Source organism: Duganella violaceipulchra, from assembly GCF_019166075.1.
In the GTDB taxonomy this organism is placed as follows: domain Bacteria; phylum Pseudomonadota; class Gammaproteobacteria; order Burkholderiales; family Burkholderiaceae_D; genus Rugamonas; species Rugamonas violaceipulchra.
Genome location: NZ_JAHTGR010000025.1, coordinates 1 through 57,671 on the forward strand (window position 1 = coordinate 1; position 57,671 = coordinate 57,671).

Below are 57,671 nucleotides of genomic sequence, written 5' to 3' on the forward strand. Positions count from 1 at the left end.
ATTAGGGTTGGTTTCGCTGCTGGACACTCAGCGGCGTTTCCAGTTTGTTTAATGAACCGCCGTATGCGGAACCGCATGTACGGTGGTGTGAGAGGGCGGTGAGGGCAACTTCACCCCCTACTCGATATGGAAACAGTATGTTGATTAATTGTGTGGCCTATCAGGACGGCCAGAAGCTGGCGGACATTCCGGTCGAGGAGATCAGCGACTACATCGAGAAGCCGGAAACCTTTGTCTGGGTGGCGCTGCGCGACGCCCAGCCGGACGAGCTGGCGATCATGCAGCAGGAGTTCGGCCTGCACGAGCTGGCGGTGGAGGATGCGCGGCGCGGCCACCAGCGCCCCAAGATCGAGGAGTACGGCGATTCGCTGTTCGTGGTGGTCAAGACCATCGAGTGCCGCGACGGCGATGTGGCGGTCGGCGAGGTGGATATTTTCGTCGGCGACAACTATGTGCTGTCGGCGCGCGACGGCCACAGCCAGCAGGGCTTCCTCGGCGTGCGCGCGCGGGCCGAGAAGGAGCCGCACATGCTGCGCCTGGGCCCGGCGTTCGTGCTGTATGCGCTGATGGACGCGGTAGTGGACCGCTACTTCCCGGTGCTCGACATGCTGGAGACGGAGCTGGAAAAAATCGAGGAGCTGATCTTCAGCCAGGGCAAGCAGCGCGACAACATCCAGCGGCTGTATGAGCTCAAGCGCAAGGTGACCATCGTGCGCCACGTGGTGTCGCCGTTGATGGAGGCGGTGGGGCGCTTGCACGGCGGCCGCGTGCCGGCCATGTGCCAGGACACGCAGGAATACTTCCGCGACGTGCATGACCATTTGCACCGCATCAGCGCCTCGCTCGACGGCATCCGCGACACCATCGCCACGGCGATCCAGGTCAACCTGTCGATGGTGGCGATCGAGGAGAGCGAAGTGAACAAGCGGCTGGCGGCGTGGGCGGCGATCTTCGCGATCGTCACCGCGTTTGCCGGACTGTGGGGGATGAACTTCAAGTTCATGCCGGAGCTGGAGTGGAAGTACGGCTATCCGATGGCGGTGCTGGTGATGGTGGGCGTGTGCCTGTACCTGCACCGGCGCTTCAAGAAGTCCGGCTGGTTGTAGACAAAAAAACGCCCCGTTTCCGGGGCGTTTCGATTTCTAAGGCTTACTTGAACTTGTAGCCAGCGGTCACGTAGACGAAGCGGCCACGTGGATCGTACTGGTTGATGTCGTAGCCGGACTGGAACTGATTGGTGACCGCGGTGCCTATCGTGTCAGGCTGCTTGTCGAACAGGTTCTTCACGCCCAGCGCCAGGGTCAGGTTCTTGATGCCGCGGAAGGTCACGTTGGCGTCGTAGATGGCTTCCGACGAGATGAACACTTTGTTGTCGTTCAAGTCATGGCCGACCTGGTAGCCGCTGCGATAGTTTTGCACCAGGGTGGTCGACCATGGACCCTTGCTCCAGGTGGTCGCCAGCTGGTGTTTCCAGCGCAGGATCACGCCGCCGTTTTGCGCGCCGATCACCGGGTTGCCGGAACCGTCAACGATGGTGCCGACCTTGTGCGACACGTCGCCGCCAGGGCTGGTCTGGTCGAAGGTATCCATGTAGGTACCGTTCAGGTTGGCTTCCAGCTTACCGAAGCTGAAGTTGTCCTTCCAGTTGGCCGTCAGGTCCAGGCCCTGCACGTTGGCGTTGCCGGTGTTGGCCAAGGTCGAGCGGATGCTGACGATGTCGTTGCCGTTCAGGGTCACCAGGCCTGCGTAGGCCGGGTCGCCGGCGCGGAAGCGCGACACGATCTCTTGTGCCGACGGCGTCGCCAGGATGTCGCGGATGTTGATGTTGAAGAAGTCCACGCCGATGCTGGCGGTCGATACCGGCTGCCATACGGCGCCGAACGAGTACTGCTTCGACTTCTCTGGCTTCAGGTTAGGATTGCCGCCGGACAGCGCATTGACCTGCAGACCGGTTTGCTTGGTCGCCGGGTCGTTGAACTGCTCGGAAGTACCCAGCGTCTGCGGCTGCCACAGGTCGACCAGCGACGGTGCGCGGAAGCCGGTGCCGTACGAACCGCGCAGCAGGAAGGTCTTGGTCGGCTGCCAGCGGACATTGCCCTTCCAGTTGGCCGAGTTGCCGACGTCGTCGTAATGGTCGTCGCGCACCGCCAGGTTGGCTTCCAGCGTCTTCGTCAGCGGAACGCTCAGTTCGCCGAACGCCGAGTTCACGGTACGGTCGCGGTCGATAGGTACGACCGAGCCGCCCAGGCCGGAGATGTCGCCCGACTGGTAGGCCGCGCTCGGATTGGTGGTGTAGTTCTCTTTGCGCGACTGCGCGCCCACCGCGTATTGCGGGGTGATGCCGGCGATGGTCCAGAAGTCGCCGGTGATCTTGGCGTCGAAGGAATCGCTGGTCGATTTCGCGGCCAGGAAGTCGCCGCTGAAGGCTGCGCCTTTCAGCTGGTCGGCCAGGGCGCCAGTCTGCACGCCGCCTGCCGCCCATGGATTCCAGTTGCTGGCGTTGATGATCTTGGCGTAGGCCACTTGCGAGAAGTAGCCGGTGGTCACAGCGCTGTTGAGCTTGGACTCGTTGTGGCTCAGCGCCACTTCGTAGTCGACCGCGCCGATGGTGCCCTTGGCGCCAACGACCACGCGTGCCTGCTTGGCGGTGTCGACGTTCTGGCGTGGACCGAAGTCGAACACGCGCGAGGTGATCGACAGTGGCTTGCCGATCAGCGAATCGAAGCCCTGGCTGTGCAGGTAAGGCGCGGCGATCGACTGGTAGACCGGGTTGCTTGGGTAGAGCAGCAGTGCCGCGTCCACGCCTTGCTTGGCGAACTCGCCGTCGGTCTCGAAGAAGCTGGCGCGCGCCGGCGATGCCTGGTAGGTCTGGGTGACTTTGCTCTGCGAGTACAACACGTCGCCGAACAGCTGGTGGTTCTCGTTGAGCTGGTAGCTCAGGTTGCTGGTGAAGTTGAACAGTTCGCGATCGGGCGTCAGGCCGACGTCCGGGCCGCTGTCGTAGTAGCAGTAAGGCGAGCCCTTGGCGCCGCCTTGCAGCGTGCCCATCTTGATGGTGCCGCACTTGTCGCCGATGGCCAGCGGATTGCCGTAGCCCGAACCGCCCGAGCTGAAGCCGGCGTCGGTGCCTTTGCCTGGCGTGAACGAGCCCTGGATGTTGCCCAGGCCGGTCGCGGTGCCGTTGTAGTAAGGCAGCTTGGTCGAGGTGGCCGCGTAGTCGCGGTCACGGCCGAACAAGGCCTTTTCTTTCTCGTAGGAGCCGGAAGCGACCAGGTGCAGCTTGTCGGTGTTGAAGCCGCCGGTGATCGAGGCCTTGCTGTTCTGGCCGCCACCGCTGTTCGATGGGGAGCCGTAGCCGCCGGTGATTTCCACGCCGTCGATCTGCTTGGACAGGATGAAGTTGACCACGCCGGCCACGGCATCGCTGCCGTACACGCCGGAGGCGCCATCCTTCAGCACTTCGACGCGCTCGATGGCGGCCAGCGGGATGACGTTGACGTTGACGGAGGCGCCGTCGCTGCCGGCAAACGCCGCCAGGCGGCGGCCATTGACCAGCACCAGGGTGCGGGTCGAGCCCAGGCCGCGCAGCGAGATCGACGACAGGCCGCCGGTCGAGCTGCCGGCGCCGGTGGCGTTGCTGGTGCCGCCCGCCGAGGAGAAGGCGGAGATCGACTGCAACAGTTCTTCGGTGCTGGTGGCGCCGGTGCGGGCGATGTCAGCCTTGGTGACCACTTGTACCGGCAGCGAGGTTTCAGCGTCGACACGCTTAACCGACGAACCGGTGATTTCCACGCGTTGTATGACAGGGGTATCCTGTGCAAATACTGGCTGCGCCAGCAGGCCTGCACCGATCAGTGCAGCGCTGCCCGAAAACATCAGGCGCAGGGAACGCGAAATTACAGTTTCCATCATCATTGCTTGAACTCCTAGCGAGGTTACGGCTTAGTACTTTGTCATTGAGAATTTCATAATGAATAATCCATCTATAAATTATTCAGGCGGTCATCAGACCACTTGAGTCCGGCAAGGTCAATTGGCGCTCTGTAACAACAATGAAATAAACAACACTTTTGATGGTTATTTCAAAAAAAGACCACTTATTTACACAAAAATACAAAGTATTTGGTTGTTTGTTGCCGAGTTATGCTAGTGAAGTGCCTGGCGTTAAACCAAGTTCATGCGAGTGGGGGGGTGTGATGTGTGATGACTGCTTATTCATCTGATAACAGGCGCGGAGAGGGGCGCGGGCCGCCGCAGCTGGCTGCGGCGGCCGGTCCTGGGGAGGGGATTACGGTTGCTGGTCGGCGGCCATCGACAGCGCCACCGCCTCGGCCACCTTGATACCGTCGACGCCGGCCGACAGGATGCCGCCGGCGTAGCCTGCGCCTTCGCCGGCCGGGAACAGGCCGCGCGTGTTCAGGCTTTGCAGCGTGTCGTCGCGGCGCTTGATGCGGATCGGCGACGAGGTGCGCGTCTCCAGCCCGGTCAGCACGGCGTCGTGCTTGAAATAGCCCTTGACCTGCTTGTCGAACGCCGGGAAGGCTTCGCGCAGCGCGCTCACGGCGAACTCCGGCAGGATGGTGGCCAGGTCGGTCAGGTGCACGCCCGGCTTGTACGACGGCACCACGCTGCCGAACTCGGTCGAGGCGCGGCCGGCGACAAAGTCGCCCATCAGCTGGCCCGGCGCGTTGTAGGTGCCGCCGCCCAGCTCGAACGCCTTCTCTTCCAGGCGGCGCTGGAACTCGATGCCGGCCAGCGGGTGGCCGGGGTAGTCGACTTCCGGAGAGATGCTGACCACGATGGCGCTGTTGGCGTTGCGCTCGTTGCGCGAATACTGGCTCATGCCATTGGTGACCACGCGGCCCGGTTCGGACGCGGCCGCCACCACCGTGCCACCCGGACACATGCAGAAGCTGTACACGGCGCGGCCGTTGGAGGCGTGGTGCACCAGCTTGTAGTCGGCGGCGCCGAGGATGGGGTGGCCGGCGTTGGGGCCGAAGCGGCAGGCGTCGATCAGCGATTGCGGATGCTCGACCCGGAAGCCGATCGAGAACGGCTTGGCCTCGACGTAGACGCCGCGCCGGTACAGCATTTCAAAGGTGTCGCGCGCGCTGTGGCCGACCGCCAGTACCACGTGGTTGGTGACGATCTTCTCGCCGCTCTCCAGGGTCAGGCCGCGTACCTGGCCGCCGTCCGGGCCTTGCTCGATCTCGATGTCGACCACCTTGTTCTCAAAGCGGTATTCGCCGCCCATCTGCTCGATGTTGGCGCGCATCTGCTCGACCATCTTGACCAGGCGGAAGGTGCCGATGTGCGGTTTGCTGACATACATGATTTCCTCCGGCGCGCCGGCCTTGACGAACTCGGTGAGCACCTTGCGGCCGTAGTGTTTCGGGTCCTTGATCTGGCTGTACAGCTTGCCGTCCGAGAAGGTGCCGGCGCCGCCTTCGCCGAACTGTACGTTCGATTCGGGATTGAGCTCGCGCTTGCGCCAGAAGCCGAAGGTGTCGACCGTGCGTTCGCGCACCTGCTTGCCGCGTTCGAGGATGATGGGGCGCAAGCCCATCTGCGCCAGGATCAGCGCCGCGAACAGGCCGCAGGGCCCGGTGCCGATCACCACCGGGCGCGGGTTCTGGTCGTGGCCGGCCAGCTGCTCGCCGTGGGCGACGAATTTATAGGCGGTGTCCGGCGCCGGCATCAGGTGGACGTCGTGTTGCAGGCGTTTGAGCAGCGCTGCTTCGTCCTTGACCTCGACGTCGAGCGAATAAATCAGCACGATCGCGGTTTTCTTGCGGGCGTCGTAGCTGCGTTTGAATACCGTGTAGCCGAGCAGGGCGTCGGCGGCGATGTCCAGGCGCGCCCGGATGGCGGCCTGCAGGTCGGCCTCGGCGTGGTTCAGCGGGAGTTTGACTTCGTTTAATCGCAACATGGATGGCTTCCTGAGAGGGCGCTGTCTAGGCGCCATGGTCGTCGGGCCGGCGCGGCGGCGTGCTGCGCCGGATCGGCCCGTAAAACCCCGTATTTTACCCGCAATGGCCGCCAATTGCAGCTGTCCCGGCTGCGCCCGCCTGTTGAAATGCGGCGCGACCGCGGCGCGCTGAATAAAGGCGTTGGGGCCGGCCCGGCGAGATATTCATTCCGGCGGCCAGGCGCCGATTGCGGTTCCGCCGCTTATTTTCGCGACGCTGGAATAAGCCGGCGTTATTCAATATGGCCGGATTTTTATTCTATTTATTTATTCCGCGGATATTTAAATTTCAGAATCGGAATGGCCATCTGTAAATAATTTGGAACTGGCGACTGCATTGCCCGCGCCGGAAAATTTTCGCCTGCAAACAATTCGCCGGGCTTCCGGTGTTGTTACGGAGTAATCTTTTATTAATGAAATAACTGATATTTTGTTGCGAAAAGACGACTAGCACCAAAACGGACGGACGCCGGTTTTTGTCCGGCATCTGGTGCATTTATGTTTCTTTTTGGAAATTTCGTGGCGCAACGCCGGCGGTGAAAAACCCGTTGGCCTTGGCATATGGGATGCGCTTTGTTCTGGGAAGCCATGGTTTTCCATTGATTTTCGCCGGTTGTGGCTTGACGGTTGAAAATTTTGGTGTACTTGCACGGGACATGCCGCAGTACGCAGGGAAATGGCGCAAGTTCGGTGGTTTGTTGTTTTTTTGCGATCATTTCGTTATTTGATAGGAAATTAAAAATGTGTTTTTGGAAATGTTTTTAGGCAATCTGAGTAGGATGCTAATGCAATGTTGTATGAACGAGACAATTCAAAATATTAATAAAAATACATCCACATGAACCTTTGCCGCCACGCTTTGCCGCATCGCACCACGCCGGTGCGCAGAAACTGCCGCCTTCCGCGCGCTCGTTGCGACTGTGTAAGGTTCATTGACAATAGCCGAGTTGCTATGTTTTTATGAACAGCGGCAAAGTTTGGCTTTATTTCATCAACGATGACGCAAGCGCCGATCTTTACCTGGGGCAGAGAAAGAGAAGTAGCCGGTGAACGAATAGTCTTATCCAGACTATTCTCAGTCGGTAGAGGTTAAACAAAGAAATGGGTCGTTTTTAGTTGCTATCCAAAAGATGCCGTTAAACGTTCTAATAAACACACCAAGGGAATTCAATATAATGATCAAGGAAACAGTATTGTCTCGCTCGATCCGCGTGGCTTTTGTCAGCGGGATTGCGCTGGGTATGCATGCCGCGTCCGCGCAGCAGGCGGCGGACCAGCCGATGCAAAAAGTCGAGGTGACCGGCTCGCGCATTCCAACCCTGAACACCGAGGGCGCCAGCCCCGTGACAGTCCTGAGCGCCAAAGACATCAAGATCGATGGCGTACGCAATGTCGAAGACATGCTCAACAACCTGCCGCAAGTGTTTGCTGCGCAGGGCGCCGCGATCTCCAACGGCGCGTCCGGTACCGCGACCGCCAACCTGCGTAACCTTGGCTCCGACCGCACCCTGGTGCTGGTCAACGGCAAGCGTCTGCCGGCCGGTAGCGTGAAAGATTCCGCACCGGACTTGAACGAAATTCCAGCCGGCCTGATCAAGCGCGTTGAAGTGCTGACCGGCGGCGCCGGCGCGGTGTACGGCGCGGGTGCGGTAGCGGGCGTGATTAACTTCATCCTGCGCGACAACTTCGAAGGCGTTGAAGTCCAGGGCAATATCGCCGGCTTCAACCACGACCAGCACAGCGCTGTGGCCGGCGTCGTGTCCAAACGCGGCTTCCCTGTACCAGGCAACGTCAACTTCGACGGCAAGACCAAAGACGCCAGCGTCCTGTTGGGCAGCAACTTCGACAACAACAAGGGTAACGCTACCTTGTTCTTCACCTACAAAGAAACCAATCCGGTGCTGCAAGCGGCGCGCGACTTCAGCTCGTGCTCGTTGGCAGGCGGCGCCGCGGGTTTCACCTGCTCGGGTTCCGGTACCCAGGCTAGCGGCCGTGTCGGTGGTTTCACCAATGACGGCAAAGGCGGCGTTCGTGCCTATAACAGCACCACCGACGCATACAACTTCGGTCCGTTGAACTATCTGCAGCGCCCTTCGCAGATGTACGGCTTCAATGCCCAGGCGCACTACGATATCAACGACAAGGTTCGTGTTTACCAAGAGTTTGGTTTCCACAACTACTCGACCGACGCGCAAGTGGCGCCAGGCGGTATCTTCTTCGGCGGCGTACAAGCCACCATCGCCGGCGACAACCCGATGCTGAGCGATGCATGGCGCACTGCCCTGAAGCTGACCAACTCGCCAACCTCGACCACCACTGTCAACATCGGTAAGCGTAACGTCGAAGGCGGTCCACGTATCGACTCGATCAACGACAACTCGTTCCGCGAAGTTATGGGTGTCAAGGGCGAAATCAACAACTGGTCCTACGATGTCTTTGGTCAGTACGCACGCGTCAGCCATATGGAGTCGAACACCAATTATTTCTCGCTGGCTAAGATCGCCAAGGCATTCGACGTGGTCAACGTCGGCGGCGTGGCAACCTGCCGCTCGGTGGTGAATGGCAACGATCCTAACTGCGTACCGTACAACCTGTACGGCGGCACCATCACCCCGGCCATGCTGAACTACCTGAACGCTTCGGGCATCGTCACCGGTTATACCCAGCAGATCATCATGGGCGGTAACGTCGGCGCCGACCTGGGCGTGTACGGCATCAAGTCGCCATGGTCGACTAATGGCATCGGCGTGTCGTTCGGCGTTGAACGCCGTGCCGAGAAACTGGTCTTCCGTCCGGATGACACCAGCCTGTCGGGCGACCTGTCCGGCGCCGGCGGCGCATCGCCTCCGCTGGTTGGCGGCTACTCGGTCAAGGAAATTTTCGCCGAGACCCGCGTTCCTCTGCTGGAGAAAAAACCGTTTGCTGATTCGCTGGATCTGTCGGGCTCGTTCCGTCGTTCCGAGTACAGCACCGACCATACCGCCAACACCTATGGCGTGGGCGTGGACTGGGCCCCGGTCGCGGACCTGGTACGTGTACGCGGCAGCTACCAGCGCGCCGTTCGTGCTCCGACCATTCCTAACCTGTACAACCCGCAATCGATCGGCAACAACGGTCCCGCGATCGACCCATGCGAAGGCACGAAGCCGGCCGCTACCGCAGCTCAGTGCGCCAACACCGGCGTGAGCGCTGCCCAGTACGGCCATATCGAAGCCAACTCCGCCAACCAGCACTCCAGCCTGACCGGTGGTAACCCGAACCTGGCGCCGGAAGAAGGCACGACCTACACCTTGGGCCTGGTGCTGACTCCGATCAAAAACCTGACCATCACGCTGGACGCGTTCAAGATTGACATTAAGAACACGATCTCGAACGTCGATCCTACGGTTGCTCTGACCCAGTGCCTGAACAATGCCAGCCCGATCTTCTGCGCGCTGGTCAAGCGTGATTCGCAGGGCAGCCTGTGGTTGTCGCCTAACGGTCCACTGGGCTATGTGACGGCTACCAACGCGAACATCGGTTCGGTCGGCACCTCCGGTCTGGATCTGGGCGCGGCCTACGTGATGCGTGCTGGCGCCATGGGCACCATCAACTACAATCTGAATGGCACCTACATGCGTTCAAATACGACCGAGAACGTACCTGGCCTGGGTACGTATGACTGCAAAGGCTACTTCGGCGCCACTTGCGGTACGCCTACCCCGGAATGGCGTCATAAAGCGCGCGTGACCTGGTCGACTCCTTGGAAGTTCGACGTGTCGGGCACCTGGCGCTATGTTGGTTCGACCAAGCAAGAGGGCCTGAGCTCGGACGCCCTGTTGCATACGGCTGCGGCCCCAGCAACGATCGAAGATCACCTGTCGGTACGTAATTACTTCGACCTGAACGTTCAGTACGCGATCACCAAGAAGATCAGCCTGAGCGCCGGCATCAACAACCTGTTCGACAAAGACCCTCCGACCGTGTCGACCCTGGTGACCGCTGCCGCTGGTTCGGCTAACGGTAACGGCTACCCACAGGTCTACGATTCGATGGGTCGCTTCCTGTACCTGAACCTGACCGCACGCTTCTAATCTGATTAGTCGCTAGCGTTCTACCAAAACGGCACCTTCGGGTGCCGTTTTTTTTGCCTGTTCGATCGGTGGGGGCAAAAAAAACGGCGCCCGCAGGCGCCGTCGTGGCGGGGCGCGTGACCGTCAGAGGTCGAAGCCGCCCTGTTGGCCGCGGAAGCTGTTGATGCCGTCGGTCAGCGCCGTGATCAGCGCGCGTTCGGCCAGCGACAACTGCGGATGCCAGATGTCGAAGATCAAGACCACGCGCAGCTGCTCGCTGTCGTTCCAGGCTTCGTGTTCGATGGTGTCGTCGAACACCCAGGCCTGGCCCGGCACCCACTCGCGGGTATCGTTGCCGACGCGGAAACCGCAACCGGGCGGCACGATCAGCGGCAGGTGCGTGACCAGGCGCGCGTTGCTGACGCCGACGTGGGGCGGTATGCGGGTCTTGGGCTTGAGCAGCGAGAACATCGCGGTCGGCGTGCGGCCGGGCTGGTCCGGCTGCGGCGCCCCGCCCAGCAGTGCCATCGTGCGTGGGCACTGGGCGGCGTTGTCCGGCACCGGCACGCCGTCCTTGAGCAGATGGAAGGCGCTCCAGCGCGGCGAGTTGTTCAACTCGGCGAACTGGTTGTGCGGCACGTCGGCGGCATAGGTCAGGTAGGGCGTGAAGCCGTCCTCGGCCTGCAGCACTTGCAGGAACTCGTCGCGGATGGCGTCGGTGCCGGCCTCGAGCGCGTCCAGCCACGGGAACTGCTCGCGCGGCAGGAAGGCTTGCGGCAGCAGACCGGGGTAGTGGTACATCATCGACGCCGATTCGTAGCGGCGCTTGCGGCGCACCATCAGGTCCACCGATTCGCGGAAGCGGCCCAGGTCTTCGCCGGCGTACTGCTGGTATTGCTGTGCGAGGAAGTTGTCCAGGAAGCGGCCGTAGCCGGCGTGGTATTGGTCGAGATACTGCATCGCATGCTGGACGGCGTCGCGCATGCCGGGGTCGAGCTGCTCGACCGGCGGCGCCACCGCCGCCACCGCGCCATACACCGAGGCCGACTGGTGGGTCTTGCCTTGCCGTTCCAGCAGGTTGGCGCGCAGGATCAGCGCCACCATGTGCGACGGATCGGCCACCAGCGCGTTGTGGATGGCGATTTCCTCGGCTTTTTCATCCTGCTGGCGCTGGCAGGCCAGCGCCAGGCTGATCCAGCTTTGCGGATCGTCCGGCGCGGCTTGCGCCAGCCGTTCGAAGGCGCGGCGCGCGGTGGCGATGTCGTTGTAGCGGAAGGCGCGCTTGCCCAGCGAGCTCAGCGCCAGCACATGGGCCGGCTGCAGTTCGAGGATGCGGGCCCAGGTGCGGCCGGCTTCTTCCTCCTGTCCGGCCTTGCTGGCTTTGATTGCTGCGGCCTCCAGGATGGCGACTTCAGCTGCCGTGTGCGGATGGTGCATGGAGGTGATCATTTCTAGTCGTTGACGGGTTGGCAGGGAAGCTTTGTTGCCTGCCAAAAAATTATAGCCCGTCGTCCTAGCCGCCAGCGGCAAGGGCGCCATGAAACCAGATCAAGTGTTGGAATTCCGCATCATTGCGTTACATTTCGCCGCAGGCCGTTACATGCCGCCCCACAGTCCGCTCAAAATGGCGGCGGCCGACAGGCCGGCGGTCTCGGTGCGCAGGATGCGCGGGCCCATGGCCAGCGGCAGGGCGCCGTGCTGGATCGCCAGGTTTTCCTCGGCGTCGCTGAGGCCGCCCTCGGGGCCGATCACCAGCGTCACCGCCTGCGGGCTCTGGTGGCGCGCCCAGTCGGCCAGCGACTGTCCGGCGCGCGGCGTCAGGATGATGCGGCGGTGCATGTCCTGCTGGGTGATCCACTGCTTGTAGTCCTGCAGCGGCGCCAGCTGGGCCAGGCGGTTGCGGCCGCTCTGCTCGGAGGCCGACTCGATGATGCCCTGCCAGTGCGCCATCTTCTTTTCCGCCCGTTCGGCCGACAGCCGCACCACGCAGCGCTGCGCCGCCAGCGGCTGCACGCCGGACACGCCCAGCTCGATCGCCTTCTCGATGATCCAGTCCATCTTGCTGGCCTCGGGCAGGGCCTGCGCCAGCGTGATGCCGAACGGCAGCTCGACCTCGCGCGGCTGGTGGGTCTTGACCTCGACGCTGACGTGGCGCTTGCCGATCTCGCTCAGGGTGGCGCTGTATTCGCCGCCCTGGCCGTTGAACAGCGTGACCAGTTCGCCCGGCGCCAGCCGCAGCACCTGGATGTGGTGGGCGACCGCCTCGGGCAGGCTGACGAGCTGGCCGATGGCCAAAGGCTGGGAGATATAAAAGCGAGGCATGCGCGAATCCGGTCGGTTTGAGTTCCGCAATTTTAAATGCTGGACGCCTCGGTCTGGTAAAATAATGGGTTCAGCAAGCCTGCAGTACAGAGCAGTAACGACCGCAGCATTCCATTGCCACCAGTTTCCATACTTCCGTGATAGACCAACGATGACTTCTATGCTTCCAACCACCCAAATGGCTAACGCGATCCGCGCGCTGGCAATGGACGCCGTCCAGAAGGCCAATTCCGGCCACCCAGGCATGCCGATGGGCATGGCCGAAATCGCCGTGGCGCTGTGGAGTGGCCATTACAGCCACAACCCGGCCAACCCGAAATGGGTGAACCGCGACCGCTTCCTGCTGTCGAACGGCCACGGTTCGATGCTGCACTACGCGCTGCTGCACCTGTCCGGCTACGCGGTCAGCATGGACGACATCAAGTCCTTCCGCCAGATGCATTCGAAAACCCCGGGCCACCCGGAAGTGGACGTCACGCCGGGCGTGGAAACGACCACCGGCCCGCTGGGCCAGGGTATCGCCAACGCGGTCGGCATGGCGCTGTCCGAGTACCTGCTGGGCGCCGAGTTCAACAAGCCCGGCTTTGACATCGTCAACCACTACACCTACGCCTTCGTCGGCGACGGCTGCCTGATGGAAGGCATCTCGCACGAAGTATGCGCGCTGGCCGGCACCCTGGGCCTGAACAAGCTGATCGCCCTGTACGACGACAACGGCATCTCGATCGACGGCAAGGTCGAAGGCTGGTTCACCGACGACACCCCGGCCCGCTTTGAAGCCTATGGCTGGAACGTGATCCGCGCCGTCGACGGCCACGATGTCGCCGCCGTCTCGGCCGCCATCGCCGCCGCCAAGACCTCCAGCAAGCCGACCCTGATCTGCTGCAAGACCATCATCGGCAAGGGTTCGCCCAACCTGCAGGGTGGCGACAAGGTGCACGGCGCCGCGCTGGGCGACAAGGAAATCGCCGCAGTACGCGAATACATCGGCTGGAGCGCCGCGCCGTTCGAGATCCCTGCCGACATCTACGCCGCCTGGGACGCCAAGGCCGCCGGCGCCAAGCTGGAAGCCGCGTGGGCCGAGACCTTCTCCGCCTACGGCAAGCAATTCCCGGCTGAAGCCGCAGAACTGAGCCGCCGCATGGCCGGCGACCTGCCAGCCGCGTTCGACGCGACCCTGGCGGCCGGCATCGCCGCCTGCGTCGACAAGAAAGAAAACATCGCCACCCGCAAGGCCAGCCAGAACGCCATCCAGGCGCTGGCGCCGGTGCTGCCGGAATTCCTGGGCGGCTCGGCCGACCTGACCGGCTCCAACCTGACCAACTGGAAAGAGTGCGTCGCGTTGCGTTCCGGCAAGCCGGGCAACCACGTCAACTACGGCGTGCGCGAGTTCGGCATGTCGGCCATCATGAACGGCGTCACCCTGCACGGTGGCTACATCCCGTTCGGCGCCACCTTCCTGACCTTCTCCGACTACAGCCGCAACGCGCTGCGCATGGCCGCGCTGATGAAGCTGCGTTCGATCTTCGTGTTCACCCACGATTCGATCGGCCTGGGCGAAGACGGCCCGACCCACCAGTCGGTCGAGCACGTCTCGGCTATGCGTTTGATTCCCAACCTGGACAACTGGCGTCCGTGCGACACCGTCGAATCGATGGTCGCATGGGGCGAGGCGGTCAAGCGCAAGAACGGTCCGTCGACCCTGATCTTCTCGCGCCAGAACCTGCCGTACCAGGAGCGTTCGGCCCAGCAGATCGCCGACGTCGCCCGCGGCGGCTACGTGCTGAGCGAAGTGGCCGGCGCCAAGGTCACGCTGATCGCCACCGGTTCCGAAGTCGAGCTGGCCGTGGCCGCCGCTGCGGCGCTGGCCGGCGAAGGCATCGCGGCGCGTGTGGTGTCGATGCCGTCGACCGATGTGTTTGACCGTCAGGACGCCGCTTACAAGGCCAGCGTGTTGACCAAAGGCTTGCCACGTGTGGCGATCGAAGCCGGCGTAACCGATTTCTGGTACAAATACGTCGGTCTGGAAGGCGCTGTGGTCGGCATCGATACCTTCGGTGAATCGGCCCCGGCAGGCGTGCTGTTCAAGCACTTCGGCTTCACGGTGGAAAACGTCGTGGCGAAAGTCAAATCTGTCATTGCATAATCTATAATTGCTTGTTGAATTACCTATTTTTCTCATCAGGAGCATAGTATGACGATCAAAGTTGCAATCAATGGCTACGGCCGCATCGGCCGCAATGTGCTGCGCGCTTTCTACGAAGGCGGCAAGAAACAAGACATCCAGATCGTTGCGATCAACGACCTGGGCGACGCCAAATCGAACGCCCACCTGACCCGCTACGACACCGCCCACGGCAAGTTCCCAGGCACCGTGACGGTCGATGGCGACAACATGATCGTGAACGGCGACGTGATCCGCGTGTTCGCGCAGCGCAACCCGGCGGAAATTCCATGGGGCGATCTGGGCGTGGACGTGGTGCTGGAGTGCACCGGCTTCTTCACCACCAAAGAGAAGGCTTCGGCCCACCTGAAGGGCGGCGCCAAGAAAGTCATCATCTCGGCACCGGGCGGCAAGGACGTCGACGCCACCATCGTGTACGGTGTCAACCAGCACGTGCTGAAAGCGACCGACACCGTGATCTCGAACGCTTCGTGCACCACCAACTGCCTGGCCCCGCTGGTCAAGCCGCTGAACGACGCCATCGGCGTGGAAACCGGCCTGATGACCACCGTGCACGCCTACACCAACGACCAGGTGCTGTCGGACGTGATGCACGAAGACCTGCGCCGCGCCCGTTCGGCCACCATGAGCATGATCCCGACCAAGACCGGCGCCGCCGCCGCGGTGGGCCTGGTGCTGCCTGAGCTGAACGGCAAGCTGGACGGTTTCGCGATCCGCGTGCCGACCATCAACGTGTCGCTGGTCGACCTGTCGTTCATCGCCAAGCGCGACACGACCGTGGACGAAGTCAATGCATTGATGAAGGCCGCCGCCGAAGGCGCGCTGAAGGAAGTGCTGACCTACCAGACCGAACCGCTGGTATCGATCGACTTCAACCACAATCCTGCCTCGTCGAACTTCGACTCGACCCTGACCAAAGTGTCGGGCCGCCTGGTCAAGGTATCGTCGTGGTACGACAATGAGTGGGGCTTCTCGAACCGCATGCTCGACACCACCGTGGCGCTGATGACCGCGAAGTAAGCTTCCGCGACTCAAGCAAAGCCTGCCGGCGCAAACCGGCAGGCTTTTTTTTGCCTGGTCGGTGATGAAATGTTATTATATATTTAATATAAACTATTTAACATCGCCCATGAAGACATCTCGCCGGGCAGGATGGACCTTGTTAGTGATGTGCGCCATGTGGCCCGCGTCCGGTGCCGCACAAGTACCAACGCCGGCGCATATCAGAGAGACGGTTGCGAGAAACCTGAGCTTCAGCTTGACTGTGCTTGACGCCGGTGCCCGGCAGGTCACACTGATCGGCACGATAGACGCCGCCATGGCCGAACAATTCAAGGCGGCGGTAGCGGACGGTCACGTCGATACGGTGGTGGTCGATTCCTACGGCGGCGATATTGCCAGCGCCATGGACATTGCCGATCTGATCCGCCAGCGAGGCATGCATGTCCTGGTTGATGGCCGCTGTTTGTCAGCATGCGCCAGTTACCTGTTTTCAGCCGCTGCCACCAAGACCGTACTGCCAGGCTCGGTCGTAGCGATACATGGCTTGACGTTAAGGTATCCCGATGGCGACCAAATGAAGCAAGCGACCGAGTCGCAGGCGGACGAATTGTTTCGTTCGTCGACCATGGTTGGCAATCGCGACTTCTTCAACCGTTTGACGGCGCGGCAGAACGAATTCTATCGGCAACTCGGGGTGCGCAGCGATCTGCGCGACAGTTTCGCGCGCTACCTGGCCCATCGCAAGCAATTGCTGGGCACCGACATGATCGCGGCGCAGCAACATGCGCCCGGCTGTCCGCCGGTGCAGATGTGGGCGCTGGACAAGGCGCAGCTGGAAGCGGCCGGTGTGCGCGGCATCGGCGCGTTCTGGACGCCGTCCGGCGACGAGCAAAAAGCCCGGCTGCTGCGTGACCTCGGTTTGCCTGCGGAGTTCCTGTACTACGGCCCGGCAACGGGACTGGAGCAGCTGTGCACGCGGCCGCCCGGCGGCATCGCCAAGATGAAGCAATGGCTGGCGCGCACCTTTAGCCGCTAGGCGAAAAAAAACCCATCGGTACCGAGCGAACTCGGGCCGATGGGTTTTTGACTAGCTACAGCGATTACAGCGAAACGCGCAGGCCCAGGTAGTAGCGGCGGCCGATGGCGTCGTAGGTCGACGCATCGGTCTCGGTGCCGACGGTGCTGCCCGGCAGGCCGCTGATGATCGGTGCCGGCTTGGCGTCAAACGCGTTGTTGATGCCGAAGTACACCTGCATCGACTTCTTCGCTTCCTTCTTGATGTCGTAGGTGAACTGGAAGTCGTTGTAGGTCTTCGAACCCACGCCCACCGTGCCCGGCGCAATGTCCAGACCCTTCAGGAACTGGTCGTCCAGCGCCACCGGACCGGTGTAGGTTGCGGTCCAGGTCGCACCGAAGCTGCCCCATTTGTACGCCATGTTCAGCACCGCCTTGTTGCGCGGCGCGTTGACGCTGTTGGCGGTGATTTCGCCGACGTCGTCGTTGCGCGGGGTCTTGGATGGATCATCCTTGTCTTCCGGAATTTCCCGGCGCCAGAATTGACGCAGATAGGTGTAAGCCAGTTGCGCGCTCAGGCGGCCTGGACCGACCCGGTCCGCCCACGACACGGTCATGTCCAGGCCCTCGGTACCCACGCCGCCGCTGTTGGTGACGGCGGTGTCGCTGTCCTTGATGGAGCCGGAGCTGAGGTTGCCCATCTGCGCAGGACGGCGGGTGATGAATTTGCAGAATATCGGATTGTTGTGGTTGTAGCACTGGTCCAGCGAATACTGGCGGTCGGTGCCGACGATGGCGTCGGCGATATTGATTTTGAAGTAGTCCGCCGTAAAGGTGACCTTGTCCAGCACCGGAATCGAACGCGGCGTGATGACCACACCGATGGTGGTCGAGCGGCCTTTTTCTGCCTTCAGGTCCGGATTGCCGGTGTTGTAGCCGCTGATCCCTTGCTTGTCGGGCTGGGTCAGCGTGAAGACGCCGCCGTGCGCCGCCATGTTGGCAGCCACGCCAGGCGCGTTCTTGCAGTTGGTCGCCAGCGCGGAGGTCGACGACGACGACACGCCGTCGCACGGATCGACCAGGCCGTTCGGAAAGTCCTGGCTAGGCGCCTGGTACAGTTCGTTGATGTTCGGCGCGCGGGTCGATTGCGCGCGGGTCGCGCGGATCTTGAAGTCCGACGTCACGGCCCATTCGCCACCAGCGTTCCAGCTGTTGGTGCTGCCAACGGTCGAGTAGTCGCCATGGCGGAAGGTGCCCAGGAAACTCAGTTCCTTGGCGAAACGCATATCCTTCAGCACCGGGATGCGGGTTTCGACGAACGCTTCACGCACCTGATACTTGCCATAGGTCGGCGGCGTCGCGTTGCCGGCGTTCAGGCCGGACTGGGTCAGCGGATCGGGCACCGAGCTCGACTCTTCGCTGCGCCATTCGAAGCCGGCCGCCAGGCCGAGTTTGCCCGCTGGCAGGTCGAACAGGTCGCCGCTGACGGTGGCGCCGGCCAGTTTCTGGGTCACGGCGGTCAGCAGCGAGCCTGGCGCGGTCACGTATTTCAGCGCTTCCGGCGACACGGTGTTGTAGCCGAAGATGTTGATCGGCACGCAGCCCTCGGCCACCGCATGGGAGTCGCTGCACACTGGCGTGCCGGTCGGGCCGGGAATCGCGCTCAGCGCATAGCGCAGGTTGGGGATGTTGACCTGGCCGGTGGAGCTTTGCGCTTCCTTGGTCTTGCCATAGGTGATGTAGGTCTCGTAGTTCCAATCCTTGACCGTGCCTTTCAGGCCGGTGGAGATGCGGAAGGTGTCGCGGTCGACGTCGGAATGGCGCGGGCCAAACTCGGACAGGCGGCGGGTGAAGAAGTAGTCGGGGATGCCGTCGCCGTCGTTGTCGCTGATGCGGTCGTACAGGTATTGCGGCACCAGCGGATTCTTGACCAGTTTGCCGTTGACCATGGCGCCGGCCGGCGTTTGGCCGCCGCTGCCCGGGAAGACTTTTTCCGCGCCGAGCGGGAACGATTCGATATTGCTCGATGCCTTGGTCGAGGCGTACGTGCCCTCGAAGAAGGCGCTGTGGTTGTCATTGAAGGCGTGGGTGCCGTTCAGCGCAAACAGGTAGCGTTCGGTCGGCACGGCGATGATGCGCAGCGGGGAACGGTTGTAGCCGGTCGCGCCGACGCCGTTGACGCCGTTGGCGTTCCACGGGATGACCTTGCCGTCCTTGTCGTAGGTGAAGTCCTCGGCGTCGCCGTAGAAGTGCCCTTGCGGCGCGTAGCCCGAAAAGTTCGGGCCCTTCGGCACGAAGGCCAGTTCAGGGTGGCCCTTGACGATGGACGAGGTCTGGTCCTGCGCCGAGCGATCGCGGTCTTTGGAGAACACCGCGCCTTGTTTCGAGTAACCGAAGTGGCCCATGATGTTGCTGGCGCCATCGGCGCTGGTGGTGCCGAAGGTCAGCGCCAGTTTTTTCTTGAGGTCGTCGCCGTGGCTGCTGCGGCCGGACTGGGCATCGACCAGCACGCCGTCGAAGTTCTTCTTCAGGATGATGTTGACCACGCCGGCCACCGCGTCCGAGCCGTAGGTCGCCGAGGCGCCGCCGGTCAGCATCTCGACCCGTTCGATGAAGTCGGTCGGGATGGTGTTCAAGTCGACCGAGGTATTGCCAGGCACGCCAGAGACGAAACGGCGGCCATTGACCAGCACCAGGGTGCGCGAGTCGCCCAGGTTGCGCAGGTTGACGGTGGACACGCCGGCGCCCGAGGTCAGGAAGTTCGAGTTGGTGCGGCTCAGCGTCGGCGTGCCCAGTGTTGGGTTCTTTTGCAGCAATTCCTGCAAGTTGACCGCGCCCGAGGCGGCGATATCGGCCGAGGTCAGGATTTGCAGCGGCGACGGCGAGTCAGCGCCGGGCGCCGAAATACGCGAACCAGTAATTTGTACCTTCTGCACCACCTCGGTCGTGGCGTCCTGGGCGTGGGCGGCTTGTAAGCCGAGGGCCAGTCCGCCCACGCAGATCATGCGTATGGAACGGCACAGTGTTGTTTCCTTGATCATTACCAACTCCTCCAATTTTCATTAGCAATTGCAACTTGTCGGAAAAAAACATTTTTTCCGATCCGCTAATGTATTGGCTGAGTGATATTTTTGTAAACATAAAATGACAAAATAATCAAAAAAATAACATTGTGTTCTTTTTACGCTACAGGGTGATGCGCAAGCCCAGGTAATAGCGTCGTCCGATCGCGTCGTAGGTCGAGGTATCGGTCTCGGTGCCGGTGACGTTGCCGGGCAGGCCGCTGATGATGGGCGGCGCCTTGGCGTTGAAGGCGTTGTCGATGCCCAGGTACAGCTGCAGATACTTCTTCACGTCATAGGTGAACTGGAAATCGTTGTAGGTGCGCGAACCCACGCCCACCGTGCCCGGCGCGATGCTCAGGCTCTTCAGGAACTGGTCGTCCAGCGATACCGGGCCGGTGTAGGTGGCTGTCCAGTTGACGCCAGCCGGGCCCCATTTGTAGGCGAGGTTGAGGCCGGCCCGGTTGCGCGGCGCGTTGGTGTTGGCCGCGGTGATCTCGCCGACATCGCTGTTCTTCTCCGCCTCCGGCGTCGCCTTCTGCCACAGCTGGCGCAGCCAGGTCCAGGCCAGGCGGGCGCTCAGGTTGCCGGGACCGACCTTGTCCGACCACGAGGCCGTCACGTCGACGCCTTCGGTGCCGAAGCCGCCGCTGTTGGTGGAGGCGATATTGCTGTATTGAATGGAGCCCGAACTCAGGTTGCCCACGGCCGCGGGACGGCGCGTGATGAAGCTGCAAAACGCCTGGTTGTTCTGGTTATAACATTGATCCAGCGCATATTGACGGTCGGTGTTGACGATGGCGTCGGCGATCTTGATGGTGAAATAGTCGACCGTAAAGGTAAAGCGGCGCAGCATCGGCACCGAACGCGGCGTCACCACCAGGCCTATCGTGGTGGAGCGGCCTTTTTCCGCCTTGAGATTGGGGTTGCCGGTGTTGTAGCCGCTGATGCCTTGCTGGTCGGCCTGGTTTAACGTGAACACGCCGCCATGTGCCGCCATATTGGCCGCAACGCCCGGCGCATTGCGGCAATTGACGGCCAGCGCGCTGGTGCCGGAAAACGCCACGCCCTCGCAGGGATCGACCAGGCCGGTCGGGAAGTCCTGGCTGGGTGCCTGGAACAGCTCATTGATATTGGGCGCCCGCGTCGATTGCGCGCGTGTGCCGCGCAGCTTGAAGTCGGATGTGACGCCCCATTCCAGGCCGGCGTTCCAGCTGTTGGTGCTGCCAACGGTGGAATAGTCGCCGTGCCGCACCGTGCCGAGGAAGCTCAGCTCGCGGGCAAACGGCCGGTCCTTGAGCAGCGGCACCCTGGTTTCGACAAACACTTCGCGCACCAGGAAGTTGCCGAAAGTGGGGGGCAGGGCGTTGCCGGCGTTCAGGCCGGACTGGGTCAGCGGGTCGGGAATGGCGCTGGAATCCTCGCTGCGCCATTCGAAGCCGGCGGCGATGCCGATGCGGCCGGCGGCCAGGCCCGGCACCTCGCCGGTGACGGAACCGCCCACCAGCTTCTGCGTGATCGCCGTTTCCAGCGATCCGGGCGCGGTCACGTATTTGAGCGCGGCCGGCGTGATGCTGTGGTAGCCGAAGATGTTGATCGGCACGCAACCCTCGGCCGTCGCATGCACGTCGCGGCACACCGGCGCGCCGTCGGGGCCGGGGATCGCCTCCAGCGCATTGCGCAAGCTCATCACATTGACCTGGCCGGTGGAGTTTTGCGCCTCCTTGGTCTTGCCGTAGGCCAGGTAGGCCTCGTAGTTCCAGTCGCGCACCGTGCCCTTCAGGCCGGTGGCCAGGCGGAAAGTGTCGCGGTCCACCGTCGAATGGCGCGGGCCGAACTCGGACAGGCGGCGGGTGAAGAAGTAGTCCGGCACGCCGTCGCCGTCGGTGTCGCTGATGCGGTCATATAAATACTGCGGCACCAGCGGATTCTTGACCAGCACGCCGTTGACGAGGGACGCGGCCGGCACCTGGCCGCTGGGTTTGTACACCTGGTCCGAGCCCAGGGCGAACGGTTCGATATTGGCGTCGACCTTGGACGAGGCGTACGTGCCCTCGAAAAACGCGCTGTGGCTGTCGTTGAACGCCCAGTTGCCGTTGGTGGCGAACAGGTAGCGCTCGGTCGGCACGGCGATCAGGCGGTAGGCCGAACGGTTGAAACCGGTGGCGCCGGCACCGTTGCCGGCCGCGCCATTTTGGCTCCACGGGATAATGTTGTTATTTGCATCATAGGTGAAATCTTCGCTGTCTCCGAAGAAATGGCCCTGCGGCGCGTAGCCGGAAAAGTTGGGCCGCTTGAGCGCGAACGCCAGTTCCGGGTGGCCCTGGGTGATGGCCGAGGTCTGGTCGACGGCCGAGGCCGGACGGTCGCGCGAGTAGACCGCGCCCTGTTTCGAGTAGCCGAAATGGCCCATGACATTGCTGGCGCCGTCGGCGCTGGTGGTGCCAAAAGTCAGCGCCAGTTTCTTCTTGAAGTCGTCGCCTTCGTTGCTGCGGCCGGTTTGCGCGTCGAGCAGCACACCGCTAAAGTTTTTCTTCAGAATAATATTGACCACACCGGCCACGGCGTCCGAGCCATAAGTGGCGGAGGCGCCGCCGGTTAATAATTCCACCCGGTCGATAAAATCCGTCGGTATCGTGTTGAGGTCGACCGCAGTATCTCCGGGCACGCCGGAAACAAAACGCCGGCCATTGATTAATACCAGGGTACGCGAATCGCCGAGGTTTCTGAGATTAACTGTGGAAACGCCAACGCTTGAAGTCTGGAAATTAGAATTGGCGCGGCTGATGGTTGGCGTGCCCATCGTCGGATTCTTCTGTAATAAATCCTGCAGATTGGTCGCGCCGGACGCGGCAATATCCACCGAGTTTAATATTTGCAATGGTGACGGTGATTCCGCCGCTGGCGAGGCAATACGGGAGCCGGTTATCAGCACCTTCTGCATGGGTTCGGCAGTTTCCTGGCTCAGCGCGGTTTGCGCGCCGAATGCCAGGCCAGCTATGCATAACAGGCGAATTGAGCGAGCGATCGTGGTTTCTTTGTTCATCATTATCCGGCTCCTAGGGTGTGTCACGGTTATTTTGAAATGCCACCGTTGATAGACTGACTAGGCTGCCGAAGAGTTCCCCCGACCGTAAGCTCGTTTTTGGCGTTTACGCGCCAATTTCTGGCACGATCACAGAATGAAGGCGAAAAAAAACCGGGACATGGTCCCGGTTGTTGCGTCGTGTTACTGCTTTTATTTGTAGATGCCGGAGCCGACCAACATGTCGTCGACTTTTTCGATATAGCCGGACTTGGCTTCCACCGCCTTGGTCACCGGATTCGGCCATTTTAAATCCACCCAGCCCTTACCTTTTGATTTGGCCAGGTCGACCATTTCTTTAATCATGGGCTTGCCTTCATTATCCTTGAGGGTAATCAAAGGTTTGCCGACCATTTTAGGATTATTACCGTGGGCTAAAGCGATGCCGTTTAAATCGTACACATAAATATACAGGTCGCGGTCATGGAAGGTGGTATTGGCCGGATCGGAAATCGCGGCGAAAGCTTTCTCCTTGCCGTCGGATTTAATCAGGGCGACCGCTTTCTTTACCATGGCGACGGCTTCGTCAGGCGTTCCCTTGTCGGCGGCCAGCGCGGTCGATGACATTGCAAACATGCTCAAGCTTAACGCCGCGGCACCGAATAATGCTTTCATATCATTTCTCCTTTGAATAAAACTGCGATGGCGCTGGGCGCTCTGCTGTTGTGGTTTTCAATATTACTGTAGTTGACGAATTTAAATCACAACAGCAGCAATTTAACAAAGAGTTCGTTGTTACTTGGCAACATTGTCTTCAAAGATGGTGCGCCATAATTCCGTGACCTGGGCCGCGTGGCTGGCCACCAATTGCGGATCGACGCGCGCCAGGTCCTGGCCTTGCAGGCGCAGCTGGTGTTGTAACTTGCGCAACTGCCGGTAGGCGTCGCCGACCCGCGCCGCCAGTCCGGCGTCGATCAATCCCAGCTCGCCGCACATTTTCAAAAGTGCAATATTGCCGTAGTTGGCGGTCAGCTGCGGGTAGGCCGCCGCGTGCTGCAGGACCAGGAACTGGACGATGAACTCGATGTCGATCATGCCGCCCGGGTCCTGTTTGAGGTCGAACAGTTCGCTGTGATTCGGCTTGGCGTCGACCATGCGTTTCCGCATTGCAATGACTTCCTGCTTCAGCGGACCGTCGGCCGGCCGTTCCTTGCGCAGCACCGCCTCGCGGATGTGCTCGAAGCGCGCGCCGATCGCCGCGTCGCCGGCGCAGAAGCGGGCGCGGGTCAGCGCCTGGTGCTCCCACACCCAGGCCGAGCTGCTCTGGTATTTCTCGAACGCCGACACGCTCGACACCAGCATGCCGCTGGCGCCGTCCGGGCGCAGCGCGGTGTCGATGTCGAACAGGATGCCGGCCGAGGTGTGCGAGGTCATCCAGGTGATAAAGCGCTGCGCCAGCTTGGCGTACTGGGCCGGCGCCTCCTGGTCGCTATCGTCGTACAGGAAGATCACGTCCAGGTCGGACACATAACCGAGCTCCTTGCCGCCCAGCTTGCCGTAGGCGATCACCGCGAACTGCGGCACTTCGCGGTGGCGCGTGGCCACCATCTGCCAGATCGCCTTGATGGCGGCGGCGACGATGGTGTCGGCCAGCGCCGACAGGTGGTCGGCCAGTTTTTCGACCGTCAGGTCGCCGGCCAGGTCCTGCGCCAGCAGGTGGAACAGCTGGGCGTGGTGGATTTCGCGCAGGATATCCATCTGCCGCTCGGTGTCGCCGGGCGCCGACGCCAGCTGGATTTCCAGGTCGGCCGCCAGCGCCACCGGGTCGAACACGGCGTTGCGGACGCGGTCGTCGAGCAGCTCGTCGAGCAGGATCGGGTGCTGGCTGAGGAATTGCGCGGCCCAGCCGCTGGCGTGCACCATGCGGATCACCCGCGCCAGCGTGTGCGGATACTCGGTCAGCAGCGACAGATAGGCCGAGCGGCGCGCGATCGCTTCCAGGAAATCGAGCAGCCGGCCCAGCGTGGCCTGCTGGTTGCCGCCGCTCGATTCCAGCGAACATTGCACGATCAGCGGCAGCGCCGCGTTGACCAGGCCCAGCAGACGGTTGCGGCTGGCTTCCGGCAGCGACTGCAGGCGCGGCGCCTGCCAGGTCGAGATCAGGCGCTTGGCCGCGCCCTCGGGATCGGTGAAGCCCAGCGCGGCGAAGCGCGACACCATGGCTTCCAGGTTGTCGGGATCGGCGCACTCGTTGCTGGACTGCGGATTGATGTCGTGCTCGCCGCCGCTGGTCTTGTCCGAGAACATTTCATCGAACTGGCCGGCGACGAACTGGCGGTGGGCTTCGATCTGGGTCAGCAGGGTGGCGGTGTCGGCCAGGCCCATCATCTGGGCCACCAGCAGGCGGTCGGCGTCGTTGGCCGGCAGGGTGTGGGTCTGGGCGTCGTCCAGGTACTGCAGGCGATGCTCCAGGTTGCGCAGGAAGGTGTAGGAAGCGAGCAGTTGATAGACGATGGCGTGGCTAAGCAGGCCTTTTTCGGCGATGATGCGCAGCGTGGTGCGGGTCGAGCGGTCGCGCAGGGCGGCGTCGCGCCCGCCCCGTATCAGCTGGAACACCTGCGCCAGGAATTCGATCTCGCGGATGCCGCCGCGGCCCAGCTTGACGTTGTTGCTGCGGTCCGGGTGCAGCCGCTCCTGGCGGTTGACCTCGGCGCGGATCTGCGCGTGCATATTGCGGATGGCGTCGATCACGCCGAAGTCCAGGTAGCGGCGGAACACGAACGGCCGCACGATGGCGTCCAGCGCGGCGATGTCCTCCGGGCGGCCGGTCACGGCGCGCGCCTTGACCCAGGCGTAGCGCTCCCACTCGCGCCCCTGGACGATCAGGTATTGCTCCACCATGCTCAGGCTGGCGGCCAGCGGGCCCGAGCCGCCGTTCGGCCGCAAGGCCATATCGACCCGGAACGTGTAGCCATCTTCCGTTATCTCCGACAATGCCGCGATCAGCTTCTTGCCCAGCCGGATGAAGAATTCGTGGTTGGACAGGCTGCGCTGGCCCGGCCCGGCGAGCGTGTCGCCATCCTCCGGGTAGACGAAGATCAGGTCGATGTCGGACGAGACATTCAGTTCGCCGCCGCCCTGCTTGCCCATGCCCAGCACGATCAGCTCCTGCGGCTGGCCGGAATCGCGGCCGATCGGCGTGCCGTGCGCCGCCGTCATTTCCGCGTAGATCTCGACCATGTGCTGCTGGATGGCGAAATCGGCGAAACGGGTCATGGCTTCCACCACCTCGGCCAGGTTGGCCTTGCCTTCCAGGTCGCGGCGGATCAGCACGCAGACCAGCAGGTTGCGCAGCCGGCGCATGGCGCGCGGCAGGGGCAGTGGCGGGGCGCCGGCGGGCACGTTGGCGGCTTCTTTTGCTAAATAATCAGCAAGATTAATCTGGGCAAGCGATAATTGCGCTAAATCATCAGCCTTGGCGGCGCGGTCGGGAGCGGCGGCCAGCCAGCGCTGGTAAAAACGTGACGCGGTGGGTGCAATCATGGGCAACGTGTTTCCTGAAACAGTTAGTCGGTAACAGCATGTAAATCACGTAAAACCGGTGCAGCCCCGCTCTAAGCGGCGCTGGCTAGCACAGGTGATGCGGTAGAATTGCTGCGCAGGCATAAAAGCTTGAAACCGAGTTTAGCGATTTATTTGACGCATGGCCTGATTTATTAGCTTATTGATGCAAAAACCAGAAGAGGGGACTGTGACAGGCGAGGGGCCTTTGGCCGCGCGCTGGCACCGGCTGCGTGCCGCCTATCGCATCTGTAACCTGGCCAGCCATCACGTGCTGGGCTTCACGCTGAAGCTGTTCCTGCTGCTGTATTTCGCCTTCGCCATCCTGTTCCTCACGCTGCGCTACGTGGTGCTGCCGAATATCGACCACTACAAGGGCGATATCGAGCGCCTGGCCAGCGGCGCCGTCGGCAACCGCGTCACCATCTCCCGCATCTACGCTTCCTGGACCGGCCTGCGTCCCAACCTGTTCCTGGGCGACGTGGTGCTGCACGACCAGCAGGGCCAGCAGGCGCTGACCTTGCCCAGCGTGTCGGCCACCTTGTCGTGGTGGAGCGTGCTGGCCGGCGCCGTGCGTTTCGAATCGCTGGAGCTGGTGCGCCCCGAGCTCGACGTGCGGCGCCAGGCCGACGGCCGCCTGCTGGTGGCCGGTATCTCGATCGACCCGCGCCAGCCGAGCGACGGCCGCGGCGCCGACTGGCTGTTGTCGCAGCGCGAGATCGTCATCCGCGAGGGCCGCCTGCAATGGACCGACCTGCAGCGCGGCGCGCCGCCGCTGGCGCTGGACGGCGTCAGCATCGTGCTGCGCAACCAGTGGCTGCATCACCAGCTGGCGCTGAAGGCGACCCCGCCGGCCACGCTGGCCGCGCCGCTCGACGTGCGCGCCGACTTCAGCCATCCCGCCTTCGGTGCGCGCGTGTCCAACCTGTCGATGTGGAAGGGCGAGCTGTACGCCGACGTGCGCGGCACCGACCTGCTGGCCTGGAAGCCCTGGCTGGACTTCCCGTTCGAGCTCAACAGCGGTGGCGGTTCGCTGCGGGCCTGGGTCGGCATTGACCAGTCGCGCGTGACCGGCTTTACCGCCGACGTCGGCCTGCGCGACGTTTCCGCCGTGCTCGGCAAGGAACTGCCGCTGCTGGACCTGCGCCAGCTCAGCGGCCGCATCGCCGCCCGCGAGGACATGCCGGCCACCGCGCCGCTGGTCAAGAAGGGCGCGGTGCGGCCGCGCTTTGGCGCGCTGGGCCACAGCGTCGAGCTGAGCAACCTGACCCTGACCACCAGCGACGGCCTGCTGATGGCGCCGACCTCGCTGTCCGAACACTACACCGCCGCCAGCGGCGCCAAGCCGGAGCGCTATGAAATCCGTGCCCGCCAGCTGGACCTGCAAACCATGGCCGGCCTGGCCGAACGCCTGCCGCTGAACGAGCACCAGCGCAAGCTGCTGACCGACTTCGCGCCGCGCGGCCTGCTGCAAAACTTTTCCGCCGAATGGCAGGGCGCGTATCCGGCCTTGCAGTCCTACCGCGTCAAGGGCGAGCTGGCCGGCCTGGGCCTGAAGCCGCAGCCGCCGCGCCTGGCGCAGCCGAAAACCGCCAAGTCGCCGGCCATCGCCGCCTTGCCCGCCATCCCCGGTTTCGACAACCTGAGCGGCGCGATCGACGCCACCGACAAGGGCGGCAGCTTCAGCCTGGCCTCGACCCAGCTGGTGCTGCAAATGCCGGACTACTTCAGCGAGCCGTCGATGCCGTTCGACCGCCTGAACCTGAAGGCGCGCTGGTCGTTCGAGCCGGACAACCAGCTGCTGCTCCAGATCGACAGCATGGACTTCCTGCAAAACGGACTGAGCGGCACGCTGCAGGGCACGCACAAGATGCCGCTGGGCGGCAAGGGCGCCGGCCATGCCGACCTGACCGGCAGTTTGAACGGCTTCCAGTTGAACCGCATCGACAACTACCTGCCGCTGCAGACCCCGCACAACCTGCGCGCCTGGCTGACCGGCGCGCTCGAAGGCGGCGTCGCCAGCGACGTCACGCTGCGCCTGCGCGGCGACCTGGCGCACTTCCCCTTCCACGGTGACAGCAGCGCCGACAAGGCGCGCGGCGAGTTCCGCGTGGCCGGCAAGCTGACCGAGGGCAAGCTGAATTATTCGCCCAGCCATTTCCTGCACGACGGCAAGGAGCTGGGCAAGGACGGCAAGCCGCTGCCGCTGTGGCCGCAGGCCGAGCACATCAAGGGCAGCTTCGTGTTCGAGCGCGCCCGCATGGAAATCCGCGGCGACACCGCCACCACCGCCGGCGTCGCGCTGTCCGGCGTGAAGGCGGTGATTCCCGACCTGACGATCCACGATGCGATGCTGGAAATCGACGGCAACGCCGCCGGGCCGATGCAGGAATTCCTCAAGTACATGAGCGTTAGTCCGGTGCTGGAGTGGATCTCGCACTTCACCGACGAAACCCAGGCCAGCGGCAACGCCAAGCTGGCGCTGAGCCTGCGCCTGCCGCTGTCGCACCTGATCGACGCCAAGGTGCAGGGCGCGCTGCAACTGGCCAACAACGACATCACGCTGATGAACGACCTGCCGCCGGTGCAGGCGTCGCAGGGCAAGATCGAGTTCAACGAGCACGGCGTCAACCTGAACCAGCTGTCGGGCAACTTCCTCGGCGGACCGGTCAGCATCACCGGCGGCAGTCAGAAGGACAACGCCATCGTCGTCAAGCTGGCCGGCGCGATGACGGCCGACGGTTTCCGCAAGACCTATCCAATGCCGGCCATGCAGCGCCTGGCCGGCCATTTTTCGGGCGGCACGCGCTACACCGGCACCATCACGGCGCGCGAGCACCAGGTGGTGGTGGCGGTGGACTCCACGCTCAACGGCCTCGGCATCGAACTGCCGGCGCCGGTCAGGAAGGCCGCGCCGGATGCGCTGCCGGTGCGCTTCGTGCTCACCAGCGCGCTGGCGCCGGACGCCGCCGGCGCCGTGCATGACGATATGCGCATCAGCCTCGGCAACAATATCAACGCGCGCTACCAGCGCCAGAAGCTCGGCAAGACGCCGTGGAAGCTGGTGCGCGGCGGCATCGGCGTCAACGCCCCGGCGCCGGAGCCGGACGGCGGCATGGCCTTCAACATCAGCCTGCGCGCGCTGAACGTCGACGCCTGGCTGGACTTCGGCAGCGAGATCGCCGGCAAGGCCGAAGCTTACGCCGGACCCGACGCCACCGACGCCGCCGACGTCGCCCAGTACGTGATGCCCGACACCATCGCCGCGCGCGCCAGCGAGCTGGTGATCGGCGACCGCAAGCTGGACAACGTGGTGGTCGGCGTCAGCCGCCAGAAAACGGTGTGGCAGGCCAGCGTCGATTCCAGCCAGGCCAACGGCTATGTGACCTGGAGCGAACCGTCCACCGGCCAGGGCCTGGGCAAGGTGACGGCGCGCCTGTCGTCGCTGGTGATCCCGGAGTCGGCCTCGAAGGATGTGCAGGATCTGCTCGACGGCAAGAGCGCGGCCGCCACCATCCCGGCGCTGGACGTGGTGGTCGAGCGCTTCGAACTGTTCAACAAGCAGCTGGGCCGGCTGGAGCTGCAGGCGAGCAATGCGCAGCTGCCGAGCGCACGCGAATGGCGGATCGGCAAGCTGTCGCTGGCCAACCCGGACGGCGAGCTCAAGGGCACCGGCAAATGGGTGACCAGGGATGGCGTCCACACCACCAGCCTGAACTTCAACCTCGACATCGCCGACGCCGGCAAGCTGCTGGACCGCTTCGGCTTTGTCGGCACGCTGCGCAACGGCAAGGGCACGCTCAACGGCGACATCGCCTGGAAGGGCCTGCCGTATTCGCTGGATCTGCCCAGCCTGTCCGGCGACATCAAGCTCAACGTGGAAAAAGGCCAGTTCCTGAAGCAGGACCCGGGCGCCGCCAAGCTGCTGGGCGTGCTCAGCCTGCAAGCCCTGCCGCGCCTGCTCAAGCTGGATTTCCACGACGTCTTCTCGGAAGGCCTGGCCTTCGACGGCATCACCGCCGACGCCGCCATCAACCGCGGCATCGCCAAGACCGACAACTTGAAGATGCACGGCGTGGCCGCCACCGTGCTGATGGACGGCAGCGCCGACATCGCCAATGAAACCACCAACCTGCATGTGGTGGTGATACCGGAAGTGAATCTGGGCACGGCGCCGCTGGTGTACGCGCTGGCCGTCAACCCGGTGATCGGCCTGGGCAGCTTCCTGGCGCAGCTGTTCCTCAGCGCGCCGGTGATGAAGGCATTGACCTATCATATGCAGGTCACCGGGCCGTGGAAGGCGCCGGTGGTGACCAAGCTCGACGCATCCAAAGTCGAACCGCCGCCCGCCGCCAAGGGCAAGCAATAATTTGAACGGGACAGCCATGCATACAGTTGCCGCAGTACAAATGATTTCCTCGCCGTCCGTGACGGAAAATATCGCCACCGCGCGCCGCCTGGTCCACCAGGCCGCCGAGGCCGGCGCCACCCTGGTGCTGCTGCCGGAATACTGGGCCATCATGGGCCTGCAGGACAGCGACAAGGTCGCCGTCGCCGAGCCGCTGGGTCAGGGGCCGATCCAGGACTTCATGTCCGCGCTGGCGCGCGAGCTGGAGATCTGGCTGATCGGCGGCACCTTGCCGCTGGCGTCCGACGATCCGGAAAAAGTCATCAACACCACGCTGGTCTACAACCCGCAGGGCGAGCACGTGGGCCGCTACGACAAGATCCACCTGTTCGGCTTCAGCAAGGGCACCGAGTCCTACAACGAATCGCAGACCATCGTGCCGGGCCGGCATGTCGGTGTGTTCGAGGCGCCGTTCGGCAAGGTCGGCATGTCGGTCTGCTACGACCTGCGCTTCCCCGAGCTGTACCGCGCGATGGGGCCGGTGGCGCTGATCGTCGTGCCGGCCGCGTTCACCTACACCACCGGCCACGCGCACTGGGAAATCCTGCTGCGCGCGCGCGCCATCGAAAACCAGTGCTATGTGCTGGCGGCGGCGCAGGGCGGCACCCATCCGAATGGCCGCCGCACCTGGGGCCACAGCATGCTGATCGACCCGTGGGGCGCGGTCAAGGCCGTGCTGGCCGAGGGCGAGGGCGTGGTCCACGGCGACATCGACCTGATGTTCATGGACAGCGTGCGCCAGAGCCTGCCGGCGCTCAAGCACCGGACTATGTAAACGCGGCATGTGAACTCCGCTACAATTGCACCACACTATTAGAAGACACCATCATGAAGCCATTTGAACCGAATCTGTCCACCCTTGCCGTGGCGCGCGACATCCTGCTGACGCCGTTCGGGCTGGACGAAGCCAAGCTGCTCAAGACGCTGGGCTCGATGTTCACCCACAAGGTCGACTACGCCGACCTGTATTTCCAGTTCACCAAGAACGAAGGCTGGAGCCTGGAAGAGGGCATCGTCAAGACCGGCAGTTTCTCGATCGACCAGGGCGTCGGCGTGCGCGCCGTGTCGGGCGACAAGACCGCCTTCGCCTATTCGGACGACATCTCGGAAGCGGCCCTGATGGACGCGGCCTCGGCCACGCGCACCATCGCCCGCGCCGGCGCCGGCAAGATCAAGGTGGCCGGCGCGATGACGCCGACCGGCGGCCGCTCGCTGTACCTGCCCCACGATCCGCTGGCCTCGCTCGACGCGACCGCCAAGGTCAAGCTGCTCGAGCGCGTCGAGAAGATGGCGCGCGCCAAGGACCCGCGCGTGGTGCAGGTGATGGCCAGCCTGGCCGGTGAATACGACGTGGTGCTGGTGGTGCGCAGCGACGGCGTGCTGGCGGCCGACATCCGCCCGCTGGTGCGGGTATCGCTGACGGTGATCGTCGAGCAGAACGGCCGGCGCGAGATGGGTTCGTCCGGCGGCGGCGGCCGCTACGACTACGGCTACTTCAGCGACGCCCTGCTGGAAGAATACGCGACCGAGGCCGTCAAGTCGGCGGTGGTCAACCTCGACGCGCGGCCGGCGCCGGCCGGCCCGATGACCGTGGTGCTGGGACCGGGCTGGCCCGGCATCCTGCTGCACGAGGCGATCGGCCACGGCCTCGAGGGCGACTTCAACCGCAAGGGTTCGTCGACCTTCTCCGGCATGATCGGTGAGCGCGTCGCCGCCAAGGGCGTGACGGTGGTGGACGACGGCACCCTGGCCGACCGCCGCGGCTCGCTCAACATCGACGATGAAGGCAACCCGACCCAGTGCACCACGCTGATCGAGGACGGCATCCTGAAGGGCTACATCCAGGACACCATGAACGCGCGCCTGATGAAGATGCCGGTGACCGGCAACGCCCGCCGCGAATCGTTCGCCCACCTGCCGATGCCGCGCATGACCAACACCTACATGCTGGGCGGCGACAAGGACCCGGCGGAAATCCTGGCCTCGGTCAAGAACGGCCTGTACGCGGTCAACTTCGGCGGCGGCCAGGTCGACATCACCAACGGCAAGTTCGTGTTCTCGGCCAGCGAGGCCTACATGATCGAAGACGGCAAGGTGACCTACCCGGTCAAGGGCGCCACTTTGATCGGCAACGGTCCGGAAGTGCTGAACCGCGTCTCCATGATCGGCAACGACATGCGGCTCGATCCGGGCGTGGGCGTGTGCGGCAAGGAAGGCCAGAGCGTGCCGGTGGGCGTCGGCCAGCCGACCCTGCGCATCGACGGCGTGACCGTCGGCGGCACGGCCTAAAAACCACGGGGGTCAAGTCTGACATTCGGACACGAGCTCTGCCGTAACGACATGATACGGCAGAGCTCGTGTCCGAATGTCAGACTTGACCCCCGCTGTGGAGGTATTAGCTTATAGCCATAAACTACTTGCCAAGCTGTCGGCAATAGCGTTATAGTCAATCCAATACTTACGGAACATCATCATGACCCGCTTCTTCTTTACCACCTACTTTTACTTTAGCGATTCCAACCTCGAGGCGGTGGAGTAGCGGCCGGTACACGTAGAAGCAAAGACGAGTTCCTGCAAATTCCTAAAAAACCGCCTTCCGAGGCGGTTTTTTTTTACCCTGACTTTTAGAAGATTCATTACCTGGAGAACAGCATGCCCCGTACCGATGATTTGCGCATCCGCGAAATGAAGGAATTGACGCCGCCGTCCCACCTGATCCGCGAATTCGCCTGCACCGAAAACGCCGAGCAGACCGCGGCCGACGCCCGCATCGCGCTGCACCGTATCCTGCACGGCCAGGACGACCGCCTGATGGTGGTGGTCGGCCCCTGCTCGATCCACGATCCCAAGGCGGCGATGGAATACGCGCGCCGCCTGGTGGTGCTGCGCCGCGAACTGGCGGGCGACCTCGAGATCGTGATGCGCGTCTACTTCGAAAAACCGCGCACCACGGTCGGCTGGAAGGGCATGATCAACGACCCCTACATGGACAGCAGCTTCCGCATCAACGACGGCCTGCGCATGGCGCGCGAGCTGTTGCGCGACATCAATGAGCTGGGCTTGCCGGCCGGCACCGAGTACCTGGACGTGATCAGCCCGCAGTACATCGCCGACCTGATCAGCTGGGGCGCGATCGGCGCCCGCACCACCGAGTCGCAGGTGCACCGCGAGCTGGCCTCCGGCCTGTCGTGCCCGGTCGGCTTCAAGAACGGCACCGACGGCAACGTCAAGATCGCGGTCGAGGCGATCAAGGCGGCCTCGCAGCCGCACCATTTCCTGTCGGTGACCAAGGGCGGCCACTCGGCCATCGTGTCCACCAACGGCAACGAGGACTGCCACATCATCCTGCGCGGCGGCAAGACCCCGAACTATGACGCCGCCAGCGTCGACGAAGCCTGCAAGGCGATCGCGGCCCAGGGCCTGGCGGCGCGCCTGATGATCGACGCCTCGCACGCCAACAGCTCCAAGAAGCCGGAGAACCAGGTGCCGGTGTGCGCCGACATCGGCCGCCAGGTGGCCGGCGGCGACAACCGCATCGTCGGCGTGATGGTCGAATCGCACCTGGTGGCGGGCCGCCAGGATCTGGTGCCGGGCAAGGAATTGACCTACGGCCAGTCCGTCACCGACGGCTGCATCGACTGGGATAGCAGCGTGCAAGTGTTGCACGACCTGGCCGCCGCCGTGCGCCAGCGCCGCCTCGCCACTCAGGCGGCGGAGGCCGCGTCCAAGTAACACAAGGTGGCACCGTTACACTCCAGATACAAAGGGACCCAATCGTTATATGGGTCCCTTTGTTTTTGCGGAGCGCTATCAATAGTGTTGTAAGAACCACGAATGTGACACGAGTTCGATTGACGTTAACTTCCTCGCATGTTTTTATATAAAGCATGGGTGGTGTCGTCGAACACCTTCCTGCGTTCGTTCACCTGTCCTGTTTTTCAGAGCGACCTGTTGCCAGTCCGGCGGCGGGCGTCGGACGGGTGTATCCAAAAATAATAGCGGAGGTAAGTCATGATTCAAGAAAGAATGCTGTCGCGGTCCTTGCGGTTGATGTTTTCCGGCGGCGCCATTGCCGGCCTGGGTTGGCTGGCCCTGCCCGCCATCGCGCAAGATGCCGCGACCGACCAGCAGCCCTTGCAGCGGGTCGAGATCACCGGCTCGGCGATCAAGCGCATCGCCAAGGAGGGCGCGCTGCCGGTGCAGGTGCTGACCAGCGCCGACATCAAGCAGAGCGGCGCCACCTCCGCGACCGACCTGATCCAGATGCTGCCGTCGATGCAGGGCTTCGTGCCGGCCTCCAGTTCGGTCAACGGCGGCGGCGCCGGCGTCACCACGGCGGCGCTGCACTCGCTGCCGTCGAAGTACACCCTGGTGCTGCTGGACGGCCAGCGCCTGGCGCCCAGCCTGCTCGGCACCGGGCAGGGCGGCGGCTACGCCGTCAACATCGAGAGCATCCCGCTGGAGGCGGTGGAGCGGGTCGAGATCCTCGGCGACGGCGCCTCCGCGCTGTACGGCTCGGACGCGATCGCCGGCGTGGTCAACTTCATCCTCAAGAAGAACATGACCAAGGGCGAGGCCTACGCCACCTATGGCCAGCCGCGCAAGTCCGGCGGGCGCTGGTCCAGCGCCGGCCTGACCAAGGGCTGGGGCGATCTCGACACCGATAAATTCAACATCCTGTTTTCCTACAGCCACGACGAGCAGCAGCGCCTGACGGCCTTGCAGCGCCCGTTCTCGGCGCAGGGCGCCTTCTTCAAGTTCGGCAGCGGCGGCAAGCAGTACTGGTTCGACCAGCGCACCGGCAACACCGAGCCGGCCAACATCACCTTCAATGTGCGCCCGCGCGGTTCGGCCAGCACGGTCGAGACCAGCGGCGTGGCGATCAATCCCTACCTGGCCGCCAAAGGCAATTGCGGCAGCCCGCTGGCCGGCCCGCTGGGCACGCAGTGCCGCTTCAACTATGGCGCCACCGTCGAGGACGTGCCCGGCTCGCGGCGCGACAGCGGCCTGCTGAAAGGCACCTGGCAGTTGAACCAGGACACCCAGCTGTGGGGCGAACTGGTGCTGTCGAGCTATTCGATGACCGCGCAGTACGCGCCGTCGGCGCAGCCGATGGGCGTCAATTCCACCGACCGCTTCCCGCAGCTGTACCAGCGCTACATCCAGCCCTACCTGGACGCCAACAACCTGGAGAACCCGACCGGCGACGGCACGCTGGGCTACCGCTCGGTGCTGATCGGCGGCCGCGCCGACGAGTACATCACCGACGCCCGCCACTTCGCCGTCGGCGTCGACGGCAACGCCTGGGGCTGGAACTACAACGCCAGCCTGATCCTGTCGCAAAACAAGATCAAGGACAACGCCGCCGGCGGCTATTCGGACTTCGACAAGCTCAACGCGCTGGTGGCGTCGGGCGTCTACGATCCGGTGATGGGCACCGGCGCCGACCAGCTGCGCGGCGCGCTGGTCAACGGCACCACCTTCTCGACCAACACCTCCAAGCTCAACACCTTGCACGCGGGCGCGCAGCACGACCTGTTCAGCCTGCCGGGCGGCACCTCCATCATCTCGCTGGGCGGCGACTATTCCAAGACCCATTACCAGATCGCCTACCATCCGACCATCCTGGCCAATTCCGGCTACGCCAGCCAGCCGGCGTCGGCCAACTACCCGGTCGGCGGCAACTACGGCCAGGTGCCGTTCGACGCCCGCCGCGACAACTGGGGCATCTACAGCGAGGTGCTGCTGCCGCTGGCGAAGACGTTTGAAGCGACCGTCTCCGGCCGCTACGACAGCTACGACAAGACCCACAGCGACTACATCTTCGCCAAGCTGGCCGACGCCAGCGGCCTGCGGCCGCAGCTGGCGTCCGGCGAGGTGGGCAACTCCTTCAGCGCCGGCACCTACAAGGTCAGCGCGCGCTGGACCCCGGTCGAATCGCTGCTGCTGCGCGCCGCCTACGGCACCGGCTTCAAGACGCCCAACATCAGCGACATCGCCGGCGCGCCGACCTTCTACGGCAGCACCGCCGGCAGCTATGCCTGCCCGTTCCCCGGCTCGCCCGGCTGCCAGGTGGGCCAGGCGCAATACGACCTGCTGACCGGCCCCAACGGCGCCAGCGGCAGCGAGGGTCTGCAGCCGGAGAAATCCAAGCAATGGACGCTGGGCGGGCGCATCGAGGCGCTGCGCGGCCTGTCGCTGGGACTGGATTTGTGGAATGTGCAGATCCGCAACCAGGTGTTGTCGGCCGGCGTGCCGGAGCAGGTTGGCTTCGCCAATCCGCAGCAGTACCAGCGCCTGTTCGTCAATCCGTATCCCGATCCGGCCGGCTACACCACGATCGGCTATCTGCAGGCGCCGATCAACGGCGGCGTGGCCAATTACCGCGGCGTCGACTGGGACTTCAGCTTCCGCAACAAGTCGCCGGTCGGCGACTGGAAGGCGGCCTGGACCGGCACGTATATGATCAAGCAGAACTACACCACCCAGGCCGGCGGCGAGATCAATTCCAACCTCGGCCGCTTCGGCCCGGACAATGGGGTGGTGTTCCGCGTGCAAAGCAATCTGGCGCTGAGCCTGACCAACGGCAAGTTGACCAACACCTTGACGGCGCACTACAAGTCGGGCTACCACGACCAGGCCTATCCGGTGGACACGGCCATCTTCGCCGTCAACCCGGACGGCAGCGTGGGCGACTCGGTGGCCTTCGGCGGCTTGTGGACGCCGTCCTACACCACGGTCGACTGGCAGGGCAAGTATGACTTCGGCCGCTTCACGCTGACCGGCGGCATCAAGAACCTGTTCGACCGCAATCCACCGCTGACCCTGCAGAACGCCGGCGGCGGCAACCAGTTGGGCTACGACGGCCGCTACACCGATCCGGCCGGACGCTCGTTCTACCTGACCGGCAACTATAAGTTCTGATAAAGAAAAAGCCCCGTGTGGGCTTGCGACGATCTTGATCGTCGCAGGCGCACACGGGGCTTTTTTACGCGGGTACTGTTAGAACTTATACGAAGCGTTGACGTAGAAGGTACGGCCCAGCGGGTCGGTGTAGCGACCGTCGTAGCCGACCTGGTTGCCGCCGCCCGAGTTACGCACGGACAGCGGTGGGTCCTGGTCCAGCAGGTTTTTGATGCCGGCGGTCAAGGTCAGGTTCCTGATGTAGTTGGCCTTGATTTGGTAGTCGACGGTGGTGTACGACTTGACGTCGCGCACCAGGTCCGTCACGGCGCCGATGCTGCCGTCGGCGTTGATCACGCGCACGGCCTGGTCGTCTTCCGTGATCGGCTTGTCATGGTAGCCGGAACGGTAGTTGACGGTCAGCGAGTTGGTCAGCTTCTCCGAGGTTTTCAGCGAGAACACCATCTTCGACACCACGCGGAACACCACGTCGTCATAGCTGTTGAAGCGGCCGATGCTCTTCTCGGTGCCGACCAGCGGCACATCCTGTTCCGCCTTCAGCATATAGGTACCGGTCCAGTTCACGCTGGCCTTGCCGATCGGCGTGGCGGCGCGGAAGGTGGTGTCCCAGTCCAGGCCCTGGAAGTGCGAGGTGGCCAGGTTCAGCGGCTTGCGGACCGCCACCAGCACATTGCTCTTCTGGATAGGATCGGCGTACACGGCGATGTACTGGTTCAGTTCAGCCTTGGTGTACAGCTGGTCCTGCGAGTAGGTGCGGATCTGGTTCTTCAGCTTGACGTCCCACAGGTCCAGGCCGAACGAGAGCATGCTGGTCGGCTCCAGGCGGAAGCCCAGGGTCGCCTGCTTGGATTCCTCCGCCTTCAGCGCGCCGTCGCCGGTGGCCGGGTTGCCGACGTCGAGCAGCGCGTACTCCGACGAACCCGGACGGCAGTAGACCGCGCGCGGATCAGGTGCTTTGACCGGGCAAGGGAAGGAGTTCGACGAGCCGGCGTTCTTCAGCGGGTCGGCGATGTTGTTCATCGTCGGCGCCTTGAAGCCGGTGCCGTAGGAGCTGCGCAGCAGCAGTTGCTGGGTCGGGGTGTAGCGTACCGACAGCTTGTAGGTGGCCTTGGCCACGTCTTCGCCGACCTTGCCCGACGGCGAAGCCTTGCCGTTGGAATCGTAGCTGACGTTCTTCTTGTCGACGGCGGAGTAGCTGTCGTAGCGCACGGCGGTGGTCGCCTCCAGGTTCTTGGCGATCGGCAGCAGCAGCTCGCCGAACGCGCCCCAGTTGGTGCGGCTGGCGTCGAGCGCCTGGGCGCCGGTGCCGCCGCCGATTTCCACATCGGTCCAGCCCGGATTGCCCGGACCAGGACCCATGGCGATCTTCGACGGCGTGTCCTGGTAGGTCTGCTTGGTGAAGTCCGCGCCCACGCCCAGCGAGGCGGGGCCGCCCGGCAGGTCGAACACTTCGCGCGAGGCGTGCGCGCCGATCACGTCGAGCTTGGACTTGATCTCGTCGAGCTGCTGGTGCAGCACGGCCGGGGCCAGCACGGCGGCGGCGCCGGTGCTGGAGACGAAGGGGTTGTAGGCGCCGGTGCGCACCAGCTCTTCGAATTTGTCGCCGCTCATGTAGCCGGCCAGCGCCTGGTCGGTCTGCTTGTTCTGCGAATGGGTGAAGGACGCGCCCACATCCCAGCCGGCGTACGAGCTGTCGATGCCCAGCACGAAGTGGGCGGCATCGGTGCGGTACTCGTCGGTGCGGCCGCCGGCGTCGGCGCCGCGGTAGAACCACAGCGCGTCGGTGAGCTCGGCAGGGTTGATGCCCTTGCCGGCCAGCAGCGGCAGGATGCTCTTGTTGTAGGCGCCGATGTAGTTCTGGTTGGTGGTCTTGACGCCGGTGACCGGGTCGGTGCTGAACACCGTCAGCGGCTGGGCGGCCGGCGCGTAGCGCGCGGTGCTGGCGAACTTCGACAGCACCAGTTCGCTGAACACGGTGGTCTCTTTGTTCAGGCGCAGTTTGCCCGAGGCGAACAGGCTGTCGCGCTTGAGCTCAGGCAGCAGCTGCACGGTGGCCGGGTAGTCGAAACGGCAGGCGCCGCCGCGCGAGAAGGTGTTGGGCTGGGTGCAGGAACCCTTGTTCAGCAGGTCGGTGTTGAGTACCTCGTCCAGGTCGGTCTTCGAGTTCAGCACTTCGACGTTGGCCGGGGTCGAGTTGATACTGGTTTGCCAGGTCGCGTACTGCTTGCCGTTTTCGGTGAAGCGGCGCGCGCCGGTCTTGGAGAACTCGCGCTGGCTCGAATTGAGTTCCTTCTGCTCGTCGTGGCTGTAGGCCAGCAGCACGTTGTAGCCGTCGGTCTCGAGGTCGCCGAAGCCCTTGGTGATGGAGAGGTTGCCGCTCTTGCCGCCCGATTTCTGCGGGGCGTCGAAGTTGCCTTCGATGGTCAGGTCCTGGACGTTCTTTTTCAGGATGAAGTTGACCACGCCGGCGATCGCGTCCGAGCCGTACAAGGTCGAGGCGCCGTCGGTCAGGATCTCGACGCGCTCGACGGCCGACAGCGGAATGCTGGCCAGGTTGACCGCGCTGCCGGTGCCGTAAGGCGCCATGCGGCGGCCGTTCAGCAGCACCAGCGTGTATTGGGTGCCGATGGCGTGGATCGACGCGGTCTGGATACCGTTGCCGCCGCCGTTGACCGAGGTCGAGGAAGTAATGAAGCCCTGCATCGACGGCAGTTGCGCGACCAGGTCGGCCACGTTGTTGGCGCCGCTTTGATCGATGTCGGCGCGGGTCAGCGTCTGCACCGGCAGCGAACCTTCCTTGGCGATACGTTTGATCGACGAACCCGTGATCTCGACCCGGGCCACATTGTTGACGTCGCTCGTTTGCGCGATCGCCGCATGCATGCCCAAGGCCAGGCCGCCGGCGCACATCAGACGCACCGACCGCGCCAATACTGTTTCAACCATCATTATCTTGCTCTCCCATGTAAAAACGATGAACACCCAAGTGTCTTTAGTTTCTTGTGAAAAGAACCATTTGTTCTTCACTTCTTCATCAGAGCATCTGCCCGTCTTTACTGTCAATGTTGCAAACATTTATGAAGGGGCAAAAAACCGCCGGGTCCGGTCTAGACAACTGCACCCGGTTTCCACACAGAAAAGCGCTCTAATTTGGTGCACATGACATGCTTGGTAATTAAACATTGTTTATTTTGTAAAAAGAAGGGAAAGTACGGCGCCGGCGTAGCGGGGATGCAACAAACCGGTGCGCGTGCACGGCCGTTAATCTGCTTGCAGAATGATACAGAGCGTTACATTAACGCCACAGTTGTCGCCGCCCAGAACGCAAAAAGCCCCGTCTTCCGAAGAAGACGGGGCTGCCAGGCCGTCGGCGTGGCGCCGACGGCCTGGGGCTTAGAACTTGTACGACGCGGTCAGGTAGAAGGTGCGGCCCAGCGGATCGGAATAGCGACCGTCGTAGCCCACCTGGTTGCCGCCGCCCGAGTTACGCACCGAGAACGGTGGGTCCTGGTCCAGCAGGTTCTTGATACCGCCGGTCAGGGTCAGGTTCTTGATGTAGTTGGCCTTGATCTGGTAGTCCACGGTGGTGTACGACTTGACGTCGCGTTCCATCCCAGCCGTGCCGCCGATGCTGCCGTCGTCTTTGACCACGCGCACCGCTGCGTCATCCGCGGTCAGCACTTTGTCGTGGTAGCCGGAACGGTAGTTGACGGTCAGCGAGTTGCTCAGCTTGTCGGACGTTTTCAGCGCGAACACCAGTTTCGAGATCACACGGAACACCACGTCGTCATAGGAGTCGAAGCGGCCGATGCTCTTCTCGGTGCCGACGCCAGGCACATCCTGCTCAGCCTTGAGCATGTAGGTGCCAGTCCAGTTCACGCTGGCCTTGCCGATCGGCGTGGCGGTGCGGAAGGTGCTGTCCCAGTCCAGGCCGCGGAAGTGCGAGGAGGCCAGGTTCAGCGGCTTGCGGACCGCCACCAGCACATTGCTCTTCTGGATAGGATCGGCATACACCGTGATGTACTGGTTGGCCAGCACCGGATTGGTGAACAGCTGGTCTTGCGAGAAGGTGCGGATCTGGTTCTTCAGCTTGACGTCCCACATGTCCACGCCGAACGAGATCATGGTGCTAGGCTCCAGGCGGAAGCCGAGCGTGGCTTGCTTGGATTCTTCCGCTTTCAGCGCGCCGGCGCCGGTGGCCGGGTTGCCGCTGTCGAGCAGGCCGTATTCCGACGAACCTGGACGGCAGTAGACGAAGCGCGGATCGGTGGCAGTCTTGATCGGGCAAGGGAAGGCGTTCGACGAGCCGGCGTTCTTCAGCGGGTCGGCGATGTTGTTCATGGTCGGCGCCTTGAAGCCGGTGCCGTAGGAGCTGCGCAGCAGCAGCGCCTGGGTCGGGGTGTAGCGCACGGCCAGCTTGTAGGTGGCCTTGGCCACGTCTTCGCCGACCTTGCCCGCTGGCGAAGCGTTGCCGACGGTGTCGTAGCTGACATTCTTCTTGTCGACCGCGGCATAGCTGTCGTAGCGCACGGCGGTGGTCGCTTCGAGGTTCTTGGCGATCGGCATCAGCAACTCGGCGAAACTACCCCAGTTGTTGCGGCTGGCGTCGAGCGCCTGCGAACCCGTGCCGCCGCCGATTTCCACATCGGTCCAGCCCGGATTGCCAGGTCCTGGGCCCATGGCGATCTTCGCCGGCGTGTCCTGGTAGGTTTGCTTGGTGAAGTCGGCGCCCACGCCCAGCGACGCGGCGCCGCCCGGCAGGTCGAACACTTCACGCGAGGCGTGCGCGCTGACCACGTCGATCTTGGACTTGGTCACGTCCAGTTCCTGGCGCAGCACGGCCGGGGCCAGCAGCGCGGCGGCGCCGGTGGTGGAGACGAAGGGATTGTAGGCGCCGGTGCGGACCAGTTCCTCGAACTTGTCGCCGCTCATGTAGCCGGCCACTGCGCGGTCGGTCTGCTTGTTTTGCGAATGGGTAAAGGCGCCGCCGATATCCCAGCCCGCGTAGGAGCTGTCGATGCCGAGCACGAAGTGGGCGGCGTCGGTGCGGTACTCGTCGGTACGGCCGCCGGCGTCGGCGCCGCGGTAGTACCACAGCGCGTCGGTGACGTCGGCAGAGTTGATGCCCTGGCCGGCCAGCAGCGGCACGACGCTCTTGTTGTAGGCGCCGAGGTAGCTGTTATTGACGGTTTTCACGCCCGACACCGGATCGGTGCTGAACACGGTCAGCGGCTGGGCAGCCGGCGCGTAGCGCGCGGTGTTGGTGAACTTCGACAGCACCAGTTCACTGAATACGGTGGTCTCTTTGCCGACGCGCAGCTTGCCCGATGCGAACACGCTGTCGCGCTTGAGCTCAGGCAGCAGCTGGACCGTGGACGCGTAGTCGAAACGGCAGGCGCCGCTGCGCGAGAAGGTGTGCGGCTGGGTGCACGAACCCTTGTTCAGCAGGTCGGTGTTGAGCACGACGTCGTCGTTGGCGGTCACCACTTCGACGTTGGCCGGGGTCGAGTTGATACTGGTTTGCCAGGTCGCGTACTGCTTGCCGTTGTTGGTGAACTTATGCACGCCGGAGTTGGCGAAATCGCGCTGGCTGGCGTTCAGTTCCTTCTGCTCGTCGTGGCTGTAGGCCAGCAGCACGTTGTAGCCGTCGGCCTCGAGGTCGCCGAAACCTTTGGTGATGGCGATGTTGGTGCTCTTGCCGCCCGATTTTTGCGGCGCGTTGACGGTGCCTTCGATGGTCAGCTCGTGCTGGTTTTTCTTCAGGATGAAGTTGATCACGCCGGCGATCGCGTCCGAACCGTACAGCGTCGAAGCGCCGTCGGTCAGGATCTCGACGCGCTCGACGGCCGACAGCGGAATGCTGGCCAGGTTGACCGCGCTGCCGGTGCCGTAAGGCGCCATGCGGCGGCCGTTCAGCAGCACCAGCGTGTATTGGGTGCCGATGGCGTGGATGGAGGCCGTCTGCACGCCGCCGCCGCCACCGTTGACCGAAGCCGACGAGGTGATGAAACCCTGCATCGACGGCAGTTGCGCGACCAGGTCGGCCACGTTGTTGGCGCCGCTCTGCTCGATATCGGCGCGGGTCAGCGTCTGCACTGGCAGCGAGCCTTCCTTGGCGATACGTTTGATGGACGAACCGGTGATTTCTACGCGGGCGACGTTGTCGCTGTCGACGGTCTGCGCCACGGCGGCATGCATACCCAAAACCAGACCGCCGGCGCACATCAGGCGCACAGAGCGGGACAATACAGTTTCAACCATCATTATTTTCTGCTCCCAATTCAAAACGAAGAAATACACATTTGTGATTTGTATTTTTTATCGGCGATGCTTTGCCGTTCGAAAAAAACACTGACGTTCTTTTCATCTGGACATCAGATCACCCGGCGACATTTGCTGTCAACGGACAAACTTTCAAAGTGATACATAATAATCACTATTTACCTAATATCAACAATGCTCCAACAATGCCCTAAAAAACGCTCTAATTTGGTGCGTACAGCAAAAAAATGACGTGAAACATTGCACGACAATCAAAAAAGAAGCGAATATCTTGCAGGCTCGTCGGTTGAACGCAACAAGTTGGTGCGTGGCAATCCCGTGAACCTGCATTCATTCTGAAATGCAACGTTACATTTATGCGACAAGCGCCGCTGGTTCGGGACTGGCCCTTAGTTAATCGCTATCAAGCCGCCATTTCGGCCACGGAAGATTTGTTGTATTGTTTCGGCACTTACCAGCGGCTTGAGGAAGCGTATGCAGTGCATCAAATTCGCCGCCGCAGTGGCCGCCGCCTGTTGGTGCCTGGCCGCGCCGGCGGCCGGGCCGGTCAAGACCCTGCGCTACATCCTGCCGGCCGCCGAAGCGAGCTTCGATCCGGCGCTGGGGCGGGACCTGTACACCGGCCACATCACCGAAGCGATCTTCGAGACCCTGTACACCTACGACTACCTGGCGCGGCCGGTCAAGCTGGCGCCGGAGACGGCGGCGGCCTTGCCGGAAGTGTCGGCCGACGGCCGCAGCTATCTGCTCCGCCTGAAGCCGGGCGTCCACTTCACGCCCGACCCGGCGTTCGGCGGCAAGCCGCGCGAGCTGACCATGGCCGACTACGTCTACTCGTGGAAGCGGCTGTTCGATCCCAAACTGGCCTCGCCGAACACCTGGCTGTTGGAAGGCAAGGTGGTGGGCCTGGACGCGCTGGCCGCGCAGGCCAAAAAAACCGGCCGCTTCGACTACGACGCGCCGGTGGCCGGCTTCGAGCAGCTCGACCGCTACACGCTGCGCATCCACCTGACGCATACCGATTTCAGCCTGGGCATGATCCTGGCCTACGAACCGCTGGCGGCGGTGGCGCGCGAGGTGGTGGAGCGCTACGGCGACAGCAAGGGCGAGGTGGCCGGTCATCCGGTCGGCACCGGCGTCTACCGGCTGGGGCAGTGGCTGCGCGGCAGCCGCATCGTGCTCGAAGAAAACCCCGGCCACCGCGCCGAGCTCTGGGACTTCGCGCCCAGCGCCGAGGACCGCGCCGACGACGAACGCATCGTGCGCCAGATGAAGGGCAAGAAGATCCCGCAGATCGGCCGCATCGAGATCAGCATCCAGCTGGAGGACCAGTCGCGCTGGCTGTCCTTCACCAGCGGCGAGGCCGACCTGTTCTGGCTGGACGGCCCGCTGTCGCCCAAGGGCCTGGTCGACGGCAAGCTGCGCCCGGAGCTGGCCGCGCGCGGCATCCAGCTGTCGCGCATCGTCGATCCGGTGCTGACCTATTACTACTGGAATATGCGCGACCCGGTGGTGGGCGGCTACAGCAAGGAGAAGGTCGCCCTGCGGCGCGCGATCGCGATGGCGCACGACGTCGACGAGGAAATCCGCCTGGTGCTCAACAGCGAGGCGCGGCGGCTGGCGTTCCCGATCCCGCCCGGCGTGGCCGGCCACGACCCCGGCTACCAGGGCCTGCTGCGCTACGACCCGGCGCTGGCCAACCGGCTGCTGGACCGCTACGGCTACAGGAAGGGCGCGGACGGCTGGCGCACCCTGCCGGACGGCAGGCCGCTGCTGATCCACTACACCTCGCGCAACGAGGCGGCCGGCGTGCTGATGGCCGAGCTGTGGCGCAAGACCTACAACCGGCTCGGCATCCGCATGGAAAACCAGCGCATGATCTTCAGCGACATCCAGCAGGCCGAGCTGCTGTGCAAGCTGCAAACGCGCACCTACCAGTGGATGGCCGACTATCCCGACGGCGACAACTTCATGCAGCTGTTCTACGGCAAGAACATCAACCAGAACAACAACGGCTGCTACCAGGACGCGCGGTTCGACCAGTGGTACGAGACCAGCCACCGCATGCCGCCGGGACCGCAGCGCGACGCGCTGTACCGCAAGATGGCGCGGTTGCTGGAAGTGCAGGCGGCGGCCATGCCGGCCTATTCGCGCTATCGCAGCATGCTGGCGCAACCGGGCGTGCTGGGGTATAAGAAGCATCCCATCCTGCACCAGGAATGGAAGTACATCGATATCGAGCGCAAGGACCAGGAATGATTGCCTACATTGTGCGCCGCCTGTGGCAGATGCTGCCGACCATGCTGGGCGTGGTGCTGCTGGTGTTCGTGCTGTTCAACTGGGTCGGCGGCGATCCGGCCTTCATCCTGGCTGGCAAGATGGCCAATGCCGAGAGCATCGCCAACATCCGCCACCAGCTCGGCGTCGATGAGCCGGCCTATGTGCAGCTGGGGATCTTCATCAGGCAGATCGCCACCTTTGATTTCGGCCTGAGCTGGGCGACCGGCGAGCCGGTGTCCCACATCATCGCCACGCGGCTGGGGCCGTCGCTGACGGTGCTGCTGCCGCTGACAATATTGGAGACCTTGCTGGGCATCGCGCTGGCGCTGACGGTGGCCTTCGTGCGCGGCTCGCTGACCGACCGCGCGGTGATGATCGCCTGCACCGTCGGCATGTCGATCAGCATCCTGGTGTACATCATCGTCTTTCAGTACGGGCTGGCTTACAAGCTGGGCCTGTTCCCGGTGCAGGGCTGGGGTGTGAGCTTCTGGGAAAACCTGCTGCGCTACGCCAGCTTGCCGATCCTGATCGGGCTGGCCGTGTCGATCGCGCCGACCTTGCGCCTGTACCGCAGCTTCGTGCTGGACGAGGTGGGCCAGGACTATGTGCGCACCGCGCGCGCCAAGGGACTGAGCGAGCGCCGCGTGATGTGGGTGCACGTGCTGCGCAACGCAGCCATTCCCATCATCACGCACGTGATGGCCAACCTGCCGGCGCTGCTGATCGGCGCCTTCCTGCTGGAGCGCTTCTTCGGCATACCCGGCATCGGCCGCGAAGTGATCCTGGCGGTCGAACGCAGCGACTTCCCGGTGATCAAGGCGGTCACCGTCTACGTGGCGGCGGCCACCATGCTGTTCAACCTGTTGACGGACTTGCTGTACCAGGCGGTCGATCCGCGGGTGCAGCTGACATGACGGCCGTCGTGCACAAGGTCTCGCCCGGATTGTGGCGCCTGGCCTGGCGGCGCCTGTGCGCGGACCGCGTGGCCATGGTGTCGCTGGCCGTGGTCGCGGCCTTTCTGCTGATGCTGGTGCTGTCGGCCGGCGGTTTGATCGCGGCGGACTGGGAGGACGAGGTCGGCGTCAATTATGCCCCGCCGGGCTTTGTCGGCGCCATGCCGGCGGCGCCGATGGCGCCGGTCCAGGCGGCGCAAGCGTTGCCGGACAATCCCTTCGATCCGCTGGCCGACGACATCCGCGCCTTGCGCGCGCAACTGGCGGGCGAGGGCGCGCCCGACATGTACGGCGTGAGCGATCCGCTGGCCGACGATCTGGCGCAGCTGCGCGGGCGCGCGGGCGCCGCAGCAGCAGGCCCTGCTGGCGCTGGCCGTCTGGCGACTTTGCCGTTCGGCGGCGACAAATGGGGCCACGACATCATCAAGAAAACTATCAAGGGCGGCGAGACCTCGATCGTGGTCGGCCTGGTGGCGGCCTTGCTGGCGGTGGGGCTGGGCACGCTGTTCGGCGCCTTGTCCGGCTACTTCGGCGGCGTGGTGGACGATATCTTCAACTGGTTCTACAGCATCTTCACCGCCATCCCGTCGGTGCTGATGATACTGGCCGTGGCCGCCGTCTTGCAGCAGAAGGGCGTGCTGACCATCGTGCTGATCCTCGGCCTGACCGGCTGGACCGGGCCCTACCGCCTGATCCGCGCCGAGTACATCAAGCACAAGGCGCGCGAATACGTGCTGGCCGCCGACGCCATTGGCGCCTCGCACTGGCGCAGGATGTTCACCCACATCTTCCCCAACGTCAGCCACGTCGCGCTGGTGCAGATGTCGATCCTGGTGGTGGGCTTCATCAAGGCCGAGGTTATTCTCAGCTTCCTCGGCTTCGGCGTGCCGGTCGGCGTGGTGTCGTGGGGCAGCATGCTCAACGAAGCGCAGAACGAACTGATACTCGGCCGCTGGTGGCAGTTGAGCGCCGCCGCCATCGCCATGGCGCTGCTGGTGACGGCTTTCTCGCTGTTCACCGACGCGCTGCGCGACGCCCTCGATCCCAAGGTGAAATGATGGACGATAACTACCTGCTGGAGATCGTCGACCTGCGCATCGCCTTCCGCGTCGACCGCCACACCACGGTGGAGGCGGTCAAAGGCGTGTCGTTCCGGGTGCCGCGCAACGCCACGGTCGCGCTGGTGGGCGAATCGGGCAGCGGCAAGTCGGTCAGCTCGCTCGCCGTGATGGGCCTGCTGCCGCCGGACACCACCGTCATCGATCCGGCCAGCCGCATCCGCTTCGACGGCCGCGACCTGCTGGCCTTGTCCGCCGATGAGCGCCGCGCCCTGTGCGGCAAGGACATCGCGATGATCTTCCAGGAACCGATGTCGTCGCTGAATCCGGTCTTCACGGTCGGCGCGCAGATAGTCGAGGTGCTGCGCCTGCACCTGGGCATGAGCGCGGCCCAGGCGCGCCGCCGCACGCTGGAATTGCTGGACGAAGTCGGCATCCCCGATCCGGCCGTCAAGATCGACGCCTACCCCAGCCAGATGTCCGGCGGCCAGCAGCAGCGGGTGATGATCGCCATGGCCATCGCCTGCGAACCCAAGCTGCTGATCGCCGACGAGCCCACCACCGCGCTCGACGTCACGATCCAGAAGCAGATCATGGAACTGCTCGCGCGCCTGCAAAAACGCCACGCGATGGCGGTGCTGTTCATCACCCACGACCTGGGTCTGGTGGCGGAGATCGCCGACCACGTGATCGTCATGCGCCACGGCGAGGTGCGCGAAGCCGGCCCCGCGCAGGACGTGCTGGAGCGGCCGCAGGACGGCTACACCAAGGCGCTGCTGCACTGCCGTCCGTCGTTGGATGCGCGGCCGTGGCATCTGCCGGTGATCGCCGACTACCTGGCCGATGTTGAGCACCAGCGTTACGCCGGCGGCGACATCGCCGAAGGGCAGGGCGTGACGCCGCTGCATCCCTTGGAACGCCAGCGCGGCTACCGTCCGGACGACGAGCCGGTGCTGGTGGTGAACAATCTGAGCAAGAGTTTCTATCTGCGCCAGGGCTGGTTCGGCAAGCGCGAGTTCCAGGCCGTGAAGGATGTGTCGTTCACGCTGGCGCGCGGCAAGACCCTGGGCGTGGTGGGGGAATCCGGTTCCGGCAAGACCACCGTCGGCCTGACCTTGCTGCGGCTGCACCAGGCCACGGGCGGCAGCGCCATGTTCGACGGCCGCGACCTGCTGGCGATGCCGGCCCGCGAATTCCAGGCTTACAAGCGCCGCATCCAGATCATCTTCCAGAACCCGTATGCGTCGCTGAATCCGCGCTTCACGGTGGGGCAGATCCTGCTGGAGCCGATGCGCATCCACCGCATCGGCGCCGATGACCGCGAGCGCATCGCCATCGCCCATGGGCTATTGGAAAAGGTCGGGTTGCCGGCATCGGCCTTCCAGCGCTATCCGCACGAGTTTTCCGGCGGCCAGCGGCAGCGCATCGCCATCGCGCGCTGCCTGACGATGCAGCCGGAAATCCTGGTGTGCGACGAATCGGTGTCCGCGCTGGATGTGTCTGTGCAGGCGCAGGTGCTGAACCTGTTGCAGGATTTGCAGGACGAGTTCGGCCTGTCCTACATCTTCATCTCGCACGACCTGTCGGTGGTGAAGTACATCGCCGACCAGGTGATGGTGATGCACCAGGGCGCCGTGGTGGAAATGGCCAATTCGGACCAGTTGTACCGCGACCCCGCCCATCCCTACACGCGGGCGCTGCTGGCGGCGATCCCGCGGCACGGTTAAGCGCTTTTTAAGATAAGATAACTGGATGGCGAATTTAATCCTTTTATTGCAAGAGTACGGCGTACTGATCGTGTTCGCGATCGTGCTGGTTGAACAGATCGGCTTGCCGATTCCGGCGTTCCCGCTGCTGATCGTGGCCGGCGCCTTGTCGGTCGATGGGGACAGCAACTGGCTGGCCGTGTTGTCGGTGAGCGTGATCGCCTGCCTGATCAGCGACTATTCCTGGTTCCGCGCCGGCCGCTACTACGGCAAGCGCATCCTGCGCCTGTTGTGCAAAATTTCGCTGTCCCCCGATTACTGCGTCAGCCAGACCGAAGACAACTTCAACCGCTGGGGGCCGAAGGCGTTGGTGGTGGCCAAGTTCATTCCCGGATTCAATACGATCGCGCCGCCGCTGGCCGGCGCCATGGGCACCAGCAATGGCGTCTTCCTCGGCTTCAGCGTTGCCGGCGCCATCGTCTGGAGCGGCACCGGCATCGCCATTGGCGCCGGCTTCCACACCCAGATCGACCAGGTGCTGGAGATCCTCAGCACCATGGGCACCACCGCGCTGATCGTGCTGGGGGTGTTGCTGGTGCTGTTCATCGGTTTTAAATATATCGAGCGCAAGCGTTTCCGCCAGTCGGTCGAGATCGACCGCATCACCATCGACGACCTGAAGAAATTGCTGGAGCAGGGCAAGGCGCCGGTGCTGGTCGACGCCCGCAGCGTGACGGCGCAGATGCTGGAGCCGGCCGTGCCGGGCGCGCTGCTGTTCAACGGCGGCGAGCCGATCCCGGAGCTGATCGCGCTGGACAAGAACCACCACATCATCGTCTATTGCAGCTGCCCGAACGACGTCACCGCCGCCCACGTGGCGAAGGAACTGATCGGCCACGGCTACCACCGCGCCAAGCCACTGCACGGCGGCCTCGACGCCTGGAACGCCGCCTTCGGCACGCCGCGCGAGGTGGACGAGGGCAACACGGCGTCGGTGGGTTAGTTTTTGGCCTGAGGCTGGCTATCGATCAGCTTCAGGCTGTCCTGTTCGTAACGGTAATAATAGGTTCCGTTAGCTCCTTGCTCGTTGCGCATGCCTCGTATCACGAGCAGCGTGCTGTCGGGACGAAACTCGATAGGTTCCGCGTCATAATCCCGGCCGCAACAGACGGTAAATGGCAGCCAGTTCACCGTACCGTTGCGCGCATCCAGTATCGCCCCCATCAAACACCCCGCTCCGCAACCCCAGACGGTCAGAACATAGTGTCCTGCAAAATTAACTGGTTGCTGGGCACCCAGGTTCAGCCTGGTGCGATATTCCCGGTCCATCTTGGTACGTAATATTGGCTTGGCAACTTGGCCGGAATAGCGTTCGCTGGTGTGGAAGCGAAAAAAGGGCGGTGTCACCGGCTCCGCTCGCCCATTGGTGCTGCTCAGGGCTAGCATGGTTGCGGTCAACAGGACAGGCAGAGGTCTCATGGCTTGGCTCTCCCTCGGAAAAGTGACCCAGACTCAAGATTGTGTGCATTTCTCCCTGTCGGTTTTGAGCCGGCGCAACCGCCAGGCATGCGGCGATATGGCATGCAAAAATCGTAGTCATACTACGCAAAAAAAATTCCAGTTTGTAATTTCATGTGGCAAAGCTGCTGCATGTGTACTAAAACTACAAACTTCGCTTGCCTCGCGGAGTGAAAATACCTTAAGCTTAGGCCTCAACTATTTTCGATCTATCATGACAGCTCAGTCCCTCCAAACGCCTCCCTCCCTGACCACTGCTTTCCCTGGTGGCCCGCGTCTGCTGGCGGACATCGGCGGTACCAACGCGCGCTTTGCGCTGGAGACCGCCCCGGGCAAGATTGAGGCGATCGAAGTATTGGCTTGTGCCGCATATCCAACCCTGGCCGCCGCCCTGGTTGCCTATCTGGCCTCGCCGACCGTTGCCCAGGCCGGCGTCGCCGGCATCCGGAATGGCGCGATTGCCATCGCCAATCCGGTCACCGGCGACATGGTGCGCATGACCAACCACCACTGGGAATTCTCGATCGAGGCGCTGCGCCGCGAAGTCAACTTCGACATCCTGGTCGTCGTCAATGACTTTACCGCGCTGGCGAGCTCCTTGCCGCAGCTGTCGGCCACCCAAAAACACCAGGTCGGCGGCGGCAACGGCATCGCCGGCACGCCGCTGGGCCTGATCGGCGCCGGTACCGGCCTCGGCGTTTCCGGCCTGATCCCGGGCAAGGACGGCTGGACCGCCTTGCTGAGCGAAGGCGGCCACGTCACCTTCTCGCCGGCCAACGCCACCGAAGTCGCCATCCTGCAATTCGCCTGGAAAGAATTCGACCACGTCTCCGCCGAGCGCCTGATGTCCGGCGCCGGCATCGAACTGATCTACCGCGCCCTGGCCGACCACACCGACATGCCGGCCGAAAAGCTGAGCGCCGCCGACATCTCGCGCCGCGCGCTGGCCGGCGAATGCACCTTGTGCGACGAAGTCATCGAAGCGTTCTGCTGCATGCTGGGCACGGTCGCCGGCAACCTGGCGATCACGCTGGGTGCGCAGGGCGGCATCTATATCGGCGGCGGCATCGTCCCGCGCCTGGGTGAGCGGTTCGACCGCTCCGGCTTCCGCGCCCGCTTCGAGGCCAAGGGCCGTTTCTGCCATTACCTGTCCGAAGTGCCGACCTGGGTCATCACCGCCGAGTACCCCGCATTTGTGGGCGTTTCTGCAATCTTGTCGGAAAGACTTGCTGCCGCGTAAGGCTAGTTACATTTCATGACGGCGAAATGCGCTTTTTGCCGTTTTATCAGGTACAATTCGGCTTGTTGGATGAAATGTCTTTGATCGGTCACGTGTGTTTTCGCCCGAAAACTGCGCTCCCCGGCCACGTTTCACGTAGAAAGCAAGGGCCTCGGCCATTGCCGGCATGTCCCTCTCTCCCGCCTGGCGCACATCGGCCCAGGCGTCGGAAAAACAGCTTCAGCGAGTTATACCTGCAGGCAGCATCATAGATGCCGCTATTGCCTCACTGAATGTGATTGAATTCTTTCTTGCATGAAAATGCAACCACAAGATTGCTATGGATACAGCAGAGGCTAAAAGAGTCCTCGAAACCGCTTTGCTATGCGCTCGTGAGCCATTGTCGATCCACAGTCTGAAGAAGCTGTTTGTCGAGGTGGATGACCAGGACAGGCCGCGCGGACCCGGAGTCGGTTCCGATACGATCAAGGAATTGCTCGAAGAATTGAGGCTGGACTGGGCAGGCAAGGGTGTGGAAGTAATCAGCCTGTCGACTGGCTGGCGCTTCCAGAGCCGCCCCGAGATGAAGTTGTACCTCGACCGCATGAACCCGGAACGGCCGCCCAAGTACTCGCGGGCGACGCTGGAAACACTGGCGATCATCGCCTACCGGCAGCCGGTGACGCGGGGCGATATTGAAGAGATACGCGGCGTAGCCGTCAATTCGCAGACGATCAAGATGCTGGAAGACCGTGGCTGGGTAGACGCCATCGGTTACCGCGACGTCGTCGGCCGCCCGGCATTGCTGGGCACCACCAAGCAGTTTTTAGATGACCTGGGCTTGAATTCGCTGTCCCAGCTGCCTCCTTTGCAGCAAATCAGCGATACGCAAGGCGGTGGCCCCGACATGGCGGCGCTGGAAGCGGCCTTGCAGGAAAACTTTGACAAAGCGGCACACAATGCCGCGCAACAAACAGATGGTACGGAAAGCGAGTTGCCAGTGGCCGAAGCAGAAGCCGCGACTAGCCCGGAAGCCGGCCACGAAGCACAAACACAATCCGCGCCCGATGTAACGGTTGACGCTGAGCACAACCAAGAAACGAATAATGAACAATCCTAATTCCCCAGAGACAGTCAACGACGTAGTGCCGGCCGAAGTGGCCGCCAAGCCTAAACGTCGCACCAAAGCCCAGATCGAAGCCGATTCGGCAGCCGCGGCGTCCGCCGATGCGCCAGTCGCCGCCAAGGCCAAGCGCAAACCCAAGGCGGAAGCCGAAGTGGCCGCCGCCGATGCGCCGGCCCCAGTGAAAAAGCCGCGCGCCAAGCCGGCCGCCAAGTCGGTCGAGGCCGTCGAAGCCGCGCCGCAAGCCGCCGCGCCCGCGGCAGCCGAAGCGCCGGCCAAGGCCCCGCGCGCCAGGAAACCGGCCGCCGCGCCGGCAGTGGATGCAGCGCAAGCGGCCCCAGCTGCAACTCCGGCTCCAGCAGTTGAAGCGCAAGCCGCTCCTGCTGAGGGCGAACGTGCAGCGCGCGGCCCACGCGGTCCGCGTGGCCCACGCCAGATGCGCGAACAGCGCGCCGTGCGTGAAGCCTTGATGCCGCCGCGTCCTGAGCCGGTAGTAGCCGCCGAAGGCGAAGCCGCTCCCGCAGTCGACGGCGCAGCGCCGGTCGAAGGCGGCAAGCCACGCCACGAGCGCGGCCCGCGTCCAGACGGTCAGCGCAATGGCAAGAACGGCAAAGGCAAGAACGGTAAGCCGCAGCGCGGTGGTCCTAACGCCGGCGGCGTCAAGACCAGCGATGCGGATGCCGCATTCTCCTACGTCACCTCGGACGCCTTCGACAGCGACGAGCCGGCCAAGGGCCGTCACGCCGCGCCGAAAGTGGTGCGCCGCGACCTGACCTCGGACGACGACGCGCCGAAGCTGCACAAAGTCCTGGCCGAAGCCGGCCTCGGTTCGCGCCGCGACATGGAAGACCTGATCGTTGCCGGCCGTGTGTCGGTCAACGGCGAGCCGGCCCACATCGGCCAGCGCATCCTGCCGACCGATGCCGTGCGCATCAACGGCAAGCTGATCCAGCGTCGCGTCAGCAAGAAGCCGCCGCGCGTGCTGGTGTACCACAAGCCAGCCGGCGAAATCGTCTCGATGGACGATCCGGAAGGCCGTCCATCGGTGTTCGATCGCCTGCCGACCATGAAGGCAGGCAAATGGCTGGCCGTCGGCCGCCTGGACTTCAACACCGAAGGCCTGCTGCTGTTCACCACCTCCGGTGACCTGGCCAACCGCCTGATGCACCCGCGCTACCACATCGACCGTGAGTACGCGGTGCGTACGCTGGGCGTGCTGGAAGAGGGCATGCGCCAGAAGCTGCTGGCCGGCGTCGAGCTGGAAGACGGCCTGGCGCAGTTCACCAAGATCGCCGACGGCGGCGGCGAAGGCATCAACAAATGGTATCGCGTGATCATCGGCGAAGGCCGTAACCGCGAAGTGCGCCGCATGTTCGAAGCGATCGGCCTGACCGTGTCGCGCCTGATCCGTACCCGCTACGGCGCGATGAGCCTGCCAAGCAGCCTGAAACGCGGCCGCTGGGAAGAGCTGGAAGAGAACACCGTGCGCGACATGTTGAGCGCATACGGCGTCGACAAGAAGGGCAGCGACACCCCGGCCGCGCCGCGCGGCAAAGGCCCGCAGCAAGCCAAGCCAGCCCAGAACAAGGGTCCTGAAAAGCGTCCGCAGCGCGGCCGCGACGCCGAGCGCGACGATCGCGATTTCGACGATGACGAGGATGATCACGACGAACCGAACTTCAACCGCGCCGACGTCAGCAATGACAACGCCATGCCATTCGCCAAGGTCCCACGCGGCAATGGCCGTGGCCAGGGCGGTTTCGGTGGCGGCCAGGGTCGTCCGGGTGGTGGTGGCCAGGGTCGTCCAGGCGGCGCCCAGGGCAGCGGTCGCCCAGGCGGCAACGGCAATGGCCAGGGTCGTCCTGCTGGCGCGCAGACGTCCAGCCGTCCAGGCGGTCGTCCACAAGGCATCGGCGGTTACGCTGGTGGCCGTCCGCTGGGTGAAGGCCCGGCGCGTCCGCAAGGCCAGGGTGGTCGTCCACAGGGGCAGGGTCGTCCGCAAGGCGGTCAGGGTGGGCAGGGCGGCCAGGGCGGTCAGGGCGGCGGTCAATCGGCCAAGGGTCCGAGCCGCGGTCCGCGTCAGCCTGATCCGCTGCAAACCACCTTCGGTTTCGGCAATGCCAGCGCGCCGCGCCGCAACCAGCCACCGCGTGGCGGCGCCATCGATCATGGCATGCCGCGCCGCCGCAAGGGTTAATTGCCGGCTTTACCCCGCAAGGCGATGACGCCGCGGGGTCGGACCCCGGATGGGGTCCGACCCCTCTGTCGCGGTGCGGGGTAGAGCGCCGCATCGCCCCTGTTTCCGGGACTTGTAGCCGTTTGTGAACTGTTGCGTACCTGCTTTTCCGACCCGTGCGGCATTGCAGCGCAGATCATATAAGGTTATAATAACCAGCCTAGTAAAAGTTCTTCTCGGGTTACTTCCCTAAGAATGCTTTCATCTGGTTGGTATTACAAGAAGATGGGCAGATGCCCATTTTTTTTTTGGTGAACCGTTTTGAACGGCCTGTTTTTAACAAGTTGGAAACAGGCCTTGATTTGGAGAATTTCTTGCAGCTGCCGGATTTAATTGAAAAGACCGTCGCCGGTCTGGGCTATGAGCTGGTTGATGTCGAACGGGCCGAGCGCGGAGTGCTGCGCGTCTTTATCGATTTCACCGCCGCCGATGCCGAAGAAAAAGGCCCGATTACCGTAGAGGATTGCGCTACGGTCAGCCACCAGCTGTCGCACGTGCTGACGGTCGAGAACGTGAACTACGAGCGTCTCGAAATCTCGTCGCCAGGGCTGGATCGCCCGGTGCGCAAGCTGGAAGACTTCGTGCGCTTTGCCGGTTGCGAAGCAATCGTCAAACTGCGCACCGCAATGCCGGGTACGAACAACCGGAAATCGTTCCAGGGGATACTGCAAGAACCCCAGGGCGATAATTTGTCGTTGGAATTTGAAGGTACTGATGGTCCGGCGCTGTTGGAGTTTACGCTCGCCGATATGGATAAGGCACGCTTGGTGCCACAGGTGGTTTTTAAGGGACGCAAAGCATGAGTCGCGAAGTTTTGTTATTGGTAGACGCGCTGGCGCGTGAGAAAAACGTCGATAAAGATGTGGTTTTCGGCGCGTTGGAGTTCGCGTTGGCGCAAGCCACGAAGAAACGCTATGAAGGTGAAGTCGATATTCGCGTTTCGATCGACCGCGAGTCGGGTGAGTTCGAATCCTTCCGCCGCTGGCACGTCGTGCCCGACGAGGCTGGCCTGCAACTGCCGGACCAGGAGATTCTGCACTTCGAAGCCAAGGAACAGATTCCGGACATCGAAGTGGACGACCACATCGAAGAGCCTATCGAATCCGTCGAATTCGGCCGCCGCTTTGCGCAAGACACCAAACAGGTCGTGCTGCAGCGCGTGCGTGACGCCGAGCGCGAACAGATCCTGGTGGACTTCCTGGAGCGCGGCGACTCGCTCGTGACCGGCACCATCAAGCGCATGGAACGCGGCGACGCGATCGTCGAGTCGGGCAAGATCGAAGCCCGCCTGCCACGCGACCAGATGATCCCGAAAGAAAACCTGCGTATCGGTGACCGCGTCCGCGCCTTCATCCTGCGTATCGACCGCAATATGCGCGGCCCGCAAGTGATCCTGTCGCGCACCGCTCCAGACTTCATCATGAAGCTGTTCGAGCTGGAAGTGCCGGAAATCGAGCAGGGCATGCTGGAAATTAAATCGGCGGCGCGCGACGCCGGCGTCCGCGCCAAGATCGCCGTCTACACGGCCGACAAGCGCATCGACCCGATCGGCACCTGCGTCGGCATGCGCGGTTCGCGCGTGCAGGCCGTGACCGGCGAACTGGGCGGCGAACGCGTCGACATCGTGCTGTGGTCCGAAGATCCGGCGCAATTCGTCATCGGCGCGCTGGCGCCGGCCAACGTCTCGTCGATCATGGTCGACGAAGAGAAGCACGCGATGGACGTCGTGGTCGACGAGGAAAACCTGGCGATCGCGATCGGCCGCTCCGGCCA

General features: G+C 63.4%; 32 protein-coding genes (1 of these 32 running past the window's edge). 21 read left to right on the forward strand and 11 right to left on the reverse strand.

Going from position 1 to position 57,671, the window contains the following annotated elements; all coding sequences use genetic code 11:
• Positions 1-137 precede the first annotated feature (137 nt).
• Positions 138-1,106, forward strand: a complete 969-nt coding sequence (gene corA, locus KVP70_RS29695) for a magnesium/cobalt transporter CorA (RefSeq protein ID WP_217945991.1) — start codon at positions 138-140, stop codon at positions 1,104-1,106.
• 43 nt (positions 1,107-1,149) lie between these two features.
• Here corA and KVP70_RS29700 read toward each other — a convergent pair whose 3' ends face one another.
• Together KVP70_RS29700 and KVP70_RS29705 are read right to left on the reverse strand one after the other, a co-directional pair.
• Positions 1,150-3,915 (reverse strand): TonB-dependent receptor, encoded by a 2,766-nt coding sequence (locus KVP70_RS29700; RefSeq protein ID WP_217945992.1) that lies wholly within the window; start codon positions 3,913-3,915, stop codon positions 1,150-1,152.
• A gap of 373 nt (positions 3,916-4,288) precedes the next feature.
• A complete protein-coding gene (locus KVP70_RS29705) occupies positions 4,289-5,929 on the reverse strand; it encodes an NAD(P)/FAD-dependent oxidoreductase (protein ID WP_217945993.1) in 1,641 nt (546 codons plus the stop codon).
• A 515-nt stretch (positions 5,930-6,444) separates the two neighbouring features.
• Between KVP70_RS29705 and KVP70_RS29710 the strand changes: the two genes are divergently transcribed.
• Together KVP70_RS29710 and KVP70_RS29715 are read left to right on the forward strand one after the other, a co-directional pair.
• The gene (locus tag KVP70_RS29710) at positions 6,445-6,696 is read left to right on the forward strand and encodes a hypothetical protein (RefSeq protein ID WP_217945994.1); all 252 of its coding nucleotides are present in this window, start codon (positions 6,445-6,447) and stop codon (positions 6,694-6,696) included.
• A 465-nt stretch (positions 6,697-7,161) separates the two neighbouring features.
• Complete coding sequence (locus KVP70_RS29715; RefSeq protein ID WP_229225185.1) at positions 7,162-10,041, forward strand: TonB-dependent receptor domain-containing protein; 2,880 nt, start codon at positions 7,162-7,164, stop codon at positions 10,039-10,041.
• A 123-nt stretch (positions 10,042-10,164) separates the two neighbouring features.
• Here the strand turns inward: KVP70_RS29715 and KVP70_RS29720 are convergent, their stop codons facing one another.
• Positions 10,165-11,469 carry an aspartyl/asparaginyl beta-hydroxylase domain-containing protein gene (locus tag KVP70_RS29720; RefSeq protein WP_217945996.1) on the reverse strand — a complete coding sequence of 435 codons (1,305 nt, stop codon included), beginning with the start codon at positions 11,467-11,469 and terminating at the stop codon, positions 10,165-10,167.
• 147 nt (positions 11,470-11,616) lie between these two features.
• Positions 11,617-12,342, reverse strand: a complete 726-nt coding sequence (locus KVP70_RS29725) for a 16S rRNA (uracil(1498)-N(3))-methyltransferase (RefSeq protein ID WP_217945997.1) — start codon at positions 12,340-12,342, stop codon at positions 11,617-11,619.
• A 178-nt stretch (positions 12,343-12,520) separates the two neighbouring features.
• Between KVP70_RS29725 and tkt the strand changes: the two genes are divergently transcribed.
• The 3 genes from tkt to KVP70_RS29740 all read left to right on the forward strand — a co-directional run bounded on the left by tkt (position 12,521) and on the right by KVP70_RS29740 (position 16,565).
• Entirely contained in the window at positions 12,521-14,488 is a 1,968-nt protein-coding gene (gene tkt, locus KVP70_RS29730) for a transketolase (RefSeq protein WP_229225186.1), read from the forward strand.
• Between the two features lie 48 nt (positions 14,489-14,536).
• On the forward strand, positions 14,537-15,547 hold the full coding sequence (gene gap, locus KVP70_RS29735; RefSeq protein WP_217945999.1) for a type I glyceraldehyde-3-phosphate dehydrogenase: 1,011 nt from the start codon (positions 14,537-14,539) through the stop codon (positions 15,545-15,547).
• A gap of 109 nt (positions 15,548-15,656) precedes the next feature.
• Positions 15,657-16,565: a Clp protease/crotonase-like domain-containing protein gene (locus KVP70_RS29740; RefSeq protein ID WP_217946000.1), complete on the forward strand. Its 909-nt coding sequence runs from the start codon at positions 15,657-15,659 to the stop codon at positions 16,563-16,565.
• A gap of 64 nt (positions 16,566-16,629) precedes the next feature.
• On the opposite strand, the gene KVP70_RS29745 is transcribed toward KVP70_RS29740, so the two are convergent.
• The 4 genes from KVP70_RS29745 to glnE form a co-directional block, all read right to left on the reverse strand.
• Entirely contained in the window at positions 16,630-19,584 is a 2,955-nt protein-coding gene (locus tag KVP70_RS29745) for a TonB-dependent receptor plug domain-containing protein (RefSeq protein WP_217946001.1), read from the reverse strand.
• Between the two features lie 145 nt (positions 19,585-19,729).
• Positions 19,730-22,654, reverse strand: coding sequence for a TonB-dependent receptor plug domain-containing protein (locus KVP70_RS29750; RefSeq protein ID WP_307730295.1), 2,925 nt, complete (start codon positions 22,652-22,654; stop codon positions 19,730-19,732).
• 189 nt (positions 22,655-22,843) lie between these two features.
• On the reverse strand, positions 22,844-23,305 hold the full coding sequence (locus tag KVP70_RS29755; protein ID WP_217946002.1) for a cache domain-containing protein: 462 nt from the start codon (positions 23,303-23,305) through the stop codon (positions 22,844-22,846).
• 120 nt (positions 23,306-23,425) lie between these two features.
• The gene (glnE, locus tag KVP70_RS29760) at positions 23,426-26,173 is read right to left on the reverse strand and encodes a bifunctional [glutamate--ammonia ligase]-adenylyl-L-tyrosine phosphorylase/[glutamate--ammonia-ligase] adenylyltransferase (RefSeq protein ID WP_217946003.1); all 2,748 of its coding nucleotides are present in this window, start codon (positions 26,171-26,173) and stop codon (positions 23,426-23,428) included.
• 184 nt (positions 26,174-26,357) lie between these two features.
• Between glnE and KVP70_RS29765 the strand changes: the two genes are divergently transcribed.
• The 5 genes from KVP70_RS29765 (at position 26,358) to KVP70_RS29785 (ending at position 37,523) form a co-directional block, all read left to right on the forward strand.
• Positions 26,358-30,560 carry a YhdP family protein gene (locus KVP70_RS29765; RefSeq protein ID WP_217946004.1) on the forward strand — a complete coding sequence of 1,401 codons (4,203 nt, stop codon included), beginning with the start codon at positions 26,358-26,360 and terminating at the stop codon, positions 30,558-30,560.
• 16 nt (positions 30,561-30,576) lie between these two features.
• Positions 30,577-31,374, forward strand: coding sequence for a carbon-nitrogen hydrolase family protein (locus KVP70_RS29770; RefSeq protein ID WP_217946005.1), 798 nt, complete (start codon positions 30,577-30,579; stop codon positions 31,372-31,374).
• A gap of 53 nt (positions 31,375-31,427) precedes the next feature.
• Entirely contained in the window at positions 31,428-32,888 is a 1,461-nt protein-coding gene (tldD, locus tag KVP70_RS29775; RefSeq protein WP_217946006.1) for a metalloprotease TldD, read from the forward strand.
• Positions 32,889-33,251: 363 nt separating this feature from the next.
• Positions 33,252-34,331 carry a 3-deoxy-7-phosphoheptulonate synthase AroG gene (aroG, locus tag KVP70_RS29780; protein WP_217946007.1) on the forward strand — a complete coding sequence of 360 codons (1,080 nt, stop codon included), beginning with the start codon at positions 33,252-33,254 and terminating at the stop codon, positions 34,329-34,331.
• A gap of 279 nt (positions 34,332-34,610) precedes the next feature.
• Complete coding sequence (locus KVP70_RS29785; protein ID WP_217946008.1) at positions 34,611-37,523, forward strand: TonB-dependent receptor domain-containing protein; 2,913 nt, start codon at positions 34,611-34,613, stop codon at positions 37,521-37,523.
• Between the two features lie 78 nt (positions 37,524-37,601).
• On the opposite strand, the gene KVP70_RS29790 is transcribed toward KVP70_RS29785, so the two are convergent.
• Together KVP70_RS29790 and KVP70_RS29795 are read right to left on the reverse strand one after the other, a co-directional pair.
• Entirely contained in the window at positions 37,602-40,472 is a 2,871-nt protein-coding gene (locus KVP70_RS29790) for a TonB-dependent receptor domain-containing protein (RefSeq protein ID WP_217946009.1), read from the reverse strand.
• Between the two features lie 444 nt (positions 40,473-40,916).
• On the reverse strand, positions 40,917-43,787 hold the full coding sequence (locus tag KVP70_RS29795) for a TonB-dependent receptor domain-containing protein (RefSeq protein WP_217946010.1): 2,871 nt from the start codon (positions 43,785-43,787) through the stop codon (positions 40,917-40,919).
• A 492-nt stretch (positions 43,788-44,279) separates the two neighbouring features.
• Here KVP70_RS29795 and KVP70_RS29800 point away from each other — a divergent pair, with 492 nt between their 5' ends.
• The 5 genes from KVP70_RS29800 to KVP70_RS29820 are packed head-to-tail and all read left to right on the forward strand — an operon-like array spanning position 44,280 to position 50,805.
• A complete protein-coding gene (locus KVP70_RS29800; protein ID WP_217946011.1) occupies positions 44,280-46,064 on the forward strand; it encodes an ABC transporter substrate-binding protein in 1,785 nt (594 codons plus the stop codon).
• Positions 46,061-46,999, forward strand: coding sequence for an ABC transporter permease (locus KVP70_RS29805; protein ID WP_217946012.1), 939 nt, complete (start codon positions 46,061-46,063; stop codon positions 46,997-46,999). The genes KVP70_RS29800 and KVP70_RS29805 overlap by 4 nt, the downstream gene beginning before the upstream one ends.
• Complete coding sequence (locus tag KVP70_RS29810) at positions 46,996-48,096, forward strand: ABC transporter permease (RefSeq protein WP_217946013.1); 1,101 nt, start codon at positions 46,996-46,998, stop codon at positions 48,094-48,096. Before KVP70_RS29805 ends, KVP70_RS29810 begins: the two co-directional genes overlap by 4 nt.
• Entirely contained in the window at positions 48,096-49,823 is a 1,728-nt protein-coding gene (locus tag KVP70_RS29815) for an ABC transporter ATP-binding protein (protein ID WP_217946014.1), read from the forward strand. Before KVP70_RS29810 ends, KVP70_RS29815 begins: the two co-directional genes overlap by 1 nt.
• Positions 49,824-49,848: 25 nt before the next feature.
• Entirely contained in the window at positions 49,849-50,805 is a 957-nt protein-coding gene (locus KVP70_RS29820) for a VTT domain-containing protein (protein WP_217946015.1), read from the forward strand.
• Here the strand turns inward: KVP70_RS29820 and KVP70_RS29825 are convergent.
• Positions 50,802-51,281, reverse strand: coding sequence for a hypothetical protein (locus KVP70_RS29825; RefSeq protein WP_217946016.1), 480 nt, complete (start codon positions 51,279-51,281; stop codon positions 50,802-50,804). The two genes, KVP70_RS29820 and KVP70_RS29825, sit on opposite strands and share 4 nt — an antisense overlap.
• A 253-nt stretch (positions 51,282-51,534) precedes the next feature.
• On the opposite strand from KVP70_RS29825, the gene KVP70_RS29830 reads away from it, so the two are divergent.
• From KVP70_RS29830 to nusA, 5 genes are all read left to right on the forward strand, one after another.
• Positions 51,535-52,560, forward strand: a complete 1,026-nt coding sequence (locus KVP70_RS29830; protein WP_217946017.1) for a glucokinase — start codon at positions 51,535-51,537, stop codon at positions 52,558-52,560.
• Positions 52,561-52,879: 319 nt separating this feature from the next.
• Positions 52,880-53,659, forward strand: a complete 780-nt coding sequence (gene scpB, locus KVP70_RS29835; protein ID WP_217946018.1) for an SMC-Scp complex subunit ScpB — start codon at positions 52,880-52,882, stop codon at positions 53,657-53,659.
• Positions 53,646-55,859: a pseudouridine synthase gene (locus KVP70_RS29840; protein WP_217946019.1), complete on the forward strand. Its 2,214-nt coding sequence runs from the start codon at positions 53,646-53,648 to the stop codon at positions 55,857-55,859. Before scpB ends, KVP70_RS29840 begins: the two co-directional genes overlap by 14 nt.
• A 353-nt stretch (positions 55,860-56,212) precedes the next feature.
• Complete coding sequence (gene rimP / locus KVP70_RS29845) at positions 56,213-56,701, forward strand: ribosome maturation factor RimP (RefSeq protein WP_026335094.1); 489 nt, start codon at positions 56,213-56,215, stop codon at positions 56,699-56,701.
• Positions 56,698-57,671, forward strand: the 5' portion of a protein-coding gene (gene nusA, locus KVP70_RS29850; protein ID WP_008445733.1) for a transcription termination factor NusA. 592 nt of this gene lie beyond the right edge of the window; the window shows 974 of its 1,566 coding nt (coding positions 1-974); it begins with the start codon at positions 56,698-56,700; its stop codon lies beyond the right edge, outside the window. The genes rimP and nusA overlap by 4 nt, the downstream gene beginning before the upstream one ends.

Coding starts and splice junctions, on each gene's coding strand:
- KVP70_RS29810 (WP_217946013.1), top strand. CDS start 46,996: ATGACGGCCGTCGTGCACAAGGTCTCGCCCGGATTGTGGCGCCTGGCC.
- KVP70_RS29770 (WP_217946005.1), top strand. CDS start 30,577: ATGCATACAGTTGCCGCAGTACAAATGATTTCCTCGCCGTCCGTGACG.
- KVP70_RS29720 (WP_217945996.1), bottom strand. CDS start 11,469: ATGATCACCTCCATGCACCATCCGCACACGGCAGCTGAAGTCGCCATC.
- corA (WP_217945991.1), top strand. CDS start 138: ATGTTGATTAATTGTGTGGCCTATCAGGACGGCCAGAAGCTGGCGGAC.
- aroG (WP_217946007.1), top strand. CDS start 33,252: ATGCCCCGTACCGATGATTTGCGCATCCGCGAAATGAAGGAATTGACG.
- scpB (WP_217946018.1), top strand. CDS start 52,880: ATGGATACAGCAGAGGCTAAAAGAGTCCTCGAAACCGCTTTGCTATGC.
- KVP70_RS29825 (WP_217946016.1), bottom strand. CDS start 51,281: ATGAGACCTCTGCCTGTCCTGTTGACCGCAACCATGCTAGCCCTGAGC.
- tkt (WP_229225186.1), top strand. CDS start 12,521: ATGGCTAACGCGATCCGCGCGCTGGCAATGGACGCCGTCCAGAAGGCC.
- KVP70_RS29745 (WP_217946001.1), bottom strand. CDS start 19,584: ATGATCAAGGAAACAACACTGTGCCGTTCCATACGCATGATCTGCGTG.
- KVP70_RS29765 (WP_217946004.1), top strand. CDS start 26,358: ATGCAAAAACCAGAAGAGGGGACTGTGACAGGCGAGGGGCCTTTGGCC.
- KVP70_RS29785 (WP_217946008.1), top strand. CDS start 34,611: ATGATTCAAGAAAGAATGCTGTCGCGGTCCTTGCGGTTGATGTTTTCC.
- KVP70_RS29840 (WP_217946019.1), top strand. CDS start 53,646: ATGAACAATCCTAATTCCCCAGAGACAGTCAACGACGTAGTGCCGGCC.
- KVP70_RS29830 (WP_217946017.1), top strand. CDS start 51,535: ATGACAGCTCAGTCCCTCCAAACGCCTCCCTCCCTGACCACTGCTTTC.
- glnE (WP_217946003.1), bottom strand. CDS start 26,173: ATGATTGCACCCACCGCGTCACGTTTTTACCAGCGCTGGCTGGCCGCC.
- KVP70_RS29790 (WP_217946009.1), bottom strand. CDS start 40,472: ATGATGGTTGAAACAGTATTGGCGCGGTCGGTGCGTCTGATGTGCGCC.
- KVP70_RS29705 (WP_217945993.1), bottom strand. CDS start 5,929: ATGTTGCGATTAAACGAAGTCAAACTCCCGCTGAACCACGCCGAGGCC.
- KVP70_RS29820 (WP_217946015.1), top strand. CDS start 49,849: ATGGCGAATTTAATCCTTTTATTGCAAGAGTACGGCGTACTGATCGTG.
- KVP70_RS29725 (WP_217945997.1), bottom strand. CDS start 12,342: ATGCCTCGCTTTTATATCTCCCAGCCTTTGGCCATCGGCCAGCTCGTC.
- tldD (WP_217946006.1), top strand. CDS start 31,428: ATGAAGCCATTTGAACCGAATCTGTCCACCCTTGCCGTGGCGCGCGAC.
- gap (WP_217945999.1), top strand. CDS start 14,537: ATGACGATCAAAGTTGCAATCAATGGCTACGGCCGCATCGGCCGCAAT.
- KVP70_RS29795 (WP_217946010.1), bottom strand. CDS start 43,787: ATGATGGTTGAAACTGTATTGTCCCGCTCTGTGCGCCTGATGTGCGCC.
- KVP70_RS29755 (WP_217946002.1), bottom strand. CDS start 23,305: ATGAAAGCATTATTCGGTGCCGCGGCGTTAAGCTTGAGCATGTTTGCA.
- KVP70_RS29805 (WP_217946012.1), top strand. CDS start 46,061: ATGATTGCCTACATTGTGCGCCGCCTGTGGCAGATGCTGCCGACCATG.
- KVP70_RS29800 (WP_217946011.1), top strand. CDS start 44,280: ATGCAGTGCATCAAATTCGCCGCCGCAGTGGCCGCCGCCTGTTGGTGC.
- KVP70_RS29740 (WP_217946000.1), top strand. CDS start 15,657: ATGAAGACATCTCGCCGGGCAGGATGGACCTTGTTAGTGATGTGCGCC.
- KVP70_RS29700 (WP_217945992.1), bottom strand. CDS start 3,915: ATGATGATGGAAACTGTAATTTCGCGTTCCCTGCGCCTGATGTTTTCG.
- KVP70_RS29750 (WP_307730295.1), bottom strand. CDS start 22,654: ATGATGAACAAAGAAACCACGATCGCTCGCTCAATTCGCCTGTTATGC.
- KVP70_RS29815 (WP_217946014.1), top strand. CDS start 48,096: ATGGACGATAACTACCTGCTGGAGATCGTCGACCTGCGCATCGCCTTC.